The sequence below is a fragment of the Indolivaga macrotermitis genome (assembly GCF_900128985.1).
Taxonomy (GTDB): Bacteria; Bacteroidota; Bacteroidia; order Bacteroidales; family Dysgonomonadaceae; genus Dysgonomonas_A; species Dysgonomonas_A macrotermitis.
On sequence record NZ_FQUC01000005.1, the window covers coordinates 1 to 57,671 of the forward strand.

The window sequence follows — 57,671 nt, forward strand, 5'->3', positions numbered from 1 at the left end:
GGCTCGCTCCCGATCTTCGATACTAAACTTGTTACGCTTCTTCTTTTCCATAAAATAAACCCTAAAAGTTTGTCTAACTTTTAGGGTTCACTTCAGATTACTCCCGGCTTTTTATTTAAGTATAAGGTCTGTTATTATTTACCTTGTTCTAATTTCAATGTTACAGTAGGTTGGTCGGATACTTCTGATGGTCCGAAGTATTGGATTGGTCCCGGATATACATATTCTGTACCAACAGCCCATTTTTCACGATTTGCAGCGAAAAATTTGAACGGAGCACCATCCAATTTAACCAATGCTTTTTGAATAACCGGCTTCATTTCTCCATGACGGCGTTCCATGTTCATCATCATAGTAACAGGTACCCCTCCAGCAATCCATTGGTCAGCAGGAGCTGTTGTATTACGAACAGATGACATATATCCTGTCTTACCTGAACCGATAAGTGCAGCAGCAGTATATCCCAAAGAGTAACAGTAATCAGCATCATAGTTTGAAGGAGCAGCACAACGTCCTTCGTATCCGAAGAAATGAACCTGAGAAGCAAATTTGCCTGAATATTTACCAGCTTTTTTCCATTCTGCAAGTTTATTTCCAACCATTTCAGCAAGAAGTTTCTCTGTTTCAATTAACGAAACCTGAACATTACCATGAGGGTCACGATCAAGAGTTAATTGGCGTGCAACTCCTTCAGGAAGACTTTCATAAATAGCTGCATTCTTTTCCGAAAGATTCCTTATAATATATTGACGTTTTTCGTCTTTAGCTACAGCATTGAACTCATCTTGGTGGTGAGCAAGGAAGTCGTTAAGTTCAGAGATAAGAATCTTCATTGCAGGGATAAATTCGATAAGTCCTTCAGGAATAAGTACAGTACCGAAATTGTTGCCATTAGCAGCACGGTTAGCAACAGCTGTTGCAATTTCAGTCACAATATCGTCCAAAGATTGATTCTTAGCTTCTACTTCTTCAGAAATGATACAGAAGTTAGGCTGAGTCTGTAAAGCACATTCCAAAGCAATGTGAGAAGCCGAACGTCCCATTAATTTAATAAAATGCCAATATTTACGAGCTGAATTACAGTCTCTTTCGATATTTCCGATTACTTCTGAATATACTTTGCAAGCAGTATCAAAGCCGAATGAAGTTTCGATCATTTCATTCTTCAAGTCACCGTCAATTGTCTTAGGACAGCCAATAACCTGTACTCCTGCATTGATTGCTTTGTAATATTCGGCTAATACACAAGCATTAGTATTAGAGTCGTCTCCACCGATAATTACAAGAGCTTTTATATCCAGTTTCTTTAAGATCTCCAGACCTTTATCAAATTGTTCTTTAGTTTCGAGTTTTGTACGTCCTGATCCAATAATATCAAAACCTCCAGTATTACGATATTCGTCTATAATGTCTGATGTTAGTTCTTGATATTTGTGATCAATCAAGCCTCCGGGTCCCATTAAGAATCCGTATATTTTACTGTCTTTATTAAGGCTTTTAATACCATCAAAAATACCGGCGATAACATTATGTCCTCCGGGAGCCTGACCTCCTGATAATATAACGCCAACATTCATCACCGGAAGATTTACTTTCTCAGATGATTCGACGAATTTAAGGATAGGCATTCCATATGTGTTCGGGAAAAGCTTTTTCACTTCTTCTTGGTCAGCAATAGATTGAGTTGCAGCACCTTCTTCTACTTTTACCGAACCATACAATGCTTTAGGCATTTTAGGCTTATAAGCAGCTCTTGCTACTTGTAATGCGCTTTTTGTCATTTTGATTACTTGTTTAATTATTTAATTAATTATCTGATGATGTATGTTCTTGTTATTTAAGTGTTCACTTTAGAGAACTCGTATGTTACAAATTTCGTCATTTTTTTTGAATAATAAAATAGAAAACAGATGGGTTATAAACAAAAACTTCCGGATAAAAATTTATCCGGAAGTTTTTGTTTATCAAAATGATAACCAGAGTTATCAAAATTTCCACTGTTCTGATGTTTTTGCATTCGAAGGAGTGCTTTTTATACTATTTCCGGCCTTGTAATATTTCATTGCCTCCGGTAACTCTTCTTTAATCTTCTTTATACGGGTTTCATCCGAAGGGTGTGTGCTTTGGAATTCGGCTACACTCTGACCTCCTGAGTTCTGAGACATTCTTAACCAGAAGCTTTCAGCCATTTGTGGATTATAACCGGCCATAGCCATAAAAATAAGTCCTAGCTTATCCGCTTCTAACTCCTGTTTCCTTGAGTAAGGTAACATTACTCCGTATTGGGCTCCAAGGCCATAAACTGATGATGCAACTGTTTGTACTGCTGAAGATGCTCCTCCTAAAGCGACCCCCAGTGCTGCTCCTCCATATTGAGCTGCCATTTGCTGGCTCATACGCTCGTTTGCATGTTTTGCAACCGCGTGTGCTACTTCATGTCCGAGAACAACTGCTAAGCCGGTTTCATCCTTTGTTATGGGTAAGATACCCTCATATACAACAATTTTCCCCCCAGGCATACAAAAGGCATTCACCTCAGCACTCTTTACCAAATTGAACTCCCATGAATAGCTGGATATAAGACTTTCCATTCCGTTCGCTTTCATGTAACTCTCAACTGCATTTGCTATATTTCTCCCGACTTTTTGTACTAAGGCAGTATTAGCCTTGTCTGTCGATTTAGGTGCTGTTTTTATAAATTCATCATATTGTTGTAGACTCAGAGTCAATACCTCCTGATCTGAAACTAATAACATTTGCTTACGTCCTGTTACCGGGACGCTACCGCATGACGACAAAAGTAGCAGTACAGAAAACAGCGGGAGTAAGATGTAATAATATTTCATAAGAATCTATGTTAGTTTGATTAGTGTTTTAACGCTTTTGAAGTACGAAAAGTTTATGATGGAAGATTTCGCAATTACTCATCATCCGAATTACAGCATTTGCATCCTTCGTGTTTCTCCAATACACGGTGTGGAAAGTCTCCATGCCCGACAATTTCGATAGGACAGGATGTATAAGTCTTCTCTAACCAGGAAGTTGAGATGTTGGCTCCCGAATGATAGTGTAAACCTTCATTTACACAAGCGATATTCTTAACAAGTGATACTACTGTACCTACATCATGTGATACAAGTACAATAGCTGTGTTTTTATTGATTTTTTCCAGTATTTTATAAAAGTCTGTTTCGAAGCGTTTATCAACATACGAACTTGGTTCATCCAATATCAGTAAATCCGGTTCATCTACAATTGCCCTTCCTAAAAGAGTACGTTGTAGCTGTCCTCCTGATAGATTACCAATAGGACGGTTTAGAAATGCTTCTAACCCCATCATTTGGGCTACCTGTTTAGCTTTGTTTTTTTGTTCGTTTGTATAATAGTTGAAAAATTTACGTTGTGCAGTTAGTCCGGACAGTATAACATCAAAAACAGATATCGGAAAATTTTTATCTACCCTGTTTATCTGTGGTAAATATCCGATATTGATAGAAGTCTCATGTCCTCCTTTAAAAAAACGAATCGAACCCGATACCGGTTTTACTAAACCTAGAATTGTTTTTAATAGAGTAGTCTTTCCTCCACCATTAGGTCCGATAATTCCTAGAAAATCATTTTCAAAAATAGATAGATTAACCTCTTTGAGCACAGGCTTATCAGTCTCGTACCCTACAGTTATATCTTTTATCTCAAGAATCTTATTCATTATGCTTATCAGAGATGGCTTTTGCTATTTTGATCAATTCTTCATTCCAATTATACGATAACGGATTTATTGTAACTAGCTTAGCTCCGGTTTCTTTTGCTATTGGTTCGGCATTTTTTATATCGTATTCTTCTTGAACAAAGATAACTTTAATATTCTCTTGTTTAGCCTTTTTTACCAATTGGGCTATCTGTTGTGGTGTAGGAGCTTTACCTTCGACTTCAATACTGTATTGCTTCAAACCATATTGTTCGGCAAAGTAGCTTAAAGCCGGATGATAGATTATAAAGGACTTACTTGGAGCTTCAGACAGATAATGCTTTACGATACTGTCTGTCTGCTGAATGGTTCTTTCCAGATTTTTGAACCTGTCAAGATAAAAGTCCTTATTTTTCGGATCGGCTTCTATCATTGCATTATACATCGTCGTTGAAACGGTTAACGCTGTTTTAGTCGAACTCCAAATATGCGGATCTCCGTTGGGATGTCCATGATCATCGGCAATTACTTTTATACCTGCCGAACAATCTATAATTTTCAAAGAAGGATTGTTGACGCTGATATTATTCAACCAAGTATTTTCAAATCCAAGATTACCTACTTTAAAGTATATCTGACTTCTGCCTATGTTTACCATTTGCGAAGGGGACGGATCGTAAGTTTCGGGATTGGAGCCGGAAGGTATTGCTGTATTTACAGTGAATTTATTGCCTACAATCTGTTCCAGAAAGTACTTTTGAGGGTCTATAGAAACAGATATCATTTTCTCTTCCTGTTTAGATGGCGGCGTACAGGCAGACAAAGAATATATGATAAATACAATGAAAATAAAATATAGATACTTCATAAATTAATTAAGTTATCCTAAATGGAATAAGTTGTGTATACGTTCGAACTCTTGTTCGCAGTTAACTTCCATATCATTCAGAGAACCATTCTCTAAGTCATATACCCAACCAACAATCCGGGGATAGCCGGTTTTTTTAAAGGCTTCTCTTACTTCTCTTATTTTGATAACATTAATACATTGTTCATATATATTTATTTCAACAAAACGTCTGTATCTTTCGTTTGGGTCTTCTATCTTGCTTAGTTCTTTTTCATGAAGACGGTATACATCCCGGATGCTTCTTAACCAAGGGCTTATAATACCCGAATCTTTGAAATCCATAGCGGCTTTAATACCTCCACAATTGTAATGCCCACATACAATAATATATTTTACCTTTAGATTTTCCACTGCGTAATTTATTACCGATAAGGCATTTAAATCGGTATTTATTACCATATTGGCTATATTACGGTGGACAAATACCTGACCGGGTTTCAAACCCATTATCTCATTGGCGTGCACTCTACTATCAGAGCAACCTATATACAAAAAATCAGGATGTTGCTCTTCAACTAAATCATGAAAAAATTCAGGATTTTCTGCTAATTTTTGTTCTACCCAGCGCTTATTTGCTTCAAAAATATTATTATATAAATCGTCTTCTATCATTGTTGTATATTGTGTATTAAGTTTTTACATTGTTCTATCAACGATTGTTTTTCATCGTTATAAATTATATAGTCAGTTAACTTGATTTTTTCTTCATCAGAAACCTGACTGTTGATTCTTTCTTTTACTTTTTCCATGGTTGTATTGTCTCTAAGCATGGTGCGCTTAATCCGTTCTTCCAATGGAGTATACACCATTAACGTTTTATCGGTAAACCTGTTCATACCCGATTCAAATAAAATAGCTGTTTCAACAGCTACTATCGGTGATTCTGGTTTTTTTTCGACCCAGTTAATGAAGTGTTTATCAACTTCTGGGTGTATTATAGAATTAGCTATTGCTAATTTATTTTTGTCATTAAATATATATGAAGCTAATAGTGGCTTATTTAGTTTATCTCCTTCGTACAGATCAGAACCAAAAACATCGATAAGTTTTTCTCGTATAATAGGGGAGGACTCAGTTAATTTCTTACTTTCTATGTCTGCAATATAAACAGGTATACCCATTATTTTGAGAATCTCGCTGACTGTTGATTTTCCACTACCAATCCCTCCTGTGATTCCTAATTTAATCATTGTTTACTGCTTCACTTTTGTATTCAAAAATATATTGCACATTGGGAGGTGTAATGGTGAGATTTCTAACAAATCCTGGGCTGGAAGTAATTCTAACAGGTACAGATGCTTGTTTGGAATCTTGTAGGCCAACGTAATCAATAGCAACCGAAAAGTCTGTATCTTTTATAGAATCGACTTTAGAAACTCCGACAAAAAAACTAAGCTTGACTCTTGATGGAAAAAGCTTTGCTGTCAAGTTTTCCGGTAGATTTAAACATTCAACAGGAATTTCTACTGTTTTTTGAGTATAAGCTTCTACTGATACATCTATATAAACAATATTCGGTGAGAATTTAATTCTGTCTTTGTTTGCTAAAGCATACCTGATGCGTGTATTTTGGTCAAGACCACTAACTGTATCACTTACAGTATAAGCGAACATCAGTTTGTTTAAATCTGCTTTTGATCCATATGCTGTAACACTATCCGGTCTGATCTTTATATCGTTATTTAAGAAATATCCGGGCGAAAGGTTTAGTTGCCCATCAAAAACGACAGGTAGTTTCTTACTTTCAAGTGCAGAATATGCAAAAGATATCCGCACAGGCTCATAATTTAATATTTGTGTTGATATTGGAAGCGACTTGCGTATAAAGAAATCGAAACTGTTTCCCTGGAGTATTTTATTAGATCCATTTTGTACAATACTCGAAACATCAATCCGTAAAGTGTCCCTTTTGGAGAAATAATACCTGAACATAGCAAACCCGTCATCTTTGACACGAAGTACCATGTTTGAGGGTAGTGAATCTTGAAATATTATACTATCAGGCACAGAGGTATACTTAATAGGAATATTGATTGTAGTCTCAAAACTCTTATTGTATATCTGCATAAACCAAAGTATGGTTGCAATAAGGACAAAAAAGGAAAAAGTCAGAATCTTCTTCCACGCTATTCGCTTAAAAAATATCCTGACCCTTTGCCATATTTGTTCTGTAGCAATGCTCATTGGCTTATGCTTCTTAATTTTTTACTCCAATGCCTGAAAATTTAACATCCAAAGGCATTCAATTATTTTGCAACCTCTCCACTAGCAGGAGCATCTCCTGCCGCAAAAACTGAGGCTTTGTCTATTTTGATTCTAACATTATCTGCTATTTCTACGATAAAGAAAGTTTCGCCAACTTCTTTAATACGACCATGTATGCCTCCGGCAGTAATAACTTTATCTCCGCTTTTCATAGCACTGCGGGCTTCCTGTAAAGCCTTTTGTTTTTTTTGCTGTGGACGGATCATGAAAAAATAAAATACGACGATAATTAATCCAAACATAAGGATTGTACTCCAAGCGCCGCCGCCGGATCCTCCTATTTGTGAGAATACGAATAATGAATTCATAGTTTTTTTCTTATATTATTTTTACTAAACACTCTTTTACAAAGATACAGTATTTTATAAAAAACCAGAAGCGAAATATAATTAACTTACGATATTGGTGCTCTAGTTTTATTTTTTTAATAACTTATTCTCTGCTTTTAAATCCGAAACGACAGCATCGAGTATTCCGTTTATGAAGGAAGAGCTCTTTTGTGTACTATATGTTTTCGCAATATTGATATACTCGTTCATTGTTACGTTGATCGGTATACTAGGAAAAGTAAGTATCTCGGTTATAGCCGCCTGCATAATTATCATATCCATGAAAGCGATACGCTCAGATTCCCAGTTTTGAGCATATTTATTTATCATATCACGGGCGTTCTTGACATTGAACATAGACTCTCGCAAGAGTTTGGTGGCAAATACCCGATCGTCTTCGTCTTTGAACATAGGCAACAATTCTTGCTGGTCTCCACTTTCATAGTCGAACTTTTTGATTGTTTTTAGTATAAACGATTCAACTATTTCTATATCATCATTCCAGAAAAGGCTTTCTTCTTCTAGAATATCATCTAATTGTTCATTGGAATAGATCTTGGATTTAAATATTTTGCGCCAGAACTCCCTGTCACTTTCGTAGTCGGAGACCGGATCGGTAGAATAATCTAAATATGTATCTGATTTTAGAATATCTTCTAATAACCCTTTAATGAAATTTTCATGTCCTTCCCATGATAAAGGCCTCTCTTTCAAATACTCGATAAATTGTATATTTGATTTGAGTTGCAGAATAAATAAATTCTCTATTAACTTTGTATTGGGATTAATATCTTCGTTGGTAGGAAGTAGTTTTGCCTTACGGGCTTCAACTCGTTTTGTGTAAGTTTCGGTGATTTCAACCAGAAGTAGGAGTAAGAAAAAGTACAGGTCGTACGATTTCTGGAGACCGAATATTAGGTCATTTTCTGCTTTTTTCAGATCTCCACTGCCATTTTGATAAGTTGAATACAATATCTGTATAACTCTAATACGAATAAGAACGCGATTAATCATTGATCAAATAATTTGGACAGCAAAGATAGGCATTCCTCTTATATTTCCGAGCCTGTATAGCCGCTTTTTTCTAAAGTTAAAAAATAAAAAAGGAATCCATGTAAAAGGATTCCTTCTATTTCGTATTTTGGTAGAGAATTATTCTTGTTCTTGATCTTTTCTTCTTTCGTGTATTGGCGGCTGATGTACAGTAGTGTTATCAGCTTCTGCATTGTCCCTGGTATTCTTTTGCACGGCTATTGCCCCGAATAAAGCAAGGATAAAACCGAAAGCATAAAAACCTTTTTCGCTAGGTAGTATTTCGGCATTAATCAAGCCTATAGTTAAAAGGATTACAGATATCACAACTGATGCCCAACTGATACCATAAAATATATCACTGACAGGAATGTTTTCTAAACGGTCCCGTACACTCTTTTGTACAGCCACAGCTGAAAATAATCCGTATAATAATATGGTAAAATAATATCCTTTTTCACTTAACAGCATTTCGGCTCTCCAAAGCCCGACAAGGAAACCTAACATTCCCAGAATGAGAGCAGCCCATGACGCAAAACTAAATGCTAATGATGTTCTTTCTTTTTTCATGCGTTTTTATTTGAGTGTTGTAATTAAACCGGACCAAAGATAATTGTTTTTTCTAAAATACCTAAGTGGTGTATTTTTAATCAAAAAGCTTTATACCTTCTTTATATGTTTTATAGCGTAGGGTGGGGAGCAGTTCTTTTCTCATGCGTGTTGTATCTCCGTAATAAGAGACCATGCCTATTTTTATAAAATCTACAGTTAACGGGCTGATGGTACCGAAAACAGCCGAAAATAATTCGAATGCACGTGCAGCCGTCATGATCATCCATACAGGCATTCTCCATGGCTTATGGTTCTTTTTATAAGAAGTAATATCGTCAAGGAATTGTTGAAGTGTTTGAATCCCGTCATCACCAATATGGTAAATGCCCGAGATGTTAGGTCTGATAGCAGCTTGTGTTACCGCTTCTGCGAAATCATCTTTTGAAATTAAATGGATATAAGTCGGGGTTTTCCAAATACCTAATAAATAATGCCTGGCAAACCACTGTGCAGCATCAATCATCAGGATTCCTTTACCATAAACCATACCCACACGCAATGATACGGGCTCGAACGAGAACTTTGAAGCATAATCAAATAAGATCTTTTCTTCATCCAAACGAGTTTTCGCATGCATAGATATGGGTTGACCTGTCAATTTACCGGTAGCCGGATATTCGGGACTGGTTTCACCCTCTACATGAGGGAATGAGATCAGAATGATCCTTCCTATATTGTGTTCTACTGCTTTATCTAAAAGATTGCGAAAGTATTTAGTATTGGTTTCCGATAGGAATTTCTCAGGGTTGGATTTAAACAGAACTCCTGCGAAATGGACAATCACATCTACATTTTTAAGAGATTCATCGAGGGTTGTTGGTTGTGCTAAATCAATTTTGAATATCTCTGTATTATTATATCCGGCAAGGCCTTCTTCTATAAGTTTCTTATGAATTAATAGATTCAGATCAATATTTTCAAAAACCATACGCCGGGCAAGTAAGGTTCCCAGATTGCCGGCTGCACCTGTAATAGCTATTCTCATTCTAGGCATGATATCTCTTATGTTATAATTAAGTTTTTGAGCAAATATATGTATAATGCTTTATGCGGAACATTTATTTTGTTATTTTTGCATTAATTAAAATATTTACTTCTTGTAAAACACTTTAAGCCACTTATATAACAATAAATGAGCGATCAGAGATATAATCAAAGGGGAGTATCCGCATCAAAGGAAGATGTGCATAACGCAATAAAGAATATAGATAAAGGTTTATTTCCTAAAGCTTTTTGTAAAATTATTCCCGATATATTGGGAGGAGATCCGGCGTATTGTAATATAATGCATGCTGATGGTGCAGGAACTAAATCATCTTTAGCATATACTTATTGGAAGGAAACCGGTGACCTGTCTGTTTGGAAAGGTATTGCCCAGGATGCATTGATAATGAATATTGATGATTTGCTCTGTGTGGGTGCTACCGATAATATTTTATTATCGTCTACAATAGGCCGGAATAAATTATTGATACCGGGAGATGTGATTTCTGCAATAATTAATGCTACTAATGATCTGTGTGAAGAGCTTTCCTTGTTAGGAGTGAATATTTATCCTACAGGGGGCGAAACGGCAGATGTAGGAGATCTTGTAAGGACAATCATTGTCGACAGTACTGTGACATGCCGGATGAAAAGAGCTGATGTAATATCAAATGATAATATTCGACCGGGTGATGTTATTGTCGGTTTATCCTCTTCCGGACAAGCTACATACGAAAAAGAATATAATGGAGGCATGGGGAGTAATGGGCTTACTTCTGCCCGACATGATGTTTTTGCCAACTATTTAGCTGCCAAATATCCGGAGAGTTATGATGCTTCTATACCATCCGGACTTATATATTCCGGCAGTAAGAACTTAACAGACGATGTAGAAGGAGCACCTCTGAATGCAGGCAAATTAGTGTTGTCTCCAACCCGTACATACGCTCCGGTGATAAAGAAAATCTTAGAAGAGTTTCGTCCAAATATTCATGGTATGGTACATTGTTCAGGGGGCGCTCAAACAAAAGTATTACACTTTGTGGACAATGTTCGTGTAGTAAAAGACAATATGTTTCCAGTTCCTCCACTATTCAAGCTTATTCAGGAACAGTCGGGTACAGATTGGAAAGAAATGTACAAAGTTTTCAATATGGGACATAGAATGGAGATTTATGTTTCTCCTGAATATGCTCAGAAAATAATAGCGATATCTCAATCTTTCAATATCGAAGCACGTATAGTAGGAAGGGTTGAAACTTCCGATAGAACAGAACTTATTATAAAGAGTGAGTTTGGTGAATTTGAATATTAATTGTAATACGGAATATATATATTAATTTTATTTTATGGAAAATAGATCATTTACACAAAATCCTAATTTTGGACTTAATAATCCAAATGATGGTAATCAAATGCCTAAACCGAACAACAACCTTCCTTTGACGATCATCGGAACAGTATTAGGCTTATGTAGTCCTTGTTGTATTGGACTTATCGTCGGAATAGTAGCTATTGTATTTTCTACTCAGGTAGAGTCTAAATATAACTATGGCGATTATCAGGGTGCTTTAAGTAGTGCGAAAAATGCAAAGATATTAGCATTTGTAGCTATTGGCTTAGGCGCTATCGGACTTATTTATTCGATAATACAATTCGCAACAGTTGGTTCTGCAGGAATGCTTGAAGTGTATCAGGAATACTTGAGACAAATTCAGTAATCAGCAGATGTACCCTCTGATAAAATGTTAAAAAAAGAAGGGTAGCTTTTTAAATAGCTACCCTTTGTTTTATTTATGAAAAAAATACTAATAATCATATTTGCCATTGTTATTCCGGTACTTCTGTGTATCCTATATTATAACTATAAAGAAGCAGAAAGCGATTGGAGTGTTCAATGTGGTCTATATAAGTTAACAGGCCTATTCTGTCCAGGTTGTGGAGGGCAAAGAGCATTTCACAATCTTTTACACGGGCATTTTCTTAAAGCCTTAAGGTATAATATTCTTTTTGTTGCTGCTATACCTTTCTTTATATACTTATATTACATATTAGTACAGGTTTATGGGTTGGGAAATAAAGAATATGTAAATGGTCTTTTATTTTCACCACGCTTTGCTAAAATATTTTTAATTGTATTGGTCGTATTTTTCATAATACGAAACATACCATGCTTTCCTTTTACATATCTATCTCCACTGTAATACATTATTACCAGCCGAAAGCTTGGTCGTTCATCCATGTACCCTGTGCCTTCATAACTTGCTCGATAACATCCCGGGCAACACCATCTCCTCCTTTTTTGTGTGAAATATATTTTGCTACCCCTTTTATTTCAGGTGCTGCGTCAGCCGGTGCAACGGGCAATCCTACAGCTTGCATAACATGCATATCTGGTAAATCATCGCCGGAATACATTATTTCTTCAGGTTTATATCCGGTTTTAGCCATGTAGTCATTCAAGTCGTTAATTTTTATAGACGATTTCATGTAGATGTGTTCAATACCCAAACGCGCAAAGCGTAATCTTACAGCATCTGTATCTCCTCCGGTAATAATAGCCATGCCATATCCCGATTTACAAGCCAGATTCATGGCATAACCATCTTTTATATTTATCATACGCATAGGGACTCCTTCTATAGACAGAGGAATACAATCCGGAGATAATACACCGTCAACATCAAATATAAAGGTTTTTATCTTAGTTAAATCGTAATTAATAGAACTCATTTTATTTATTGGATTCGTGTATATATTCGCTGATAAGACGGTAAATGTTTTTTAATTTTTCGTCTTTTATCAGTGTTAAATGCTTATTTATTATATTAGTGTCATATCTGATAGCCGGACCTGTCTGCGCTTCTTTCGGAGATAAATCATGAACTTTAGCCGCGGTTTCGTCTATCAGCGGTAAAAGTACTTGAAATGGGATTCCCTCTTCTTTTAATATTGTATCAGATATCGCATACATCTGGTTAACAAAGTTGCAAGCAAACACTCCAGTGAGATGTATATATTGACGTTTCTCAGAGGATAGAGTATATACATCCTGAGATATGCCCTTACCGAGATTCGTTAATAGCTGTATGTCCGGATCATTGTTAGCTTCGATAAATAACGGGATTTTTTCAAAATCGACATTCCGGTCTTTACTAAATGTTTGAAGAGGGTATATGACACCATATCTTTTGTTATGTCCTTCAAATATACCCAATGGCAAACTTCCGGCTGTATGTAGCCAAATACCATTATTCTCCGGGATTTGGTTCAGAAGGTCTTCGAGAACAGAATCATTGACAGAAAATATATATATATCTGCATCGGGATATATTTCTGTAAGTTTATTAATCGGATTTGAGTTTACTAGTCCAGCAAGTAACGATGCCGATTCTAATGTTCTGCTATAAACCTGAACAATAATATGGGATGCTTCATATAGGCTTTTAGCTAAATGGGTAGCTAATCGTCCGGCTCCGATAAAAACAATTTTCATGATGTCCGGTTTTTACTTCTTCGCAGTTAGTACCATGGCTAACCCAACACCAATAAGAGCAATAGGAATAATCAATGAAGAGTAGTTATGTATCCAACCGAAGAAAAAATCAAAATTAATAATTATACCTATTGCCGTAAAAACAATACCTACAGTCTTTTCGGTTTTAGTTAATAGAAATATGATACCGGCAATCAGAAAAAAAGTACCGATATTCATCATTTTACTAATGTAAGGAATCTTTTCTAGTATTCCGGTCTTACTTAGCAGGTAAATAACACCCACTAATAACATGATCAGACCGAACGGCAATCTATTACTTGAACTTTTAGCCATAATAATAAATGTTGAGAATTAATATTCAGATCATTGTCTTTAAACGGAAGGAATTTAAAATTTACCAATGTGGACTTTTTCCCATTCCAAGTCTTCATCTGTAATAGGCGGTTTTTCTTGTCCTTTATGACCTATTGCGATAATAGATAATACTTGGAGTTGTATGGGTAAATCCAAAAGGTCCTTTATATATTCTTCCGAAGATATTTCATTTACATTATATCTGTCTCTTATTTGTATCCAGCAGCTACCTAGCCCGAGGTCTTCGGCTTGTAATTGTATCATAATAGAAGCTATTGAAGCATCCTCTATCCATACATTACTAAGTAAAGGGTCGGCTGTAACTATAATGGCTAAAGCACAATCGGCAAGGAATTTACACCCTCCTTTTTTTGCAGATACTAATTTCTCTAGTATTTCGTTATCCTCAATAACAATAAAATGCCAAGGTTTGGCATTTTTTGAAGATGGTGACTTTAATCCGGCTTTGAGTATTAGTTCTACGTGATCAGGAGAAAGTGGCTGGTCGGTAAATTTCCGTATACTTCTACGTCTGCTTATTAGATCAGAAAAACTACTCATAGGCGTTTGTTTTATAATTAATTGGCATCTATCAATTTATTGATAAATTCCTCATTCTGTTCTACATCTTTTACTCCTTCGGTACTGCTTTTCTTTAGCAGAACCGTAAGAGTCTGCATAATAAGCTTTACATCCATAGCAAAAGAATAACCATTGATGTAAAGAAGATCGTATTTAAGCTTATCTTGTACCGAGGTATTATATTTACCCTGTACTTGGGCTAATCCGGTTAATCCTGCTTTGACTCTGTGACGTAGATCATATTCCGGTATTTCTTTACAAAACTGTTCGACGAAGAAAGGGCGCTCGGGACGCGGACCCACAATACTCATGTCCCCTTTGATAATGTTATATATCTGAGGTATCTCGTCGAGCCGGGTAGCTCTTAATATATGTCCCAGTTTCGTGATACGCTTGTCTGCTTCTTGTGCAAGAACAGGACCGGACATAGCTTCTGCATTCTCAATCATAGTGCGGAATTTATATATATAAAAAATTCGTCCGAATTGGGTTACCCGTTCCTGCTTGAAAAATACAGAGCCTCCTCCGATTTTTAGGCTAATAGCTACAATGGTAAAGGGAATAAAAAGTATAATTCCTCCTATAGTACAAATACTTAAGTCTAATATTCTTTTAGCAAAATTACTTTCAGCATTAACGTCAAAAGGTCTTACTTTAAGGATTGGTGTATCTTCAACCTGAACAAAATTTGCATTGAACAAAAATATTTCCTGAAATCTGGGTTCGTAACAAAATTCTTTATCTGCTGCAACGCAGTATTCCGCAATACCTTGTTTTGTGCTTTCATCTACATCTTCAGCTAAAAAAGCGACATCACAATCTTTGATATGTTCTTTTAAATTAGGTGACTCCGGGGTACATATATGTTTAACATTAGTCCACATCCCCTTGGAGTTAAGAAGCCTGTGCGCAAGTTTTCTGGCTTTGTCATAACCAATAACTACCACCGTTTTTTTAACATTGGCAATCAGGTATCTTTTGTTGATGAAGAGGTGCCAAGCAGATAATAATACTACTTGAATGACCGAACTCATAATAAGAATACTTCGAGGGTATGCAAGCCTTCGGGTCAAAAAGCTCATAGCCATTGTCAGCAAAAACAAGCAGGCAATCGAAACCATAACAGAGTAAGCTACTCCAAAGAGAGTGAACTCTTTAGGTTTATCAAGTTCGAAAACATGGCCTATAATCAAGTAAAATAATGCTATATAAGGAGCCATGGATATAATTGCCCGTAAATTGTCATTATAAGCGGCTAATGTATCCTCGAAATAAAGATAAGATATGTATGTAGACAAGCAAATGATCAGAAGGTCAACCATTAAGATAAAAAAGCTGAATCCCTTACGCGTGAAGAATCTTTCCATGTAGAATAATAATCAAGATTAGAGGATTAAATCATCCATTCAAGTTCACAAATTTAAGAAGATATTATAAATATATAGACATTCTGCGATAATTAAATCGAGTCAATTGTTTGGTAATGGTAGTATGTCTGCATAAAAAGATGTTTTTTTGTATAAAAACTTTAACTTTGTCAACATATTCAGAATGATTTAGCTAGTGAAGATATTTCAGGTAATAACCGTATCCGAATTTGGCGGCGCACAGACAGTTGTTGCCAACCTTGTTGAAAAATTAGGGGATAAAAATACATTTTACATATTGTACGGCGGCGAGGGGGAATCTTGGGCAAACTTGTCTAACCATCCTCACCTGATAAGGATTAGTGAACATAGGAAGCAAGTATCATTAAAGGATATTGTATTGGCTTTCCGTTTATTAAGGCTTCGTTTTAAGTATAAGCCTGATATTGTTCATCTGCACTCTTCCAAAATGGGGGCAATAGGTCGTATTGTATTTAATCCAAAAACGATAGTATATACTGTTCATGGTTTTGATTCAATAAGGAAAGGGTTTAAGAAATTCTTATTAATCGAACGTTTACTAAAGTCCAGAGCTGCTGCAATTGTTGGAGTCAGCAAATATGATGTTAAAGGATTAAATGAAGAAGGTATATCTTCTAATGTTGATCTGGTATATAATGGGGTAATAGACCATACATCCGAAGATATTAATATTGTAGGAGATCCTATTATAAAGAATCAGTTGGATACAATAAAACAGTCATATGACAAAGTCGTGATGTGTGTATCCCGCATTTCAAAACAGAAAAAGTTTGATCTCTTTATTGAAATAGCTCTAAAACGGAATGATGTTGCCTTTGTCTGGATAGGTAATAAATCAGAGATAAAAGATTTACCGGCTAATGTGTTTTGCTTAGGAGAGTCGAAAGCTGCATATATTTATCTAAAATATGCAGATATTTTTGTTCTCCCTTCAAATTACGAAGGTTTGCCAATGTCCCTTTTAGAGGCATTATCTTTTGGAGTTCCGGTTATAGCATCATCGGTAGGTGGTATTCCAGAGGTTTTGGACGGAAAAAATGGATTTGCAGTTGAAAATGAAGTATCTTTGTTTGTAGAAAAAATAGATTATATATTAAAACCTGAGGTACATAAAGAAATGTCCGTTGGTGCTCGAAATTCGTATTTGGAGAACTACACAATAGATAAAATGGTTGCCGGATATCAGGAAATATATGAAACAATAGTAAAACAAAAAAGAAAGCGTTAATCATAGTATGAGTACACCTCTGGTATCGGTTTTAATGCCTTGCTATAATGTCGAATCGTTTGTAGAAGAAGCTCTTTCTTCTATAATGAATCAATCATATAAGAATCTCGAGATTATAGTTATTAATGATTGTTCGACGGATAGTACTCTTTCTGTTATTGAATCATTAGCAGCTAAAGATAACCGGATAAAGATTATAAATAATGAGAAAAATTTAAAACTGATTGATACCCTGAATAAAGGGATTGAATTTTGTTCCGGGGAATATATTGCGAGAATGGATGCCGATGATATCTCATTTCCTGAAAGAATAGCTAAACAAGTTGCTTTTCTTGAAGAAAAGAAAGACTTCGATGTTGTTAGTACACAGTTCTATACCTTCAAAACGGGGCATACGAAGAAAAATTTATATCATAATCCGGAAAAATACGAGGATTTACGAGGCTATCTGCTTTTTAGATCTGGCATATGTCATCCGGCAGTAATGATACGGAGGACACTTTTTACCGAGAAACGATTAAAATTTGAAAAAGAGTATCTTCATGTAGAAGATTATGCTTTATGGGTAAAAGCCATGTATATAACAAAATTAGCTAATTTATCGGAGCCTTTGTTATATTACCGGATACATGATTCGCAAATATCAGTTGTGAATGAGCAGCGACAAATAGATAACAAGAAAAAAGTATTTGCTATTCATTGTAGAGAGTTGGGATTACCTCATGATAATGAAAATCTGGATATTTATGCATCTGTAGCTGAATGTCTCCCCTTAAGGTCTTCTCTTGATTATCTGGACAAGTGTGAAGGATTTATGCTGAATCTAATAGAACAGAATAGAGATAACTCTATCTGTTCGTCTCAATATTTAGAGAGAATGTTATCTTTGCATTGGTTACGCCTATGTGCCAATTCTCGATTAGGATTAGCTGCGGTTAAGCGTTGTAAAGAGTCACAATTATATATTAGGGATAATTATAGTAAACAAGATATTCTTATCTTGTATATAAAATGTGTATTTCGAATGGAGTATAAAAAATCATTTATATACAGGTTAGTCTTCAGGTAATTCATGAAAAAAATAATAGGGATTATATTATTATTCGTTCTGACATTTTATACATTGTATCCACAGGCAATATCGTTTTTTGGATACTCATTTCTTTTCACGTCCGGGGTATTAGGATTGGGTGTATATTTATATAATGGCAGGCCTTATCCTGAAATTATAAAGATTGCATTTGCTTATTTTCCTATTGTACTTATGGCATGGATTACCATATATATGAATTCCTACACTGATCCTTATTTATATGACAATACAAAGAGCCAGGTAGCTTGGTTATTCGCTTCATACTTAATAGTGTTTATTTTTTTTCAGATACATCCAAATGGGAGTTTTACTCTATTTCTGTATTATATAATTGGGGCGATTCTTGTTCAATGTATTATTTCTGTACTGATGCACCAGAATGAGGCTATACGGAATTTCTTTAATTCTTTACAGATGGCTGATGCTGTAGCGCAATTCAAGAGAGATGATACTGAAGGTCGACGGTTGCTCGGATATGGTGTTGCTTTCTTTGGGGCGGGGGTTTCTTGTGGTTTTGCACTTATTCTGATATCTTATATTGCTGTAAAGAATAAATTTAATACTATTCAACTTATTATTCTTGCTGCAGTTTATTGTATCATATTATATGTAGGGCTTCTTTCTGCAAGAACAACATCTATAGGTTTATTTGCCAGTGTTATATTGGTTGTAATCTTATTATTTACAGGAAATGCGAATAAATCTCAATTATTTCGCTTTTTAGGTATAGGTGCTATTCTGGGTTCCATAGGGTCAACATTATGCTATATTTATTTTCCTGAATTTGCAGATTGGGCTTTTGAAGGTTTTATCAACTACCAGAACACTGGTACATTTAGTACTCAATCGTCGGATGGTATCGAAAATATGTTTATTCTACCCTATAATTTTGAGCAATGGATGTATGGTTGGGGGCATATGGAGTTTTGGGGTAGTGATGTCGGATATACACGTTTATTATTCTGGATAGGTTTACCCGGAACTATTGCCTATTTATTTTATCAGTTTTACTTAATGAAGATGTCTTTTGTTAGGGATCAGGCATGGGTGTTTACTCTCTTGATCGGTTTTGCTTATAATGCGGCTCTGAATGTAAAGGGGCTGTCCGATTTGAACCTATTTATGTATTTCTTTATTTTTTATTTCTTACATTATAAATATTATATATACACTCCCAAATTATATAGGCTTGGAAAAATTAGTAACCATAAACTTCGTCATGCCGTTCAGAGCAAGACGGCCAATGGGCGGATTTAAAGTAATGTATGAATATGCAAATCGTTTATTCGATTTAGGGTATTCTGTTAATATAACATATCCGATAAAGACTAAGTATATGGAATACAGGCTTCCATATATTGTAAGAAAAGCATTATCTTATATTGAAGGGTTTAGAACAAATCAATGGTTTAAATTTAGAGAAGGAATAACGCAGTGTTATGTCGATACTGTTTCTGATAAATATATAAAAGATTCGGATATAGTTATAGCAACTTGGTGGACTACTGTTCTTGATATGGGGCGATTAGGTGTTTCAAAAGGGTTGAAAATAAACTTAATTCAAGGATACGAAGATTGGATAGGACATGTTGATGAACTACATTCATCTTATAATATGCCTGCTACAACTAATATTGTTGTAGCAAGTTATCTGAAGAGAATTGTGGAACAATATTCAAATAGTCAGGCTTATTTAATACCGAATGCAATTGATAGTGATAGGTATAAAATAACAAACTTTATATCGGACAGAACATTAGGTTCTGTATGTATGTTATACTCAACTCAGGATATAAAGGGTTCTGATTATGGATTGCAGGCTTTAAAAATGATAAAGCAGAAGTATCAGGATTTGAAAGTTGATCTATTTGGAATATTCCCGGAACCCGAAGGTTTACCGGATTGGATAACTTATCATAGAAATCCGGACGATTTGCCTTCCTTATATAACAGTAATTCTATATTTATAGCGAATTCTTTAACTGAGGGGATGGCTTTAACACCTATGGAAGCAATGTTTTGTGGATGTGCCTGTGTCTTAACTAATATACAAGGGCATTCGGAATATGGAATTGATAATAATACTACGTTATTGTATGAGCCTAAGAATGTGAATGATTTAGTCCTGAAGTTGGACATTTTATTATCGGATGATAAAAAGAGGGTAGCTATAGCATCGGCAGGGAATGAATTTATTCAGAAATTCTCATGGAATGTAGCAGTTGCAAAAATGGACTCTATAATCAGAAATCTTCTTGATGTAGATAGTAAAGAGAAATGAAGAAAAAGGTCGCAATACTGGTCCGTGTTTATGATAGAGTTGAAGATTTGAATTATAATCTTCAGATAATAAGAGATACCTGGCATACATTCGACTATGAAATCATAGTTATTAGTAATGGCTATAAGGATGGTTATTTGATTAATGAGAATACTAAACAACTTGTCGATAATCTTATTATTCTGGATCATAATTGGGGACACCGTAAAGGTAGCGCACAGCTATTACAGGAAGGGCGGAAACATATTCCGGACGACTGTGATTATACTATTATTTTAGAAGCCGATACATGGATATATTCTGATGATATTGTATCTAAGTACGTCCGGTTATTAGATGATAAAGTAAACGTAGTGTGGGCTAGTGCCGATTGGTATGATAAAGATTATTCTTTAGCAGTTGACTTCGCTATTGTTAAATCGGATTTTATCCGGACGCACTTTGATTTGTTCGACATAGATCTGTACCCCGAATGTTATATTGCTAATTATTTAAAAAAAGCAGATGTTGGTTTCATCTCTATTACAGAAAATATGCCTGTGCATATACCAAGTTATATGCCTAAATATCCTTGTATAGATGATTCTGCGAACAAAAGGTTCTATATTTTCCCTAAGGCAAAGATGGTGACTCACCACATTGAATTTTTAAAAGGTGGTATAAATGAGAAGAAACAATTATTCAATGTAATTACAGGAACGAACTATTTTACTGATATATCAGTTAAGAATAGGAGATGGAAGAGAATAAAGCCTGTTTTTTGGATTTATTTGAGTTATTTATTACCCAAGAAAAGCTGGTTTAAAGCAAAAGTGTACAGAAAATTAGATTGATATGTTTGTTGTAAATGGCAGATTTTTAAGTCAAAAGCCAACCGGGATACACCGGTATGCTTTTGAAATATGCAATCAACTCCAAAAAATTGGGGCTGATTTTTATGTTGCTGCCCCACATGATATTAATCCGGACTATAAGTTTGAATTTAAAGTTGTAAAATGTGGTTCACTCAAGGGGCATTTATGGGAACAAATAAGCTTAGCTCAATTTTTAAGAAAGCAGGGAAACCCCTTACTTGTAAGCTTTTCCGGATGTGGTCCACTGACATACAAAAATCAGATTATAACTATTCATGATGTTTCACATGAAAGACATCCCGAATGGTTCTCGAAAAATTACTGGAGATATTATGGTTATATGATGCCTCGGATTTCCCGTAAAGCTCATGCTGTAATTACCGTAAGTGAGTATTCTAAACGGGAAATTATGGATGTACTAAAAGTCCCTGAAGAGAAACTTAATGTTGTCAATTGCAGTATTCCTACATATCATACACAAGAATCTTCGTCTGGGGATGCTTCAACTGTATTAGGTAATGATCGGTATATATTATCCGTATCATCTCTAGATCCCCGTAAGAACTTTCACAGATTAATTGAAGCCTTCAATAATATAGATGATAAAACATTAAAGTTATATATTGTAGGAATGCAATTTAAAGCCTTTAATACTCCGGATTTAAAGAAGTTAATCGGCGATAATGTTATTTTACCGGGATATGTGGATGATGATACTCTAAAAACATTATACCATAATGCTTTATTTTCGGTATATCCTTCTTTATACGAGGGATTTGGTATTCCTCCTTTAGAATCGATGGTATGTGAATGCCCTGTGATAGGCTCTAAAATAGAAGCTATTGAAGAAGTTTGTGGTGATGCAGTTTTGTATGTCGATCCTTATGATGTGTCTGATATTACGAAAAAAATGAATATGCTAATTAATAATCCTGATTTACGCAATGATCTAAAAGAGAAAGGATTGAAGCAGGTTAAAAAATATTCATGGGAAAAATCGGCACGAAAAGTATTAGATCTTATAGAAAAATATAACTAGGATTCAAATAATGCGGATTGCTATTCTGATACATATACATACGAACGTAGATCAGGTTATGCGCTTAGTTAACAAGTTGCAGCATCCTGATGCTGATGTATATATAAATGTAGATGCAAAGGTCGCCATTAAGCCATTCGAAGAGTCAATAGATAAAGCATATTTTCTGAGAAATAGGGTAGAAGTTACTTGGGGCAGATTTTCACAAGTACAGCAAATTTTAAACTCTTTTGCGGAAATAATCTCGCTCGGTAAAGACTATTCTCATATACTATTTATTAGCGGGCAAGATTATCCGGTTATGCCTATTAATAAAGTTATAGAACAACACCAACGTAATCCGGAAAATAGTTTTATTAGTCATTTCAAATTAGGAAATGATGATTGGTCATTATTAATGAGAAAAAGATACGAATATTGGCAATTTTTACCGACCAATGATATCCGGAATAATAAATATGTGAAAAAAATATTATTGAAGTTAGGATATAAGCGTAAATATCCTTTTCCGGATGCTTATTATGGAGCGTGTTGGTTTAGTCTTACTATCGAAAGTATCAAATATCTATTGAATTATACAGAGAATAATCCGCATGTGGTTAGTTTCTTTCATCAAACAGGTTGTGCTGATGAACTATATGTACAATCGGTGTTATTGAACTCTCCATTGAAATGTAAAATGATAAATGAGATTTATCGTTATTTTGATTGGAATGATAAAGGAAAAAGCCCGCGGATTTTGACTAAAGAAGACTTCAATACTATCAAAAATTCAAATGCTTGGTTTGCCCGTAAAGTAGACTCACGAATAGATTCTGATTTATTGGATTTATTGGATACTATTAATGTAGAGAAATGAATAAAGACAAAATATCTGTAGTTACTGTCGTATATAATGGTGTTTCGACCATCGAAAACACCATTAAAAGTGTCATTAATCAAACATATCCAAATATTGAATATATTGTGATTGATGGGGGGTCTACAGATGGTACAATTGATATTATAAAGAAATACGAAGACCGGATATCTTGGTGGATAAGCGAACCTGATAAAGGTATCTATGATGCTATGAATAAATCTATAGACCGACTGGATGGTCTGTGGGTTAATTTTATGAATACAGGCGATTATTTTTATTCAGATACTGCTATAGATGAAATATTCGGACAAGGAAAAGACTTCTCCGCATTTGCTGCAGTATATGGTGATGCAGAGTATCGTTTGAAAAGATTCTCATACATCAGACCCGGATACGATTGCGATAGAGATCATTTCATGCCATTTTCTCATCAGGCTGCATTTGCGAGAGCTGATATTGCAAAAAAAAATAAGTTCAATCTGAAATATAGGATTGCAGCAGATACCGAATTCTTTTTACGCTTGAATAGGGAAGGGTACGAACTGAAGCATGTTCCGGTAATTGTTTGCTCATATGATGCTTCGGAAGGTTTTAGTATGCATAATGAAGTAAAACATGCTAAAGAATTTATTGATATGCAAATTGCTTATGGAGCTCCTAAGGATTCGGCATACTTTAAGAAATACCTGCGGAATGCCTATTTCAGGCAGTACTTACGGAAACTTATTCCGGATAAGCTTTGGCAGAAAATGAGAGAAGATAAAATTGCAAAACAGCACGATATAATAATAAAAAAGGAAATCAGTTAAGATTTCCTTTTTTTATTTATTTGTAATTCAGCTCTCTATCATCGAGTTCGTCGTACATCTTGTCCTTTTTAGGACGGATAAAGAGACGTAACGAAACATCATAAGTTACATAACTCCATACCCAGTCTATAAAAACAGAGAGTTTGTTTCTCATTCCGACAATAGAAAGGATATGCACCCATAACCATAACCACCACGCTACAGTACCTCCAAAATGAAGTTTCCATAAGTCTGCAACAGCAGCATTTCGCCCGATTGTAGCTAATGACCCTTTATCGACATATACAAATCCTGTTTTCTCACTTTTCCCTTTCACCTCATTATTGAGATTTTTTGCCAGATTCTTAGCCATCTGCAGGGCAACCTGAGCAACCTGTCCATGTCCTTTCGGTGATTGGTCTGAGATCAACAAACATGTATCTCCAATAGAGTATATTCCATCATAACCAACGACAGCATTGTATTCATCTACAACCATCCGGCCTTTGTTATAGGCATTTTCATCTAGCCCGGCCAGGCTATTAGCTTTTACTCCTCCTACCCAAAATACATTGCGGGAGCGAAGTTCTTCACCATTAGCTAACTCTACAACAGGCTCTTTGTAGTCTTTTACAGGAATATTCTGATGGATAATAACTCCACGCTTAGATAAAGTTTCGGCAGCTTTGACAGATGCTTCTTCAGACATGGCAAACAATAGGCGAGGGGAGGCATCGACAAGATGTATCTCCATTTTGCTAAAGTCAAGTTCGGGATAATCCTTAGGCAGAATAGTCTTTTTCATATCGGCTAATGCGCCGGAAAGTTCAACGCCTGTTGCTCCTCCGCCAACAATAACAAATGTAAGATGCTCCTTTACTTTTTCCTCGGTTCTTGCACTCAGAGCTTTTTCCAAGCTAAGTAGGATTCTGTTTCGTGCAAGAAGTGATTCTGAAACAGATTTAAGGGCATATGTCGATTCTTTAAGCTTATCATTTCCGAAATAATTAGTATCACAGCCTGTCGCAATAACCAAATAGTCATATTTAAGCGAGCCTATACTGGTCTCTAATATTTTTTGATCGGGAAGTACCCGCTTTGCCAGACAAGCTCTAAAATGAAAATCTTTACGGTTCTGGAAATTTTTCCTTAGAGGATAACTAATAGAGCTGGGCTCTAAGCCTGCAGTTGCAACCTGATACATCAACGGTTGAAATTGGTGATAGTTAACTTTATCTATCAATACAACCTGAAAATAATTTGAGTCTATTTTTTTAGCGAGTTGTAACCCGGCAAAGCCTCCACCTATAATAACAATCCTTTTTTTATTACCCGATTCGGGTATATTCACAATATACTCCATAATTATCCATTTTTTATCTCAAAAAATAATACCATTGAACTTATAAAACACTCTGTGCAAATATAAGTTCAATGGTACAGATATTATTAAAAAGATCTCTAAAATCTTTATTCGGCCGCTTTTTTACTTGCCATTTTAGCTTTTGCAAATTCGAATACCCCGGGAAGAATCGAGACGATAACGATAAGGATTACCACTTTCTCCAGATTCTTTTCGACCCATGGAATTCCTCCGACGAAAACACCCAATAGAGTAAAGATTACTACCCATGCAATACCGCCGATTACATTATAGGATAAGAAGTGTCTATAGCTCATTTTTCCCATTCCAGCAACGAAAGGTGCAAATGTTCTAACAATAGGAACAAAACGTGCTAATATAATGGTTTTACCACCGTGTTTGGCATAGAACTGATTAGTTTTCTCCAGATATTCCTGCTTGAAAATCTTTGATTTAGGATTACTAAATAATTTCCTGCCAAAATAATGACCTATGGTATAATTGACAGCATCACCTACAATAGCAGCTATGATAAGTATAATAATAAGCCAATAAATATGCAGATCGTTCTCCGGCCTTACGGCAATAGCTCCGGCCAAGAAAAGTAACGAATCGCCGGGAAGAAAAGGTGTAACAACTAAACCTGTTTCGCAGAATATGATTAAAAATAAAATAGCATAAAACCACATTCCGTAATCATTAACCAGCATGTCTAGTGTGGGACCTGTGTTTAATACTAAATCGAGGACAAATGTCCATACCTGTTGTAAGAAATCCATGAAATTTATATTGATAATATTATTTTCCCTATTTTTACGGGCACAAATATAGACAAAATCTTTGGTTAGAGATAGATAAAAATATCTAATAAACAGGTTGCATTATTAAAAAGCACGATATATAATCACTTTACCTGTAGTCTCTATTGTAAACTGATTATCCATCGATTCATTCAATGTCCCTTGCCACCAGTTTGTAAATATCCTGTTCTGTACCGGATATTTTAGGTTATGTGTTGTGATTTCATCTTTTGTTATAGAAAATATAGAAACTTGCTGTCCGCTATAACTGGCAAATTGGGTATCTTCATCTATAGCAACAAATACACCATAGTCTGTAATTATTTCTACATCAGACTTATCCATATATTCGAGAAGTAGGCTGATATTACCTAATGTATGATCCTCGCGCTGTCCGGTAGCTCCTAATATAATTAACCGACGGAAACCTTGTTGAAGAGAGTATTCTACGGATTTAGTCAAATCATTTATTTCCTGATCTGGATTTGGGTGCAGAATATCAGCAAATAGTTCTTTATTCTTGATGCTTATCGAATCACAATCTCCAACAATAGCCTGAGGCCGGATATTTGTATTATGCATTAGTTTATCTATTGCTCCATCGCAACAAATTAAATAACTGTTGTTATTTAAGAGTGACAGAGGAATTGCATGCTTAGGAAACTCGCCGTTGGCCAGAATAACCGCATCTGAATGCGATTGTGAGGTCGGCATATCAAAGTATTTCATTTATATCTTTATTAAATTTCGCCATCGTAAATATCCGAATACAGACACAATGCTATATACCAGATACATAATAGAGGTTGGATACAAGTCTTGTGTAAAATAGAGAATCACAGAAACCACATTTACAACAATCAGCAATAACCATTGTTCGACATATCTTTGAGCTAACATCCAAATAGCTGTAATACTTAATGTAGTGACAAATGTGTCGCCATAAACTACATGGCTATCCGTAAAGGTATTTAGTATATAAGCTATGATAGCAAAGGTAATAATAGAAGCAATAACTAACGGAATATATAATCGGGTGGGGGTGTTGCGTAAGTTTATCTCCATCTGAGAGCCGTTTTTAGCCGCTTTCTGCCATTTTATCCAGCCATATATGCCTGCTATGATAAAATAGATATTAATGCATGCAAATGCGTAAAAAGTAGCTTTTACGTAAACGTATGTATAGAATGATGACATGGCAATACCTGTTGGCCACATCCATATATCGGCTTTATATTCGAAATAAAGATACAGGAGCCCTATAATCGCTCCTGTTATCTCTATCCAATTTTGTTCAAAAAACTCTATAATCATTCTTCCATTAGAATCTAATTCCCAGTTTAGCCATTATATTACGTGTGGCTTGCGGATATAATCCTGTATATACAATTTCCGATCCATCCTCGAACTTATCTGTCGATACCCATGCATTGCCGACATAGCGTTTATTTAATGCGTTATTGATAAAGAATTGTAAGTCTATCTCACCCATTTTTTGAGTTTTGAAAGTATATCCTACAGCAATATTTGTAACAAAATAATCATCCAGACGATTATTGTCATTCGATGTGTTATCATAATACTGTTTTCCTACATACTTCCCAATCAATACCAAAGATAATGATTTATATGGAGTGAATGTGAGAATTCCGCTTCCAACAACATTAGGAGAAAAAGAAATATCAGTAGTGCCCAAATATTCAGAAGTTTGTGATACGAAGCTATAGCTATCCTGATCATCATACAGATCATAATAAGCCGTATAGTTTTTAATCTTATTTTGGCTTAGCGTAACATTTGCATCTACTCTTATCCATTTTACAGGTTGTATTGCCCCGGATAGCTCTATCCCCATACGATAACTTTTGGGTACATTTTCCATGAGTTTATAGCCTACATCATTCAGTTTTCCGGTTTGTATCATCTGGTCTTTGTATCTCATATAATACAGATTAGCGTTAAATGAAGCGATTCCTGATGAATATCTGTAGCCTAATTCATAATCGAACATTCGTTCGGGTTTTATTCTTTGATTATTTCCTCCTTTTACAGATTCTTTTATATCGGTTCTCAAAGGTTCACGGTTAGATAACGAAAAGGATCCGTATATCTCGCTTTTATCAAACGTATATGACAGCCCGGCTTTAGGATTGAAAAAACTATAATGATTCCGGTGGGTTATATCTTCTAAATCGTCATCTAGACCAGACATGCGGTAATCAATATACCGGTATTGTAAATCTCCGTATACCGAAAGATTATCTACTAACAGATAAGAAACTTTGCCGAATACACTGAATTCTTCTTTTTTAGCATCGTTTCTGTACCATTCGTGATTATTTCCGATATTATTATTGAATTTCACCCATTTCAATTTGCCATAATGATCGCCGTCAAAAGAGCTAATATTACCACCACTGATTATATTTAACTTACCGGAGTTATAATTTAATGTAAAATTGCCGACATAAAAATTATTTTTCATCAGTTTCCGGGTAATAAAATCGGAAGAAGCATATGTACTATCATTTATAACTTGTGGATCTAATCCGTAAGTTTTAAACTTTTTTCCGGATTTGTAGTTTTCATAATAGCCATAGCCATGATTGTAGCTTAGGCCTACATTTAGCGACAGTTTATCAGATAATACATTTGAATATGTTAGTTGTACAATATCCGAATAATAGTTATCTGTTTCATTATCATAATAATGAAGGTTTCCTGCATCATCGTAATATGCTCCCGCCGGATTGTATTTCCTGTCAACCTTCATTTGTTCCGGACTGATGCCTTCCCAAGTAATACCGGTATGTTGTATACCATTGATGTAGCTTAATCTTATTAATTGATTATCTGTATAATAAGACATAGATGCGTAAGCTGACCGATGGTTAACTTTCCCATTTCTAATGTATCCATCACCAGTAACTCTCGAATACCGTGCATCGAATGATAACCCATTTTTGAGGATCCCGGTGCCGGCTGCTATTGTCGATGTAAATGTGTTATAGCTGCCTATGGCAGTTGAAGCCTCGCCATAGGCTTCGGGTTTAGCCCCTTGTGTTTTAAGGGAAATACTTGCACCAAAGGCTCCGGAACCGTTTGTAGAAGAGCCGATACCCCTTTGTACCTGAATACTTTGAAGTGAATTGGATATATCAGGGATATTTACCCAATAAACTTCCTGGCTCTCAGGGTTATTCAGAGGCATCCCATTTAAAGTTACATTAATGCGGGTTGCATCAGTCCCTCTAATTCTGAAAGAGGTATTACCTACACCTGAGCCATCTTCAGAATAAGCTACAATTGAAGGTAATGTCTGAAGAATATGAGGTATATTCTTAGCAGTATTGGTACTCTTGATTTGTTGGGCACTTACATTTGAGTATGCAATGGGAGCCCGGTCAGTGACCCGGGTTGATGAAACTATTATTTCATTCAGATTAACGTGCTTAAGACTGTCGGGTAATTCTTCAGCACAGACAGAAAATACAGCAGAAAAAGCTGTAGCAAGAATAATTTCCTTTTTCATTTAATAATTTAAAAATAGATGAAGATAAAACAGTCCTCAAAATGGATTATTCTATCAAAAAATTTAATAAATAAAAAAGGGGATAATAAGAGAATTTTACCTTTTGTTTGAAGTAGTATGCGTTGCGCGCGATCGGCATATCTATTTCCCTACGCCGGCATTATCCGGATCAGGTTGTATGGGTATAATCTCAGCCCGATTTACAGGCACCCCTAGATTGATGCACAAAGATAATGATTAATTGAAATAGAAATTAATGAATTTTGTTAAATATAAATCGGGTAGGGGATATAACAATAAAAGCCTCTAGTTACTAGAGGCTTTTAGATTTTATAATTAAAAAGGAAAAATTAGTAACGTGCACTAACTACATCCCAATTAATAATCTTCCATAATTCGGCAAGGTGGTCTGCACGGCGATTTTGATAGTCTAAATAGTATGCATGCTCCCAAACATCAAATCCTAAGATAGGAGTAAGTCCTTTTACTACAGGATTGCTTCCATTAGGTTCTTTTTCGATAGATAGTTTTCCGCTGGCATCTTTAGCCAACCAAACCCATCCTGATCCAAATACAGCAGCTCCGGCAGCATTGAATTCTTTTTTGAAGTTCTCAAATGAGCCCCATTGAGTATTAATAGCATCAGCTAACTTACCTTTAGGTTCGCCACCTGCATTAGGCGCAAATGAAGTGAAATATATTTCGTGGTTAAGAATTTGTCCTGCATTATTGAAAACGCCACCTTCCGAATCTTTAACAATCGAAACCAAGTCCATATTTTCATATTTTGTTCCGGGAACAAGATTGTTCAGATTATTTACATACGTTTGAAGGTGCTTACCGTGGTGTAGTTCAATTGTTTGTTGACTAATAACCGGTTCTAATGCGTTTGTTGCATATGGCAACTTAATTAATTCAAATTTCATAGCTTTTGTATTTTTATTATTGTTATCTGTATTATTATTGTCTGAAATATTTAAACTTAATAAAGTTATAAGAAAATATGTGATAAGACTAGTCATGCTGTTTGTTTTATTAGGTTTTGATATACAAATTAAACAATTATAGTTTGTATTTGTTTATCTATATCTGATTAATCTATATAGATTGTCTCTAACACGGAATAAGTATTCTTAATAAATACAGATTTTGAAGGGGTTATCAAATATAATATTTGCAGATTGAATTATTTAATTAAACATAATGGTAATTATATAACAAAACTATTAATTATGAAAGCAAGACAAATCCTTTTAGGAATCAATGATGTGAGAGGTCATATGAAGTATGTCAACATAACAAAGGCTATGAAGACAAAGATGCTGGCACAAGGCCTAATAAAGCCAAGTGAGTACAATAAGAATAAAGAGAGATCATACGACTACTATTACTTATACGAACAATAACTGACGCCCTTCGGTTGTCGGGTTTCAAGATAATTTTTTCTCTAACGACGAAAAAATAGATTGTAACCTCAAAGAGGGACGACTAAAAGAAAGGAGGTTAGATGACTACGTAAACAAGCTAATAATGAAGAACAATTCAAAAACGAGAGAGATATACACAAGGTCTCGTAACAAGTTAATAATTATAATAATTATAATAATGATAAAAACGATAACAACAATAGTAGGCCTAATAGGCCTAATACCGGAGCTAATAGAAGTATTTAATAAAGTAGTAACTATAATCGACAAAAACAATAAGGAAGATGAAGACGTTAATAATCAAAAAGTACCTCCTAAGCGGGAAGATATTACCGAAACTGACAGTAAAGCAAGCGAAAACTAACAGATTAACATTAATAGATTCAAATTATGAGCAAAAAGCAAATGGACGCATCCAAAAGATCACAAGAACAATCGAGATCACAACAGGAGGATTGTTCGACTAACATTATATTAGTCGAGACACACAAGGCAAAGAATGATGGTATAGTCTTCAACATCCTGTATGATCCTAAGGAGGATCAACATATAGTAGCGATAGGCAAGAACGGACTGGTGTATCGTAAAACAAAAGAAGATGCTAAGGAAGCAATAGAATTTAGAGCATATGATTTAATAATAGCACTTTACGAAGTGTATAATGACTTAAAGAATGAAGCTGAGCAAAAACTTTAGTTTAGAAGAACTATGCCACTCCAATATTGGGGTGGCTAATGGCATTAATAACAAGCCAACAATAGAACAAATAGTAAACCTCAGAGGACTATGTCAGTGCTTGTTAGAGCCAATAAGAACACTAGCAGGAGAACCAATAATAGTTAACAGTGGGTTTCGCAACAAAAAGTTGAATAAGCTAGTAGGCGGTGTAGAAACAAGTCAGCATTGTAAAGGAGAAGCGGCAGATATACGCTGTAATAAACTAACGGCCAGAGAGCTATACGATCTCATTAAGAACAGTGCAATACGGGTAGACCAGTGTATACTATACCCAACATTTGTACACGTAAGTTATAAGATCAATCTGGCAAACAGATGTCAATATCTAATAAACAAAACAGTTAAATTATGAGTAAAACAATAACTATTGGCGGTGATCGTTTAGGCACCGGCAATAAGATGAAGCAAAGCATGCACGGCTACGGCCGTAGCAACCACGACCTAGGGTTTATATGGCGGTCCACAATGGCGCCCGGAACACTAGTACCATTCTACAGTAAGCCTATGTTAATCGATGATACCTTCGATATCAAACTAACGGCGGATGTAATGACACATCCAACAATAGGACCTCTGTTCGGAAGTTTTAAACTACAGATGGATATGTTCCTTGTTCCAATAAGACTCTACCAAGCACAGCTCCACAATAATAAGATGGGGATAGCCATGAATATGGCATCGGTAAAGCTCCCCCAGATTCAGATATTTGGCAATAGTGTGCAAGAGAAGACCGAGGACGACGGTGATGTAATAAGTGAACCATTTGAACTACAACAGATTAACCCATCATCACTACTGAGTTACTTAGGTATCAAAGGATGGGGGGCAGCTAAAACAGACCTGCTGAATAGTACTAATATAATGGCAAGGTTTAATGCCCTACCCTACTTAAGCTATTTCGATATCTACAAGAACTATTATGCCAATAAACAAGAAGAGATAGGAGCCATGATATCAGCTGAAGATATTGTGGAACCAGAAGTAGTATCAGCATCTATAACTTGGGGTGAAGCAGGAATACCGGGCAGTATTCCGAGTAAGATATACAGCGAACAGATACTAACAGCGACAGGTGTAGGTATAAGCTTGCGTAATGTAAGTGTAACGATGAATACAACGAATAGCGATGCTGGGGCCAGAACCATACTGTTGCAAAACTTACTGCAGTACAGTAGACGAACAGTAACACTAGCTGACAACGGACTAGTAACAATTCAAGGACAGTTTAACAGACAATGGGACGGCTGGTATATTCGGACAATAGATATAACACCAGACCCAACAGATGTACCCAACGTAGAACCGCAGATAGTAACATTCCCGTTACAGGAATTGGATGATATGCGAGAGATTATACTGGAAGGCATCAGGAACACAGCACCATTCACAATATCAGAAGCGGGGGTAGGTCCTAACAATGATCAGATCAGTTGTCTACAAAAACCATTAATGAGACTTAATAATAGTGGTGTGGTCTCCCCCATTCGATCTAAACTGCCAATGGAGGGATTATTGTTAAAAACATACCTGAGTGACAAGTTTAATAACTGGCTAAACTATGAACTAATAGGAGGTGATAATGGAATAGCAGCAGTAACATCTGTAGACGTGTCCAATGGTAAACTGAACTTAGACACACTGAACCTTGCAAAGAAAGTATACAATATGATGTCCCGTATAGCGGTGACCGATGGAACATATTATAGCTACTTAGAAGTCGTGTACGATAGTAAACCGTTTCAAATCGCAGAAACGCCGATGTACGTCGGAGGAATGAGTCAAGAGATCATATTCACAGAGCTACAGTCTAGTGTATCAACAGGAACACAACCCCTAGGAACACTAGCAGGTAAAGGTACTTTAGGTGGCAAGAAGAAAGGTGGCAATATTCGTGTGAGAGCTGCAGAACCAAGCTATCTGATAGGTATAGTAAGTATTACGCCAAGACTAGACTATAGTCAAGGCAACGAATGGGATGTTAACCTAGAGACAATGGACGACTTTCATAAGTCAGCACTCGATGGTATAGGGTATCAAGATTTAATAGGCGATCAACTAGCGTTCTGGACAACATCCCGGGATGATAACGGTTTAACGGCCCCGTTGATGTATGCGCCAGGGAAAGTACCAGCATGGATCGATTATATGACGGAGTTTAACAAGTGCTACGGTAACTTTGCGAACCCCGACAATGAGATGTTCATGACGTTAAACAGAAGATATCAGCACACTGAACCTGTAGCTAATGCGACACAACATGCTATAGAAGACATGACTACGTATATCGACCCGAGTAAATACAACTATATCTTTGCTCAAACGGACATATCAGCCCAGAACTTTTGGGTGCAGATAGGTCTGGATATATCAGCCAGGCGCAAGATGAGCGCTAAACAGATTCCTAATCTATAATAACTTAAGCTATGGGCATATCAATAAGATTCAAGAGAAGATTCAACCTTCCGAATAAGATGTACGAAGGTGAGAGAATAGAGAAAAAGGTATCAAGAATCCTTACAAGTAAAGAACCTATAACGGATGAAGCCCCTATTATTCATCAGGAGCGTAAGATGGGTGTAGAGGCTCAATATAATATCAGAACCGACAGGTTCGATCTAGCTATTGAAGCAATGGATGCAGTTAGCAAATTCAAGACTGCTAAGAGGGATAATGTCAATAAGATTGACGAGCCCCAACCAGAAGGCGGGGACCCCAATACAAGCGACAATTAACAAAGTAAATTATTAACAAATCACGAGTGGTACGCGTGTATTCTTATATACCAAGAGAGCGGGTACCGCTTTTGATTAAAAAGACGCGAAAATATGGCATGGCAAGACGCAGCATTAGGCATGGGAATGAGTATAGTGGGTGACGCCCTCCAAGGGGGTCAATCACAGAAGCTGATCGATCAGCAAGTAAACGCACAGAAGGACCTAATGTCTTATGGCATGGGGTTACAGAAAGATATGGCAAACTTCCAATATAATATGACCTCGCCAAAGGCGCAGGTAGCTGCATTAAAGAAAGCAGGGTTAAACGCAGGGCTACTATACGGCAAAGGTGGTGGCATGGGGATATCTACAGCAACAGGATCACCCTCTGGAGGAGGGGTAAACGGCGGTTCCGCGGAAGGTGGTAGCAATAAGGCTATGGCAGCAATTGCACAGCAAGGTATGGGCCTACAGATCCAGAAACTCAAGTCTGAGGTAGCGCTAAACGAGAGTGTCGCGGAAAAGAATAAGGCTGATGCTGCTAAGACAAGTGGCATAGATACTGAACTAGCGACTGGACAGCTGAACCTGCTAGCACAACAGACAGCGTCAGAAGTAGCCAAGAGAAGCGTGATGCAGATAGAAGCTACACTAATGGAAGCTCAGACTAATAAGGTCGACATAGACGCGAAGCTAATAGCTGAACAGATATCGAATATCCAGAACGCAAACGATATCCAGGAACAAACAAAGTCGGCCATAATAAGCAAGGTTAAGAGTGAGGCTGTGCAGGTGCAACTTCAAAACATGGCTATACAATCTGGAATCGAGGTTAATAAAGCCCAGATAGCTCAGATATCGCAACTAATAATAGAGTCTGTGAACAGGGTTGATCAGGATTGGCAAAAACTAGCAACTGATCAGCGGAATGCCAATACGAATTATGAGAATATGAAGATAAACGCTATCAATGCAGTAATCAAAGATCAACAGATAGCACCATGGGTGTTAGGCGCTAAGGGTGTTCAACAAGGTATACGCAAGATAGGGGAATTCTTAGGAGACTCCCCATACGATAACGCAGCGGGAAGAGCTGGTAAGATAGCAGAAGGGGGCAAGTAACATGTGTCTATTTCCATTATTGATTAAGAATAAAAAGTTCGTGGAGAACAAAAAGAACGGCGGGATAATACCTGCCGTTCCTGATGAAAGAGTATTGATGGTGCCAGCACCATGTGGCAAGTGCATAGAGTGCATGAAGAAGAAGGCCCGAGAATGGAGTATAAGACTCCAGGAGGAGAATAAAGCTCATACGGTGGCGTTATTCGTAACTTTATCCTTTAGTGAGGATTCACTAAGGGAATTGGATAGAAAATGGCAGGAGCGAGCTAAAAAGATGCATTTTAAGCAAAAATTAAATAAGATAGATGAGAACGAGATAGCGACAATAGCAGTAAGGCTATTTTTAGAAAGATATCGCAAGAAGTATAAGAAGTCACTAAGACACTGGTTAGTAACAGAACTAGGAAGCAATAACACAGAACGTATACATCTGCATGGAATAATCTATTGTGTAACCGGTGACACAATAGAGAAGTACTGGCAATATGGTAACGTGTGGATAGGTGATTATGTAAACCAGAAGACAATAAACTACATCGTCAAGTACATGTACAAGAATGATGGCAAACACAAGGGATATGTACCCAAAGTACTGTGTTCTCCAGGGATTGGATCCCTATATACAAGATCAGTGAATTACCAAAACATGGTAATAAACAAAAGTAAGATTAAGGACCAAAAGTATAGATTCACAAACGGACAATATGCACCATTACCAACGTACTACAAGAACAAGTTGTACGATGAAGATGAACGTCAAGAACTATGGATAGACAAACTGGATCAGGAGGTGAGGTATATCATGGGAGAGAGGATAAGTATCAAAGGAAACGATGAAAGAGACTACTACGCGTCACTCTCCTACTACCAACAGATGAACAATCAACTAGGATATGGCGACAGAACTAAGGAGTGGAGTTTGAAGAATTACAAGGAGCAGAGAAAAAAATTACAAAAATAATTAGGATATATCGAATATAATGTTATAACTTTGCAAGGCAAACGAAAAGACATGGAACTACCAAGCATAATAATTACGATTACAGCTGCAGCAAGCGATAAGATCGATCAACTACTAGATAGTAGAATAGAAGAATTAACTAAAGAACCTAACCTACTATACGATATAATAATACCGCTAATAGTATTATTCCTATTCTTTGCAATACCATGTATATTTATAGCATGGTTAGTAGTATGGGTAATCCGCAAGAGTAAACAATAACATGGGTAATAAAAAGAAGTTCTAAATAACTAGAATGGTAATTATATAACAAATAAAGTTTGACTTTTTCCTTCGTGAGAATCCAATATTTCAAACAAAATTTAAGGGTTGCCCGAAAAATGCAGACACCCCTTAAATTATTAAATATATTAAATGCTAAGAATTTCAATATTTATACTTTTCTAATTCTTTGCTAGCTTCTTCATATTTATCATTGATATCCAGGTTATAATAAACATTCTGAAGTTTTACATACATAGCTTTTAATTCAGACTCATCAGCTTTACGAGCCAATAAACTTTCTTTGTATCCTTCTAACAAAGGAACTGCTTTAGTGTAAAGTTCTTTAGCCTTATCGTCTAATTCTGCTCTGTCTTTAGCCACTGTAGTATTACCAGCTTGTTCTTTCAGGTTTTGAGCTTGTAATATATATGATACAGCCAATCCTTCCAAAGCACGTTCGCATTTAGCATCTTTAGTCAGAGCTTCGCTATATGTAGCATCAGCAGTTGCAAAGTCTTGTTTTTCAGCGTATAAAGCGGCTTTTACACTGTACATATCACAAGCTGAACTAGGAGAATCCGCTATAGCTTTATCTAGATAAGCAAGAGCTTTATCCCTCTCCCCTCTTTTGATATATTGGTTAATCAAATTAGGTACAAAGTACTTATTATCAGGGAATTTAGCAGCACCACTTTCCAGTGTTTCAATAAACTTAACTGTATCTCCAACACTTTCGTATTCGCTGGCTAATAATTCATAAGCTTCATGCTCTTTATATGTGCTGTTAGGAACATATGGTTCACTGATTAATTTGTTCAATAACTCAATGGCTCTTAAAGTTTCTTTTTCCTTTAATGCATCATTGCTTTGACTAGCCTGAATGGCACATATAACAGAGTAGTATTTAATGGTTTGGAAAGTACTGTCATTGGTATTGATCTTTTCCTTTTCATCACTAAATACAGCTAAAGAAGGGATTTCCCAGTATTTTTGGAAGAAATCTGCTGCTTTCGAATACTCTTTCAGATTATTGTAGTAAACCCCTCCATTAATAAAATGAGGATGATTTGCTTTTAATATAGCAACAATATCTTTACGGTATTTATTTTTGATTTTACCTTTTTCATCAGGTAATTGACCTAGTTCGTCAGCTTTTACGTATGGATCAACCGTTGCATACAATGCAGTATACATTGTTTTTTCGTCTGGCTGTTGTTGCAACATCTGTTTCATGTTTTCAGCTTCAAACTGCTTATTCTCAATATCTCCGGCAATTTTCCACGTTTCAGGGTCATTTTGAGTTTCAGGGTCAGTAAGAGCCGGTTTAATCAATTCCCGGGCTTCGCTGTAACTCTTCGAATTCAAAGCTCCTTTGGCATCTTTCACAGCTTTCTTTTGTGCAAATGAAAGCGTCACAAGCATACATAATCCTGCAGATAAAAGTACTTTCTTCATTAGTTTGATTCTATTATGTTATTAAATTTATTACAATTTACTCTTCAGACTGGGGATTATTTTCTGAAGATTCGTCTATATTATTTACAACATCAGTATTTTCAGATAGTTCACCATCCTCTATAACCTCATCTTCTTCTTTTTCGGACATTACTTTACAAACTGAAGCTATCTGGTCATTGCGTTTACCTAAGTTTATGAGTTTTACCCCTTGAGTGGCTCTACCCATAATACGGAGGTCGGCTACCTTAACACGTATGGTGATACCCGATTTATTAATAATCATCAAGTCATTTTCATCATTAACGTTGCTGATAGATACAAGTTGACCGGTTTTGTCAGTGATATTCATGGTTTTAACACCTTTACCACCACGGTTGGTTATACGGTAAACAGGCTCTCCATCTTCATCATTCAGGCGTGTACGTTTACCAAATCCAAGTTCAGATACTACCATAATAGTTTCTTCCGGAGAATCTTTAGACATGGCGATCATACCAATTACTTCATCAGAACCATCCTCTTCAATGCGCATACCCCTAACTCCGGTAGCAGTACGACCCATTTCACGAACATCTGTTTCATGGAAACGTATAGCCCGGCCTTTTCTGTTAGCCATCAGGATTTCGCTGTTTCCATCAGTCAGTAATACTTCAATTACTTTGTCGTCTTCACGTATAGTGATGGCATTCACACCATTTTGACGAGGTCTGGAGTACGCCAATAAACGTGTTTTCTTGATAACACCTTGCTTAGTACAGAATACTAAATAATGACTGTTTACAAAGTCCGGATCATTAAGACCTTTCACTTTGATAAAGGCATTTACTTTGTCATCAGCTTCTATATTCAATAAGTTTTGAATAGCTCTTCCTTTTGCTGTTTTACTACCTTCCGGAATATCGAATACACGAAGCCAGAAACATCTTCCTTTTTGTGTGAAGAACAGCATATAATTATGCATAGATGCCGGGTAGATGTATTCTACAAAATCCGTATCACGTGTTTCGGAGGCTTTTACGCCCACTCCGCCTCTATGTTGTGTCTTGAATTCAGATAAAGGAGTACGTTTTATATATCCCATATGAGAGATGGTGATAATCATCTCATCATCTGCATAGAAGTCTTCCGGATTCATTTCTACATCCGAATATACAACCTCTGTGCGGCGCGTATCTCCATACTTGTCTCTTACCTCGATTAATTCGTCTTTGATGACTTTCATACATAACTCATCATTCACAAGAATTTCATTCAGGTAATCTATCAATTTCTTGATTTCTTCGTATTCAGCATGTAATTTATCCTGTTCAAGACCAGTAAGTTGTCTTAGACGCATTTCAACGATAGCACGAGCTTGAATTTCAGTCAGACTAAATCGGCTGATCAATCCATCTATTGCGTCTTGTGGCGATTTAGAACCACGTATAATAGCAATTACTTCATCAATATTATCAGAAGCAATAATTAATCCTTCCAGAATGTGAGCACGTTCTTCTGCTTTTTGAAGGTCAAATTTCGTACGTCTGATAACCACTTCATGTCTATGTTCCACAAAGTATGTAATCATCTGCTTGAGGTTCAACGTATGAGGGCGACCTTTTACCAGTGCAATATTATTAACACTGAAGGAGCTTTGCAATGCTGTAAGTTTGAATAACTTATTAAGAACAACATTAGCGTTAGCGTCTCTTTTGATATCAACAACAATACGCATCCCTGTACGGTCTGATTCGTCATTGACATTACTGATACCTTCCAGTTTTTTCTCTCCTACCAAGTCTGCAATATGCTTAATCAATTCAGCCTTATTCACCAGATATGGTATTTCTGAGACAACGATTTTTTCGTGGTTACCATCCATTTCTATCTCGGCACGTCCACGCATAATTACGCGCCCACGACCTGTTTCGAAAGCATCTTTAACACCTTGGTAACCATATATAAATCCTCCGCCCGGAAAATCGGGAGCTATAACATATTGCATTAAACCTTCAATGTCAATGTCGCGATTATCTATGTATGCAATAGTTCCGTTAATAACCTCCGTCATGTTGTGAGGAGGCATATTTGTAGCCATACCTACGGCAATACCGGAAGCTCCGTTTATTAATAGATTAGGGATCCTGGTAGGAAGAACCGATGGCTCTTTCAATGTATCATCGAAATTCAACTGCATATCTACAGTATCTTTTTCGATATCCTTCAACATTTCTTCTGCTAGACGGCTTAAACGGGCTTCGGTATAACGCATAGCCGCCGGGCTATCACCGTCAACACTACCCATATTACCTTGTCCGTCAACTAACAAGTAGCGCATGCTCCACTCCTGAGCCATACGTACCATGGCAAAATAAACAGACGAGTCTCCATGTGGGTGATACTTACCTAATACTTCTCCGACAATTCTGGCGGATTTCTTATAGGGTTTATTTGATGTGTTGCCTAGTTCACTCATACCGAATAGAATACGGCGGTGTACAGGTTTGAATCCATCTCTCACATCGGGTAATGCTCTGGATACAATTACAGACATTGAATAATCAATGTATGCCGACTTCATCTCATCCTCGATGTTGATTTTAATAATTCTATCTTCCTGGTCTGTCATTATCTTTAATGATACGTTACACTTAATTATTTAGTATTTATCCTTTATACGTTTATTGCTACGTATAAAACCACGCTAAGTTACGATATTTCTTTGTATTTTGGAAATATTTCAGGACAAACTAATGGTTTGAATACATGAAAAAATAGCATAAAAAAACAGCTCTACTTATTTGATATCAAACAATATAGAGCTGTTTAGTTGTTTTATGGCTGATATGTCTTAGAATTCATCTTTTCCATGACAGTTTTTATACTTCTTACCACTTCCGCAGAAACAAGGATCATTTCGTCCTAATTTCTTTTCAACCCTTACCGGAGCTTGTTTAGGCTTACTTTCTTCCTGTCTTTGTTCAGGCTTTTTGTTGTCCGTATCAGCATCGTCCTTCTGAGTTTTATATTTGCTGTAATCTGTTTTCTCTTCAGGAGCAGCTTCTCTTACTTCTTCCGGCTGACGAACAGGTATTTGGCCTCTCATCAAGATAGCAACAGCTTTCTTGTTGATTGTGTCAACCATTGTTTTAAATAAGCTGAACGATTCCAGTTTATATATCAAAAGCGGATCTTTTTGCTCATAGCTGGCATTCTGAACAGAATGTCGTAATTCATCCATCTCACGAAGATGCTCTTTCCATTGTTCATCGATTGTATGAAGTAATATCGATTTCTCAAAAGATTTGATTACGCCTTTAGAGCCTGTTTCGTAAGCTTCTTTCAGATTACAGGTAATGTTGAATATACGTTTTCCATCAGTTATTGGGATTAGTATATTTTCAAAACTATGCCCCTGATTTTCATATACATCTTTTATTACCGGATTAGCAATTTCTGCCAGCCTGTCCATTCTTTGCTTGAAATTCTTAACAGCAGAGTCATATACTATGTCGCCGGCTTTTTCAGGTTTCATAGACTTGAATTCAGCTTCGTCAAATGGACATTCGATAGCCAAAATTCTCAACAGCTCAATTTTCAAACCTTCATAATCCTGAGCGTCTGCATATTGGTCTGTAATTGCAACGGCAGAATCATAAAGCATATTCATAATATCAATTCCGATACGTTCTCCCATCAATGCATGACGACGACGTTTGTAAATCACTTCACGTTGTGAATTCATCACATCATCGTATTCGAGCAAACGCTTACGGATACCGAAGTTGTTTTCTTCGACTTTCTTCTGAGCTCTTTCAACTGACTTACTCAGCATATTGTGTTCAAGAACTTCTCCTTCTTTGAATCCCATCTTATCCATCAATCCGGCAATACGTTCTGTAGCAAACAGACGCATCAACTGGTCTTCAAGCGAAACAAAGAATACAGACGATCCAGGGTCTCCCTGACGTCCTGCACGTCCACGTAGCTGACGGTCAACACGACGAGATTCGTGTCTTTCTGTACCTATGATAGCCAAACCTCCGGCAGCTTTAACTTCCGGCGATAGCTTAATGTCAGTACCACGACCGGCCATATTTGTAGCAATAGTTACCATTCCGGTTTGACCAGCAAGAGCCACAATTTCAGCTTCTTTCTGGTGTAATTTGGCATTCAGTACATTATGTTTGATCTTACGTTGAGTAAGCATTCTACTTAACAATTCTGATATTTCAACAGATGTTGTACCTACAAGTACCGGACGTCCTTGCGAAATAAGGTCTTCTACCTCATTAATAACCGCTGCGTATTTTTCACGTTTTGTTTTATAAATGCGGTCATTCATATCCTTACGCGCTATTGCACGATTGGTAGGAATTACAACCACATCCAACTTGTAGATATCCCAAAGTTCTCCTGCTTCCGTTTCGGCTGTACCGGTCATACCCGACAACTTGTTGTACATACGGAAGTAGTTTTGTAATGTAATAGTTGCGAATGTTTGGGTAGCAGCTTCTACTTTAACGCGCTCTTTTGCTTCGATAGCCTGATGTAATCCATCTGAATAACGACGCCCGTCCATAATACGTCCGGTTTGCTCATCTACAATCATTACTTTGTTATCCATTACTACATACTCATCGTCTTTTTCGAAAAGAGTGTAAGCTTTAAGTAATTGGTTAACTGTATGCAAGCGTTCTGATTTTACAGAATAGTTTTGCATCAGTTCATCTTTCTTCTCTGCCTTTTCTTCGTCAGAAGAAGGTGATGTCTCGATTTCAGCCATTAATGCTCCAATATCCGGCAAGACGAAGAACTGTGGATCTTCAGAGTTTCCGGATAATAAGTCTATACCTTTGTCTGTTAATTCGATACTGTTATTTTTTTCATCAATAACAAAATACAAATCATCTGTAACAATATGCATATTACGCATTTGTTCAGCCATATAATGCTCTTCGGTCTTAAGCATCGCAGATTTTACACCGGGCTCACTTAAAAACTTGATAAGAGGCTTATTCTTAGGTAATCCTTTGAAAGATCTGTATAGAAGTAGAGCACCTTCTTCCTGTACTTTAGAGTCTGAAGAAGCCATTTTAGACTTCGCTTCAGCCAGCAGTTTGGTACATAAGTCTCTTTGTGCTTTTACTATAATTTCGACACGAGGACGGAATTCATCAAACATTTGAATTTCGCCTCTGGGGATAGGTCCCGAAATGATCAAAGGTGTACGGGCATCATCAATCAATACCGAGTCAACCTCGTCGACAATAGCGTAGTTATGTTTGCGTTGTACAAGATCGGCAGGGCTTACAGCCATATTATCACGAAGATAGTCAAACCCGAATTCATTGTTTGTTCCGAAAGTGATATCAGCCTGATAAGCTTTACGTCTTCCTTCGGAGTTAGGTTGATAATTATCGATACATTCAACAGATAGCCCGTTAAACATATATAATGGCCCCATCCACTCAGAGTCACGTCTGGCCAGATAGTCGTTGACAGTTACCACATGTACACCGTTTCCGGTAAGGGCGTTCAGGAATACAGGCAATGTACCTACAAGAGTTTTACCTTCCCCTGTCGCCATCTCAGCAATTTTTCCTTTATGAAGGACAACCCCTCCAAATAGCTGAACATCGTAGTGGATCATATCCCAAACGATTTCGTTACCTCCGGCAACCCAGTGATTCTGATAGATTGCTTTATCGCCTTCGATACGAACAAAATCTTTTGTTTCAGCTAATTGACGGTCAAAATCGGTAGCTGTAACAACAATTTCTTCATTTTGAGTAAATCTCCGGGCTGTATCTTTTACTATCGAAAAAGCTTCAGGCATTACTTGTTCTAAAATAACCTCAAGTTTTTCGGTAATATCTTTCTCTAGTTTATCTATTTGAGCCCAAATTTCTTCTCTCTGATCGATATCAATATCTTCGATACCATTTTTCAGTTCAGATATTTTATTGCGTTCTTCAGCTACATAATCGTTGATCGTTTGTTTCAACTGAACTGTTTTAGCCCTTAGTTCATCATTTGAAAGAGCTTCGATAGCTGGGTATGCCGCTTTTATTTTCTCGACATACGGATTTATTTGCTTCGCATCGCGGCTCGCCTTATTTCCAAAAATTTTGGATAAAATGTCATTAAATCCCATATTATTAGTTTGTTATTATTTTCTCTTTTGTAATAGATTAAAAAAACGGAACGAATTTACATAAATTCTTCTAAAGGTTGATCTTTTGCCGCATTCGGAGAGCGGATACGCAATACTTTAGAGATTGTCGGAGCTATTTCGGTAGCTTTAATAGTCCGTTTTATTTTTTCAGGTTTTATGCCATAACCAAAGAATATAACGGGAGAAATGACTGCATCTTCCCGTTGAACCTTATTCGTTTGAACAGAGCTTTTTTCATCTATAATCTGATATCCCGGTTGTATTTCAAGAATAATATCGCCTGACAACTCTTTGCTAAGCATATCGCGATAGGCTGCCATATTGGCATTTGCTTCACCGCTCAATAATTTGATCGAAGTTGTAGCATCTTGTACACCTGTGAATTGCACGACAAATTCGGCTGCTTTATCCTGAATCTCAACCAGGTTAATATTTTTACTTTCAATCAGTTTTCTGTTCAGGTAAATCTGTTGATCATAATACTTTTCCACCCATTGTTCTTTACCATAAATAGCCATCAGGTACATATTCAGTAAAGCCTCACAGCGATTAGTATAAAATACGCCTGATTGCTTTACAGTATCATCCGAATAATCAGAATTGTAATATCCTGTAGATGTGATAAATATAAGAGTATTGCTTAAGCCGATATTTTTTTCTACTTCGTCGAGTAATGTAGCTATATCTTTATCTAGACGGGCATAAATATCTTGCTGCTCAATTGAATAATCACCTGCTTTAGCCGGAGTGTAATTACCTGCATAATAATTTATTGCTAAAAAATCGGGATAGGAATGTTTTCCCATATCCGTTTTTAGCATCAGCTGTATAGCAGTTTGTGTAATATTCTCATTTGCTAAAGGAGTTTCTTTGAGCTGGCTATAAGCACTGGGTGTATTTTGTTTCCACGCATAATCAAGATATCTGAATTCGCTACTGTATGGAAATCTGTTATAGCGGTCGGCACTAAGAAGAATCTGCCATCTGATGCTTTCCAACTGATTGGAATATAAATTATTCCTATTTTGAAAGTCAACTGTCCAATGGAAATCTTTGTAATATGTTGATGTTGCCCATTTTCCGGTAAAATCCTCCAGCCAATAAACTCCGTTAGCCTGATGTCCTCCAGTAATTAATGCCTGAAAAGAATTAGGAGCAAAAGAATATGCCTGTGAATAACCTGACGAAGCAGCTTTTAATTCATCTACAAAAGTAGATACACGCAATGCTGCCGGAGATAATTTTTCTTTAGTGTAATTGCCTAAGAATGAATTATCTTCAAATATGGGTGATTCAGTATTTTTATCCGATGAAAATTTTGTTTTACCTATAATACCGTGATAAAACGGGTTGGTACCTGTATATATGGTGGCCAATGAAGAGGCGGCATTTATATTAGGAAAGTCAAATGAAACATTTGAATATACAAGCCCTTCGGAAAGAAGCCTTTTAAATCCTTTTTCTGAAAATGATTGATTGAAAAGCTCCAGATAATCGCCACGTAACTGATCTATTGTAATACCAATAACCAACTTCGGAGTATCCTTTAAAGTTGTTTGGGATTGTATAGATGTAACTGTAAGTACAGCTACAAGTGATGTGATTATTCTTATCATCTATATATTTGTTCCTTTACTGTAGTAAAGGTTTTGAGTATTAATAAATTAAATGTTTCTTCCGTTTTGCAATGACTCCTGATCTGACGCATAAAGCCAAAACATAAGGAAGAAATGCTATTTCTAATCGTTGTGGTATCAAAAACCACGCCAAAAGAAACAATATTAAAACTGCAAAGTTAATAAAATGATAGTAGTAGACATACTTTGAAGAGTATTTTATTAAAAAGAAAATTGCGGCTATAACCTGGATCGGATTCAACCACACTAAATTCCAGTTTGGACTGGTGCAAGGGTGTACCGAGAAGAACATCAAAAAGAATATTATACTTCCGGCCAGACCTGCTGTAAAGAATAATAAAAAATCGAAGATACGGGGTAACAAATCCGAAGATTTTCTTATTTGGGTATATGATATTAAGATGCTTATAACTAAAAGTATACATCCAACAACAAGAGGTGATAAGAAACCGGATTCTTTTGATTGCGTGGTAGATACCTGTTCAGATAATCGTCTTTCTTCTGAAACCAATTGACGCTGACGTATACTGTCTCCTTCTATTATCGCTTCTTTGTATGAACGTAATAAATTAGCCGGAAGAAAATCTTTTTGTTTCTCTGTAAGATCTTTATCTGCATCTGCACCTATAACCAGATCGATACCGAATTTGACCCATGGTTGGGCAGATACACAATTATGGACAAAGTACCTGTAAGATTCAATTCTTTTGATCTCTCTGGGGTAATATCGCACCTTTCCATCTATATTACTCTCAATAATATCTCTGGGACGGGTCGAACAGTTATCATAGAAATAATTATACCGATAGATTCTGTTTTCAGGTAGTGCATTTATAACTAAAGCATCAAAAATATTTTGCTTTTCATTTTGATTCAGATTCAATACCTGTTCGGTAATTCCTATTCCACGACTTTTGTAGCTCGATAAATACTGGCTAAAAGGATATCCGGCAACCATATAATCGGTTTCTCCTTTGACAAACCGGTACATAAAGTTGGGACTGTCGAAATCAAATATACCATAGTTAAAGACAACATCCAGCGAATTTTGTGGGTCTTCGATCCGTATGGCAGTATGTCCGAAAAGAGCATATACTTCCTGATCCCAAGGTGTATTTGTTAATAAACTAACTTTGGCAGAATCTGATAATTGAATATTTTGACCGGATATAGATATCGTAAATAATAGAAGAATGAAAGAATATAATAATTTTTTACTCATGTATACCATTGTAATATAGTATGTTATTTGAAATCTACCTGTATCGAATAATATTCAAATGTAATAATAAATTTAAAGCAAAAGTGAAAAAATATCAAAATGTTACATTTTTGATGTTTTAAAATCTAAAACGTGTATTTTTGTATAAGGAAAATTTAAAAACAAAAGAAATATGAAACAATTATTAATTGCTATCTGTCTGTTTTCTTGTGCATTATTTGCTTATTCACAGCAAGAAGTTATAAACCTTCCTATACCAGTAAAAACCGGAGGAAAGCCTCTTATGGATGCTTTGAATGAGCGTAAATCATATCATGAAGGATTTATCGATAAAGATCTTGATAATCAGACTTTATCTAACTTATTATGGGCTGCTTACGGCTTTAATAGAGCTGACAAACGTACAGTACCTTCAGCCAGTAATGCGCAGGAGTTTGATATCTATGTACTTCTTAGAGATGGAGCTTATCTGTATGACGCCAAAGCGAATACATTGACCCTTATTGCGGCAGGAAGCTTTAAAGATTACTTAGCTATGAACAGGCAACCTTATGTTAAAGATGTGGCGCTTCATTTGGTTTATGTAGCTAATCTGGAAAAAAGTAAAGCCGGAAGGGACGGAGTTTTAATCGATACAGGTTTTATATCTCAGAATGTATATCTATTCTGTGCATCTGAAGGATTAGGTACTGTAGCCAGAGCTTCTTTCGATAGAAAGCAGTTACCTGTTGTTTTAAAATTATCTGATAAACAAGAAATTACTTTAGTACAGGCAATAAGTCCTGTTCAATAATAGAAGTATAGAAAATAATGAAAGGCGGAAAAGAATATTTTCCGCCTTTTTTATTTACAATTGGTTTCTTTACACTTCCAAAGCTCCGATCAAATCTTTTATATGAGCAATATTGTGATTATCAAGATATTCCTGTATACCATTTACCACTTTTTCTGAAATAGTAGGGTCTATAAAATTATATGTTCCGATCTGTATTGCACTAGACCCGGCAAGGATAAACTCGATAGCATCTTGCCATGAAGATATGCCTCCCATACCTATTATTGGAATTTTAACAGCATTGTATGTCTGCCATACCATTCGTAAGGCAACAGGCTTCACACAAGGACCTGATAATCCACCTGTAACAGTCGATAAAACAGGTTTGCGCTTGTTTATATCGATCGCCATACCTAAAAGAGTATTGATCAAAGATAAAGAATCGGCACCCTCTGCTTCGGCAGCACGTGCAATTTCGGTAATATCAGTGACATTGGGAGATAGCTTAACAATCAAGGTTTTGTTGTACACTTTGCGGACAGCTCTTACCACATCTGCAGCAGAGCAGGCCGATGTACCGAAAGCCATACCGCCTTCTTTTACATTAGGACACGATATATTTAGTTCTATACCCGGAATTTTATCAAGGTCGGACAGTCGTGCAGCGCATTCGGCATAATCTTCTATAGTAGAACCAGATACATTTACAATTATATGTGTATCAAAGTCTTTAATCTCAGGGTAGATATTAGAAACAAAATAGTCTACACCTTTATTTTGCAATCCGACAGCATTGAGCATACCTGCCGGTGTTTCCGCCATACGAGGATACGCATTTCCCTGACGATCATGCAGAGTCGTCCCCTTTACACAAATCCCTCCTAATTTACCCAGATCAATAAAATCAGTATACTCTTTGCCATAGCCAAAGGTACCGGAGGCAGTCATAACCGGGTTTTTAAGAGCCAGGTTACCTATTTGTATATTTAATTTATCCATTTCAAGTCTTTTATATTAAATACCGGACCTTCTGTACAGACGCAAACATTGCCTCGTGTAGTGTTTTCAATACAACATAAGCAAACACCAAAGCCGCAAGCCATAGTATTTTCAAGAGATACTTCGCAGGTAATCCCGTGTTTATGAGCATAATTAGCTATAGCCATCATCATAGGCTTAGGTCCACATGTATATATTTGCTTAAAATCAGGCAGTTCTAATATTGAGTGATTGGTAACAAATCCTTTTTCGCCATGCGAACCATCTTCTGTAGTAGTATATACATCACCGTATTTCGCAAATTCATCTAGCTGTAACAAATCTTTAGAAGAACGTGCACCTAATAAGAAAACAGGAGAATATCCTTCTTCTTTGAGGATAGATCCCCAGTATAACATAGGAGCAGTGCCGACACCACCACCAACAAGTAAAACCCGATCTTTTTTATCAGAAGATTCCGGAGGTGTAAACGAATTACCTAATGGAAGAAGAAGATTTACAAGGTCGCCTTTTTTATATGTTGCCATTCGGCGAGTACCATCGCCAATAGCCTGAACTAATAACCAAAGTTCGTTTTTTTCTTTATCGATAAAATTTACCGAAATAGGACGCCGTAAAAAAGTAGTTGGTGAATCAGTAACATGTACTTCAACAAATTGGCCGGGAAACATTTCCGGCAAAGGACTACTATTCGTAGTTGATAATTTTAAAAGACAATAAGACTGATTGAGCTGGCTATTATCAGTTACAATCAAATCAAGCATTTTTTTCATGCAATCAAACCACTTAAGTTTTAATATAAAAGCTATCGTACAAAGTTAAGTAAAACTTGTGGTTTTTACAGATAAATTATCTCAGGGGAGCTATTTTTAAACAATACTTCCGGTTTTAATGAGAATCGAATGTTTCAAAGGTACTGTCTGTATAATATATAATTATCTGCTTGATTTTTTTCTCCTTTGCTTCTTTATATATAATTCGCTCATTAACAACTTCTTTAAGTATATTTTCGGGCTCTACTAACTCTTTCTCCTTTTGATATTTATTTTTATCCGAGCCATTGGTCGTATTTACAGAACCCTCATTAGGCAATACAGCAAATAAGTCAGGTAGAGATGGAGAAGATATTGTTCGCTTATGCTCTTCTTTATTAATTTCAGGCATATCTGCATCTTTGTACATTGGCCCAATTCCGGTTAATAACCATTCACTATTAATATTAGGCATTTTGATCAGAATCCGCGTAATAACATCTAAACTAGGGTTATTACGTCCATTAAGAATATGTGAAACAACAGCCCGGCCTATCTCTAATGTATCAGCAAAACGAGCAGGATTCATATTTTCCGAATCCATAATTAATTTGATCCTGTCTTTCATACAAATTTTATCTATTATATAGAATATAGATGCCCTTTACATAAGTATACTACAAATGTAAAACAAAAAATCAACAAAAATAAATAATATCGATTTACATTTGTCTCAGAGAAAGATGACAAATGTATTGATGTAAATATAACTAAGTATATACATTTGGAAATAAAGTTTTGGAGTATTAAAGTTTAAATTTTGATTATTGATATAATAATCACATAATAATATACTTATTTACATATATCATGTGATGTGAATTTATATAATAGCTATGCGTATCCTTTTACGTGGTTTATGTTAAACTAATACTATATATTATTAATATAATTTATTGATAAATAGGTATATATTATACTTTTTATATGCTCATTTTTATCTATTCTAGCATAGAATTAGTTAGTATATATTTTTGTTTATTTGATATTTTTGTAAAATATTAATCTTGTGTAACTATTGTAAATTGCATATAATGTATACAAAAAAGCATGATCGTGTTTACTTTTGTTCTAGTTTTAACTTTTGTATATTTGTATATATTTACATGAAATCACCTTTATTATAGGGATACTAATATCTGTATCAAATTTGTTGGATTTGACTAATGTTATAATCTCAAGAAGTTAAACATGAATATTATATAGTATTTATAATTGAAAACTAAATACTTAGGATATAAAATTTGTGTATATATTTTCTAGCCAAGAAAATCCAGAAACTTTCTATATATAGGATTTTGAGATAGAATATATTCATTTCCGACAGCAAAAAACTGAGATCTAGCCCTGGTTATTGCTACATTCAATTTTCTATCTACAGTTTTTTCTGAATTTAGGTTGGAAAAAAAATCCAATTGATATGGTCTATTCATACAGAAAGACAAAAGTATTATATCCCGTTGACTTCCTTGAAACCGTTCAACCGTATCAATCATTATATTTTGAAGTTCTGGAATTTGGGTTTCTTTGAGTTTGTGCTTTATTAATGCAATCTGATTCCTATATGGAGTAATAATTCCTATGGTTTTTTCTGGATCGAATCTTTTCTGATTTATATTATATATGTTGAGAATGGCCTTTGCTAAATCAGTAATAATTTCGGCTTCGGCGTAATTTATCTTATCGCTCTGAGAATTGAATATTTCAGAGCAATTGAAAAAGTATCGGCGTTTAGAAGAAATTATATTCTGGTAAGTATTCAGATTTTCTTCAGGTAAAATAATTTCCGAAAGGTTTTCCGACTGCCAGTTATTAGCGATCTTCAGTTGATCTTCATAAAAATGAAAATTTGGAAATTCCATTAAATCATTATGCATTCTACCTTGATATACTAAGGTGTCATATGCATGCTCCCACCTATTATCTTTATTTATCCTGAATAATCTTTCAAATAAAGATTCTCTACAATTATATAATTTTATTATGTTTAATAATTGATCTTCTACTTTAGACTTTTCTTCATCTTGAAGTGTGATTGTCGATAGCTGTTTATGATCACCAATCATAATAAATTTGTCGACCTTTGGGAGGATACCTACAATTTGAGGTTCGAGTATTTGAGAAGCTTCATCAATAATTGCCAGATTAAATTGTTTAAGATCGAAGATCTCCTGACGCCCGACTACGGACGCCAATGTACCTATAAATATACGTTGGGTGTGGATTGTTTTTCGTAGCTCTTCCCTACTCTTTGCTTCGGATGCTATGTTCTGTAATAAACGGTGTCGATAATTCTCGTGACATGATAGTTCTGTTCCAATACGAATGTACTTATCACACTCTTGATTATCATGCCCAAAAGCCTGATTTATAGATTCACATAATTCATCGACAGCTCTATTGGTATAGGCTATAATTAATATATTCTGTGTTGTATTATTATAATAATACTCGATCAGTCTTCTGGCAAAAATAGAAGTTTTACCTGTACCGGGAGGACCGACAATAAGAAAGTAATCTTTAGCATTGATTGCTTTCTGTATAACTATTTCCCGCTTTTCTTCCTGAGGAGTGTTTACATGTGTAATGAATTTAGATTCAAAATATTGTGGTTCTTTGACTCCTAGTAATAATTGGCGTTTATCAATTGGAGATTTTATGAAACTGAACAGGCTTTTATACATATTTGTATATGAATGATCAAGCCTGTCATGTTCCACAACCCAATTTTTATGACTATTGAAAAATGTTTTGTTCTTCTGTTTATATCTGAATCTCAATAAAAGATGGTCTATCGAAATTTCAGCAATTGTACCTTTAAGTATCTGATTGGTTAAGGCTGAGTCTTCATCTTTTTCATGAGGGTATAAAATACAGACTTCCCCTTCCCTGAAATTGACGAAGTCTGTATTTCCACTTCGTTTGAATAGAATTTTCATATCCCTGCTCGAATCATCGATATCAATAATTTCGAGATCCGGTATAAGATCAAATGACTCCAGGCGATCTAAATATTCGGTATTCCAAAGACTGGCAGTTGATGAATTGGACTCGAAGTAATTATCTCCAATCTTTTGGATGTATAATTCTCTGGTTATAAAAGCTATAAATCGATACAGATATAAACGTTCGGTTTCGGATATGTTTTTTATTGTTTTTTCAAATTCAATTATTTGCTGAGTAAAAAAATCCGGAACTTTACCGTAATTATCCAGATTGCATATATTAAGGAAAAGCTGATCTACAGCACCTGTTCCTCCTGTATATATGTCGTGTTCGGTAGCAATTATCAGATTACGCAAGTTTATAATTTCCTTTTCGAGCTTTTGATAAGGGACTGCCAGACGAAGGTTTTCGCCCCGGTTTTCGGCTGCAGAGTACAATATTGCAGATGATATTTTCCGGTCATCAAAGCCAAAGACACTTTTAATGATCAACCGATATATTGCTGTCTGCACTTCATGATTTACGGCTATTTTGCTCGGATCGTTTTTAGGGAAAGGCACCCCACCCGATTTCAGCTCGACAATCTTAGTTGTGTCACTACTATTTTGAGCCAGTTGCAAAAGGTCTAACCTTCCCTGAAAGCCGTATTGTTCGCAATAGAATGACGGTTCTAAAGTACAATCATTTACATTTATATGGTTAGCCGGAAAATCTTCTTTGATACAGCGCTTAATATTCTCGAATTGTGTATGTGCTTTACTCATAAAAGCTCTGAAATCCGATGGCTGTTTGATATCATTACAGCTGGTAAATTCGAACGGTTTATCTCTGAATGCTTTCAGGAAACATTGGTCGAATGTCACTTCATCAGGATGAGAGGCAAAAATAAGTTCGTCCAGAAAGAAGTTTGCCAGATTACCCAATAATATATAATGAGAACTTACAGGCGGTTCGAACCGTTTCCTGAAATAGTGCAGATATGATTTACTATAGTTTTGAAAGCACTCGGCCATCGCCGATGCATCTATCAGATAGTCGGGTTCTAATACAATATATTTGGGTATATAATACCCGGACTTATCTAAATATGAATCTATAATATTTAGTTGTGCTCCTATCCAAAGTCTTTCAATAGTAGGATTAAAGGTGTCATTAATATTCTCTACCCCATATTTAATATTAATCTCGGAAATGGTATTTTCACAAATACCGATAATCAGTTTTTCTTCCGGATCCAGGTCTGTAATTTGTACCCTCAGGTATTTAACAGAAGAATTAACATGAGTCTCGGAATGTGTATCTTCTTCCGGGGTCGTTGTTTTCTGATTTAAATAGATTATAGAAAAAAATTCCCGAATGGCATCTTTCGCTTTGTCATATTGACCCGGAGATACCAGATTACTTTCATTTTTTTGTAAAAAAGCTGACTTAACACGTATATTCTGTAGTTTCCATTCGAGGGAAGGTGCTATATTATATTTTTGTGTGAGGTATACTAAGCGCGAAAATAAAGAAGGAAACTGCAAAGTTTCGCCTGTAGTAAGCTCTTTGCAGTTTCTTTCAAGTATCTTTTTCAGATAAGTATATTTGTCCCGAAGTGAAATATTCGAAATATCGTTTTGCTGTATTTCGTCTATTATTACTTCATACCTCTCTCTGTTCAATGTTCTCTGAGTGTTACGTCCAGATTATTACACAATGTTATATATAAATTTCCTGCCGACATGTATGAATATCCTCTTATACGTACATCAATATTACCTCTGTTATTTAGTAAAATCATTGCATCATGCATGAAATTTATATATGCATTATCATTCGATATATCCAAACCTCCGGATCCGGGATTACCTACATTTACATAATAGTCAAGAGTAAGAGTTGTTCCGTTTATTGTAATGTCATATATATTTATATCATCTCCTCTCGATATATCTCCACTTATATTTATCCAGGCATTTTTCAGATATAAATCCAAAATCTCTTCGCGGGAAAGATTAATTCCCGGTATATCCCTTAAGTATATTGTTGAACGTGCTTCGAAATTTCCATTTTTAGTAATAGTTGGCATTACATAATCGAAATTGCTTTTTATCACATAATCATTATTAGTTGTACAACCTGCAAATCCGATCCCTATTATTACTACTAATACGATGTACAAAAAATTGCTTTTTCTCATAATTTAAGTGTTAGTGAGAGTTTGTTAATCCACCGCAAATATAAACGAAAGTTATTTTCTATCCTAACTAAAAACACCATTTACTCAAAATTATAACAAAAACACTTGCCTGTTACCGATAAGTAACATATATTTGTTACCGCAAAGTAACACCAATGCTATATCTATGGAAGTATCTAATAATGAAAAAGATAAAGAATTCACTAAACAAAAGCTACTGAATGCTGTAGGTATTGTTATTAATAAGGATGGATTTGAAAAGATTGGAGTTAATGCCGTTGCGGCAGAAGCTCAGGTGTCGAAGATTCTTATTTACCGCTATTTCGGGTCATTAGATAATATGATTATCGAATATCTCTCTAAGAATGACTTCTGGATAAGTTTTTCGATAGATTTACCGAAAGATGACAATCTCAAGGGGTTTCTTAAAAACATGTTCAGGGGGCAAATCAAACAAATGAGAGAAGATAAACTTATGCAACGTTTACACCGATGGGAACTAAATACCCAGAATAGTGTAATCGAAAAACTCCGGCTGAAGCGCGAAGCTAAAGGCATTACCCTGATCACAATTATAAGCCAGTTAGCACAACATCCTCAAGAGGAAGTTGCCGCTTTGGCAACGATATTAAGTGCATCTATTACTTACCTGAGCTTATTGGGTGAATACTGCCCTATGTATAACGGCATCGATTTACAAAGCGAAGCGGGTTGGGAACAAATAGCAAAAGGTGTAGACCTGATTATAGATGTATGGTATGACAAACAAATGGATAAAAAATGAAAAAGACTTTACTTTATATTAGCATCTTAACATTATCGATTATTCAAGGAAAAATGGAAGCACAAGTAAATAATGATTTCAAAGCTATGATAGAGGCTGCCACTAAAGCTCCATCAGGGCACAATACACAACCATGGCTTTTCAAGGTTAACCAAAGTTCTATCGAGATATTGCCAAATCTTGCTGATACCTTACCTGTGGTAGATAAGAACAACAGGGAATTATTCATAAGTCTGGGTGCAGCTACCGAGAATCTGTGCATTATGGCATCACATTTGGGATATTATCCGACCATAAAAACCGATGATAAGACTCAGACTATAACAATAGAACTCGGTAAATCTAATAATATACAAAAAGACGATCTGGCATTACAAATTGCAAAGAGACAAACAAACCGTAATGTATATGATGAAAAGGTGGTGCCGAAAGATATCTTATCTATTTTAGAAAATCAGACACTGCATGAAGGTATTTACAGATATACTATTTCTAAAGAAGACTCTTTGTTTTCTACCCTTAAATCATACGTTGTCAGAGGAAACGAGATCCAGATGAATGATGATGCGTTTAAAGATGAATTATTAAGATACATGAGGCTCAATAATAAGGAAGTTGAAAAAAATCCGACCGGATTGACCTATAAGGTAATGGGTGCACCGTCATTGCCGGCAATAATATCTAGGCCTATCGTAAAATCATATCTGAAAGCGGATAAGCAAAATAAGTCGGATATTCGAAAGATAGAATCGTCTTCGCACTTCATTTTATTCACAACGGAGAATGACACTTTTATTCAATGGGTCGATTTAGGGAGGAGTCTCGAAAGATATTTATTGAAAATATCAGAGCTGAACCTGGCTTATGCTTTCTTGAACCAGCCTTGTGAAGTGAAATCATTGTCGGACGAAATGCAAAAAGAAGTCCCCCTCATAAGAGGGCAACACCCTACTCTGCTTTTAAGGATTGGATATGCTCCGAAAGCCCCATATTCTCCCCGAAAAAACATTGAAGATGTTATATTGAAATAAGCTTTTATCTATATATAAAATGGTGGAAAAAACAGAGAAAATAAAAATGTGCAATTATGTGTCACCTTTGTCACCTTATACAACTTTATGTATTGATTTTCAACAATAACCAAAAGTGACAAAGGTGACACAAAGTATACATCGGTTTGTATAAGATTGTCACTGTTGTAACGTTCGAAAATAGTATATTTAAAACTTGCTTTCTTTACAAAATCAATGAGAGACCTGAGAGTTTAAACAATAAATAAAATGCAAAAAAGAGTCGTAACTTATATATTCTTATTTTTTATAACAATAACGAATAGTGTCGCAAATGACGGCGGTTTCTATATTGATGGTAACCAGTTAATCCCTATGCTCGAAACTGATATTTCGGTAAAGAAAGAAATACTGACAATAAACCGGAGCATCAAGAATCCCGAACAAGCAGAAGTGATCGTTTATTATGAATTTTATAATCCGGGAGAAGAAAAGACAATAACAGTCGGCTTTGAAGCTACATCTCCATCGGGCGACGCTCAGATATTACCGGTTAATGGAAATCATCCGTACTTACATGAGTTTACTGTAGAAATGAACTCTCGTTTTCTTCCTTATCAGATAGCTATTGTGGGAGACAGTTTGTATTATAAAAACGGAAAATTCAGAACTCTGACACAGCAACAAATAGAAGCGGATGTCGATGACTGTGGCGAATGCGGGGCGTTCCGGTATGTTTATCACTTTGATGCAAGTTTCAAAAAAGGATTGAATATTATAAAGCATACTTATACGTGCGATTTTTCGACATTCGTAGGATCTCATTATGTGTTCGGATATGTTCTTTCGGCTGCGATGCGTTGGGGAAATCACCAAATAGATGATTTTACATTGAATATTAATATGGGTGAAAAACAACTGTTGAATATTGACCCTTCTTTTTTCAAAGATGTTTC

The 57,671-nt window shown here is 35.9% G+C and carries 56 protein-coding genes and 1 riboswitch (1 of these 57 running past the window's edge); of the genes, 24 read left to right on the top strand and 32 right to left on the bottom strand.

Annotation, left to right across the window (positions count from 1 at the left end; translation table 11 throughout):
* Window positions 1-134: 134 nt before the first annotated feature.
* From BUC12_RS08185 to BUC12_RS08235, 11 genes are all read right to left on the bottom strand, one after another.
* A complete protein-coding gene (locus BUC12_RS08185; protein WP_062184898.1) occupies window positions 135-1,781 on the bottom strand; it encodes a diphosphate--fructose-6-phosphate 1-phosphotransferase in 1,647 nt (548 codons plus the stop codon).
* Window positions 1,782-1,985: 204 nt separating this feature from the next.
* Window positions 1,986-2,846 carry a M48 family metallopeptidase gene (locus BUC12_RS08190; RefSeq protein WP_062184895.1) on the bottom strand — a complete coding sequence of 287 codons (861 nt, stop codon included), beginning with the start codon at window positions 2,844-2,846 and terminating at the stop codon, window positions 1,986-1,988.
* Between the two features lie 74 nt (window positions 2,847-2,920).
* Entirely contained in the window at window positions 2,921-3,709 is a 789-nt protein-coding gene (locus tag BUC12_RS08195) for a metal ABC transporter ATP-binding protein (RefSeq protein ID WP_062184892.1), read from the bottom strand.
* The gene (locus tag BUC12_RS08200; protein WP_062184889.1) at window positions 3,702-4,556 is read right to left on the bottom strand and encodes a metal ABC transporter solute-binding protein, Zn/Mn family; all 855 of its coding nucleotides are present in this window, start codon (window positions 4,554-4,556) and stop codon (window positions 3,702-3,704) included. The genes BUC12_RS08195 and BUC12_RS08200 overlap by 8 nt, the downstream gene beginning before the upstream one ends.
* 12 nt (window positions 4,557-4,568) lie before the next feature.
* Window positions 4,569-5,210, bottom strand: a complete 642-nt coding sequence (locus tag BUC12_RS08205) for a carbonic anhydrase (protein ID WP_062184885.1) — start codon at window positions 5,208-5,210, stop codon at window positions 4,569-4,571.
* On the bottom strand, window positions 5,207-5,788 hold the full coding sequence (gene coaE, locus BUC12_RS08210) for a dephospho-CoA kinase (RefSeq protein ID WP_062184882.1): 582 nt from the start codon (window positions 5,786-5,788) through the stop codon (window positions 5,207-5,209). The genes BUC12_RS08205 and coaE overlap by 4 nt, the downstream gene beginning before the upstream one ends.
* A complete protein-coding gene (locus BUC12_RS08215; RefSeq protein WP_062184879.1) occupies window positions 5,781-6,782 on the bottom strand; it encodes a YbbR-like domain-containing protein in 1,002 nt (333 codons plus the stop codon). The genes coaE and BUC12_RS08215 overlap by 8 nt, the downstream gene beginning before the upstream one ends.
* A gap of 62 nt (window positions 6,783-6,844) precedes the next feature.
* Complete coding sequence (yajC, locus tag BUC12_RS08220; protein WP_062184876.1) at window positions 6,845-7,171, bottom strand: preprotein translocase subunit YajC; 327 nt, start codon at window positions 7,169-7,171, stop codon at window positions 6,845-6,847.
* A gap of 108 nt (window positions 7,172-7,279) precedes the next feature.
* Complete coding sequence (nusB, locus tag BUC12_RS08225; RefSeq protein ID WP_062184873.1) at window positions 7,280-8,206, bottom strand: transcription antitermination factor NusB; 927 nt, start codon at window positions 8,204-8,206, stop codon at window positions 7,280-7,282.
* A 138-nt stretch (window positions 8,207-8,344) separates the two neighbouring features.
* Window positions 8,345-8,794 (bottom strand): inner membrane protein YiaA, encoded by a 450-nt coding sequence (yiaA, locus tag BUC12_RS08230; RefSeq protein WP_082141956.1) that lies wholly within the window; start codon window positions 8,792-8,794, stop codon window positions 8,345-8,347.
* 76 nt (window positions 8,795-8,870) lie between these two features.
* Window positions 8,871-9,830 carry an NAD-dependent epimerase/dehydratase family protein gene (locus BUC12_RS08235; RefSeq protein ID WP_244893470.1) on the bottom strand — a complete coding sequence of 320 codons (960 nt, stop codon included), beginning with the start codon at window positions 9,828-9,830 and terminating at the stop codon, window positions 8,871-8,873.
* A gap of 138 nt (window positions 9,831-9,968) precedes the next feature.
* On the opposite strand from BUC12_RS08235, the gene BUC12_RS08240 reads away from it, so the two are divergent.
* The 3 genes from BUC12_RS08240 (at window position 9,969) to BUC12_RS08250 (ending at window position 12,024) form a co-directional block, all read left to right on the top strand.
* Window positions 9,969-11,135, top strand: a complete 1,167-nt coding sequence (locus tag BUC12_RS08240; protein WP_062184867.1) for an AIR synthase related protein — start codon at window positions 9,969-9,971, stop codon at window positions 11,133-11,135.
* Window positions 11,136-11,169: 34 nt separating this feature from the next.
* On the top strand, window positions 11,170-11,541 hold the full coding sequence (locus BUC12_RS08245; protein ID WP_062184864.1) for a CD225/dispanin family protein: 372 nt from the start codon (window positions 11,170-11,172) through the stop codon (window positions 11,539-11,541).
* A 75-nt stretch (window positions 11,542-11,616) separates the two neighbouring features.
* A complete protein-coding gene (locus BUC12_RS08250) occupies window positions 11,617-12,024 on the top strand; it encodes a DUF2752 domain-containing protein (protein WP_062184861.1) in 408 nt (135 codons plus the stop codon).
* A gap of 7 nt (window positions 12,025-12,031) precedes the next feature.
* Here BUC12_RS08250 and BUC12_RS08255 read toward each other — a convergent pair whose 3' ends face one another.
* The 5 genes from BUC12_RS08255 to BUC12_RS08275 are packed head-to-tail and all read right to left on the bottom strand — an operon-like array spanning window position 12,032 to window position 15,622.
* On the bottom strand, window positions 12,032-12,553 hold the full coding sequence (locus BUC12_RS08255; protein WP_062184859.1) for a KdsC family phosphatase: 522 nt from the start codon (window positions 12,551-12,553) through the stop codon (window positions 12,032-12,034).
* Window position 12,554: 1 nt separating this feature from the next.
* Complete coding sequence (locus BUC12_RS08260) at window positions 12,555-13,316, bottom strand: Rossmann-like and DUF2520 domain-containing protein (RefSeq protein WP_062184856.1); 762 nt, start codon at window positions 13,314-13,316, stop codon at window positions 12,555-12,557.
* A 12-nt stretch (window positions 13,317-13,328) separates the two neighbouring features.
* Window positions 13,329-13,652, bottom strand: a complete 324-nt coding sequence (locus BUC12_RS08265) for a LiaF transmembrane domain-containing protein (protein WP_062184853.1) — start codon at window positions 13,650-13,652, stop codon at window positions 13,329-13,331.
* Window positions 13,653-13,706: 54 nt separating this feature from the next.
* The gene (locus BUC12_RS08270; RefSeq protein ID WP_062184851.1) at window positions 13,707-14,234 is read right to left on the bottom strand and encodes a nitroreductase family protein; all 528 of its coding nucleotides are present in this window, start codon (window positions 14,232-14,234) and stop codon (window positions 13,707-13,709) included.
* 17 nt (window positions 14,235-14,251) lie between these two features.
* Window positions 14,252-15,622 (bottom strand): sugar transferase, encoded by a 1,371-nt coding sequence (locus BUC12_RS08275; protein WP_062184848.1) that lies wholly within the window; start codon window positions 15,620-15,622, stop codon window positions 14,252-14,254.
* A gap of 196 nt (window positions 15,623-15,818) precedes the next feature.
* Between BUC12_RS08275 and BUC12_RS08280 the strand changes: the two genes are divergently transcribed.
* From BUC12_RS08280 to BUC12_RS08315, 8 genes are read left to right on the top strand one after another with little or no spacing between them, the layout of a single operon-like run.
* Window positions 15,819-16,892, top strand: a complete 1,074-nt coding sequence (locus BUC12_RS08280) for a glycosyltransferase (RefSeq protein ID WP_062184845.1) — start codon at window positions 15,819-15,821, stop codon at window positions 16,890-16,892.
* Window positions 16,893-16,899: 7 nt separating this feature from the next.
* Window positions 16,900-17,961, top strand: coding sequence for a glycosyltransferase family 2 protein (locus tag BUC12_RS08285; RefSeq protein WP_062184841.1), 1,062 nt, complete (start codon window positions 16,900-16,902; stop codon window positions 17,959-17,961).
* A 3-nt stretch (window positions 17,962-17,964) separates the two neighbouring features.
* Entirely contained in the window at window positions 17,965-19,242 is a 1,278-nt protein-coding gene (locus BUC12_RS08290) for a hypothetical protein (protein ID WP_062184838.1), read from the top strand.
* Entirely contained in the window at window positions 19,229-20,266 is a 1,038-nt protein-coding gene (locus BUC12_RS08295) for a glycosyltransferase family 4 protein (protein WP_236689420.1), read from the top strand. The genes BUC12_RS08290 and BUC12_RS08295 overlap by 14 nt, the downstream gene beginning before the upstream one ends.
* Window positions 20,263-21,099 carry a hypothetical protein gene (locus BUC12_RS08300; RefSeq protein WP_062184833.1) on the top strand — a complete coding sequence of 279 codons (837 nt, stop codon included), beginning with the start codon at window positions 20,263-20,265 and terminating at the stop codon, window positions 21,097-21,099. Before BUC12_RS08295 ends, BUC12_RS08300 begins: the two co-directional genes overlap by 4 nt.
* 1 nt (window position 21,100) lies before the next feature.
* The gene (locus tag BUC12_RS08305) at window positions 21,101-22,159 is read left to right on the top strand and encodes a glycosyltransferase family 4 protein (RefSeq protein ID WP_062184829.1); all 1,059 of its coding nucleotides are present in this window, start codon (window positions 21,101-21,103) and stop codon (window positions 22,157-22,159) included.
* A gap of 10 nt (window positions 22,160-22,169) precedes the next feature.
* The gene (locus BUC12_RS08310; protein ID WP_062184826.1) at window positions 22,170-23,018 is read left to right on the top strand and encodes a beta-1,6-N-acetylglucosaminyltransferase; all 849 of its coding nucleotides are present in this window, start codon (window positions 22,170-22,172) and stop codon (window positions 23,016-23,018) included.
* A complete protein-coding gene (locus BUC12_RS08315) occupies window positions 23,015-23,830 on the top strand; it encodes a glycosyltransferase family 2 protein (protein WP_062184824.1) in 816 nt (271 codons plus the stop codon). Before BUC12_RS08310 ends, BUC12_RS08315 begins: the two co-directional genes overlap by 4 nt.
* 16 nt (window positions 23,831-23,846) lie before the next feature.
* Here BUC12_RS08315 and BUC12_RS08320 read toward each other — a convergent pair whose 3' ends face one another.
* The 6 genes from BUC12_RS08320 to BUC12_RS08345 all read right to left on the bottom strand — a co-directional run bounded on the left by BUC12_RS08320 (window position 23,847) and on the right by BUC12_RS08345 (window position 30,430).
* On the bottom strand, window positions 23,847-25,172 hold the full coding sequence (locus BUC12_RS08320; RefSeq protein ID WP_062184821.1) for an NAD(P)/FAD-dependent oxidoreductase: 1,326 nt from the start codon (window positions 25,170-25,172) through the stop codon (window positions 23,847-23,849).
* A 107-nt stretch (window positions 25,173-25,279) separates the two neighbouring features.
* Window positions 25,280-25,951, bottom strand: a complete 672-nt coding sequence (locus BUC12_RS08325; RefSeq protein ID WP_062184818.1) for a DedA family protein — start codon at window positions 25,949-25,951, stop codon at window positions 25,280-25,282.
* Window positions 25,952-26,056: 105 nt separating this feature from the next.
* A complete protein-coding gene (locus BUC12_RS08330) occupies window positions 26,057-26,701 on the bottom strand; it encodes a thiamine diphosphokinase (protein ID WP_062184816.1) in 645 nt (214 codons plus the stop codon).
* Entirely contained in the window at window positions 26,702-27,286 is a 585-nt protein-coding gene (gene pnuC, locus BUC12_RS08335; RefSeq protein WP_062184813.1) for a nicotinamide riboside transporter PnuC, read from the bottom strand.
* 7 nt (window positions 27,287-27,293) lie between these two features.
* Window positions 27,294-29,504, bottom strand: a complete 2,211-nt coding sequence (locus tag BUC12_RS08340; RefSeq protein ID WP_062184810.1) for a TonB-dependent receptor — start codon at window positions 29,502-29,504, stop codon at window positions 27,294-27,296.
* Window positions 29,505-29,633: 129 nt separating this feature from the next.
* Window positions 29,634-29,729, bottom strand: a riboswitch (TPP riboswitch).
* A gap of 125 nt (window positions 29,730-29,854) precedes the next feature.
* Complete coding sequence (locus tag BUC12_RS08345) at window positions 29,855-30,430, bottom strand: superoxide dismutase (protein ID WP_062184901.1); 576 nt, start codon at window positions 30,428-30,430, stop codon at window positions 29,855-29,857.
* Window positions 30,431-30,736: 306 nt separating this feature from the next.
* Here BUC12_RS08345 and BUC12_RS20030 point away from each other — a divergent pair, with 306 nt between their 5' ends.
* The 9 genes from BUC12_RS20030 (at window position 30,737) to BUC12_RS08385 (ending at window position 36,730) form a co-directional block, all read left to right on the top strand.
* Window positions 30,737-30,910, top strand: coding sequence for a hypothetical protein (locus BUC12_RS20030; RefSeq protein ID WP_157257605.1), 174 nt, complete (start codon window positions 30,737-30,739; stop codon window positions 30,908-30,910).
* 199 nt (window positions 30,911-31,109) lie between these two features.
* Window positions 31,110-31,295 carry a hypothetical protein gene (locus tag BUC12_RS08350; protein WP_139262034.1) on the top strand — a complete coding sequence of 62 codons (186 nt, stop codon included), beginning with the start codon at window positions 31,110-31,112 and terminating at the stop codon, window positions 31,293-31,295.
* Window positions 31,296-31,321: 26 nt separating this feature from the next.
* A complete protein-coding gene (locus tag BUC12_RS08355) occupies window positions 31,322-31,627 on the top strand; it encodes a hypothetical protein (RefSeq protein WP_062185192.1) in 306 nt (101 codons plus the stop codon).
* Entirely contained in the window at window positions 31,605-32,021 is a 417-nt protein-coding gene (locus BUC12_RS08360) for a D-Ala-D-Ala carboxypeptidase family metallohydrolase (RefSeq protein ID WP_062185194.1), read from the top strand. The genes BUC12_RS08355 and BUC12_RS08360 overlap by 23 nt, the downstream gene beginning before the upstream one ends.
* Entirely contained in the window at window positions 32,018-34,081 is a 2,064-nt protein-coding gene (locus tag BUC12_RS08365) for a hypothetical protein (RefSeq protein WP_062185196.1), read from the top strand. The genes BUC12_RS08360 and BUC12_RS08365 overlap by 4 nt, the downstream gene beginning before the upstream one ends.
* An 11-nt stretch (window positions 34,082-34,092) precedes the next feature.
* On the top strand, window positions 34,093-34,401 hold the full coding sequence (locus BUC12_RS08370) for a hypothetical protein (protein ID WP_062185200.1): 309 nt from the start codon (window positions 34,093-34,095) through the stop codon (window positions 34,399-34,401).
* A 93-nt stretch (window positions 34,402-34,494) separates the two neighbouring features.
* On the top strand, window positions 34,495-35,505 hold the full coding sequence (locus BUC12_RS08375; protein WP_062185203.1) for a hypothetical protein: 1,011 nt from the start codon (window positions 34,495-34,497) through the stop codon (window positions 35,503-35,505).
* Between the two features lie 40 nt (window positions 35,506-35,545).
* Window positions 35,546-36,466: a rolling circle replication-associated protein gene (locus tag BUC12_RS08380; protein WP_139262035.1), complete on the top strand. Its 921-nt coding sequence runs from the start codon at window positions 35,546-35,548 to the stop codon at window positions 36,464-36,466.
* Between the two features lie 51 nt (window positions 36,467-36,517).
* Complete coding sequence (locus tag BUC12_RS08385; RefSeq protein ID WP_062185211.1) at window positions 36,518-36,730, top strand: hypothetical protein; 213 nt, start codon at window positions 36,518-36,520, stop codon at window positions 36,728-36,730.
* Window positions 36,731-36,895: 165 nt separating this feature from the next.
* Here the strand turns inward: BUC12_RS08385 and BUC12_RS08390 are convergent, their stop codons facing one another.
* The 5 genes from BUC12_RS08390 to BUC12_RS08410 form a co-directional block, all read right to left on the bottom strand.
* On the bottom strand, window positions 36,896-38,188 hold the full coding sequence (locus BUC12_RS08390; protein WP_062182604.1) for a tetratricopeptide repeat protein: 1,293 nt from the start codon (window positions 38,186-38,188) through the stop codon (window positions 36,896-36,898).
* Between the two features lie 37 nt (window positions 38,189-38,225).
* Window positions 38,226-40,799, bottom strand: coding sequence for a DNA gyrase subunit A (gene gyrA, locus BUC12_RS08395; RefSeq protein ID WP_062182601.1), 2,574 nt, complete (start codon window positions 40,797-40,799; stop codon window positions 38,226-38,228).
* A 222-nt stretch (window positions 40,800-41,021) separates the two neighbouring features.
* Entirely contained in the window at window positions 41,022-44,327 is a 3,306-nt protein-coding gene (gene secA / locus BUC12_RS08400; protein ID WP_062182598.1) for a preprotein translocase subunit SecA, read from the bottom strand.
* Window positions 44,328-44,383: 56 nt separating this feature from the next.
* Window positions 44,384-45,964, bottom strand: a complete 1,581-nt coding sequence (locus tag BUC12_RS08405; RefSeq protein ID WP_062182595.1) for an alkaline phosphatase family protein — start codon at window positions 45,962-45,964, stop codon at window positions 44,384-44,386.
* Between the two features lie 40 nt (window positions 45,965-46,004).
* Window positions 46,005-47,207 carry a lipoprotein N-acyltransferase Lnb domain-containing protein gene (locus BUC12_RS08410; RefSeq protein ID WP_062182615.1) on the bottom strand — a complete coding sequence of 401 codons (1,203 nt, stop codon included), beginning with the start codon at window positions 47,205-47,207 and terminating at the stop codon, window positions 46,005-46,007.
* Window positions 47,208-47,379: 172 nt separating this feature from the next.
* On the opposite strand from BUC12_RS08410, the gene BUC12_RS08415 reads away from it, so the two are divergent.
* Window positions 47,380-48,000 (top strand): SagB/ThcOx family dehydrogenase, encoded by a 621-nt coding sequence (locus BUC12_RS08415; RefSeq protein ID WP_062182592.1) that lies wholly within the window; start codon window positions 47,380-47,382, stop codon window positions 47,998-48,000.
* A gap of 69 nt (window positions 48,001-48,069) precedes the next feature.
* On the opposite strand, the gene BUC12_RS08420 is transcribed toward BUC12_RS08415, so the two are convergent.
* The 5 genes from BUC12_RS08420 to BUC12_RS08440 form a co-directional block, all read right to left on the bottom strand.
* Window positions 48,070-48,981: a dihydroorotate dehydrogenase gene (locus BUC12_RS08420; RefSeq protein WP_062182589.1), complete on the bottom strand. Its 912-nt coding sequence runs from the start codon at window positions 48,979-48,981 to the stop codon at window positions 48,070-48,072.
* On the bottom strand, window positions 48,969-49,754 hold the full coding sequence (locus BUC12_RS08425; protein ID WP_062182586.1) for a dihydroorotate dehydrogenase electron transfer subunit: 786 nt from the start codon (window positions 49,752-49,754) through the stop codon (window positions 48,969-48,971). The genes BUC12_RS08420 and BUC12_RS08425 overlap by 13 nt, the downstream gene beginning before the upstream one ends.
* Before the next feature lie 115 nt (window positions 49,755-49,869).
* Window positions 49,870-50,361 (bottom strand): helix-turn-helix domain-containing protein, encoded by a 492-nt coding sequence (locus tag BUC12_RS08430; protein ID WP_062182583.1) that lies wholly within the window; start codon window positions 50,359-50,361, stop codon window positions 49,870-49,872.
* Between the two features lie 691 nt (window positions 50,362-51,052).
* Entirely contained in the window at window positions 51,053-54,403 is a 3,351-nt protein-coding gene (locus BUC12_RS08435) for an AAA domain-containing protein (RefSeq protein WP_062182580.1), read from the bottom strand.
* Complete coding sequence (locus BUC12_RS08440) at window positions 54,400-54,921, bottom strand: hypothetical protein (protein WP_062182578.1); 522 nt, start codon at window positions 54,919-54,921, stop codon at window positions 54,400-54,402. The genes BUC12_RS08435 and BUC12_RS08440 overlap by 4 nt, the downstream gene beginning before the upstream one ends.
* Window positions 54,922-55,087: 166 nt before the next feature.
* On the opposite strand from BUC12_RS08440, the gene BUC12_RS08445 reads away from it, so the two are divergent.
* The 3 genes from BUC12_RS08445 to BUC12_RS08455 all read left to right on the top strand — a co-directional run.
* Window positions 55,088-55,705 (top strand): TetR/AcrR family transcriptional regulator, encoded by a 618-nt coding sequence (locus BUC12_RS08445; protein WP_062182575.1) that lies wholly within the window; start codon window positions 55,088-55,090, stop codon window positions 55,703-55,705.
* Window positions 55,702-56,736 (top strand): Acg family FMN-binding oxidoreductase, encoded by a 1,035-nt coding sequence (locus tag BUC12_RS08450; protein WP_139262036.1) that lies wholly within the window; start codon window positions 55,702-55,704, stop codon window positions 56,734-56,736. The genes BUC12_RS08445 and BUC12_RS08450 overlap by 4 nt, the downstream gene beginning before the upstream one ends.
* A gap of 249 nt (window positions 56,737-56,985) precedes the next feature.
* Window positions 56,986-57,671 carry the 5' portion of a YARHG domain-containing protein gene (locus BUC12_RS08455; RefSeq protein ID WP_062182571.1) on the top strand. It continues 439 nt past the right edge of the window, so only the first 686 of its 1,125 coding nucleotides appear in the window; the start codon lies at window positions 56,986-56,988; its stop codon lies off the right edge, out of view.

Coding starts and splice junctions, on each gene's coding strand:
- BUC12_RS08425 (WP_062182586.1), bottom strand. CDS start 49,754: ATGAAAAAAATGCTTGATTTGATTGTAACTGATAATAGCCAGCTCAAT.
- BUC12_RS08245 (WP_062184864.1), top strand. CDS start 11,170: ATGGAAAATAGATCATTTACACAAAATCCTAATTTTGGACTTAATAAT.
- BUC12_RS08265 (WP_062184853.1), bottom strand. CDS start 13,652: ATGGCTAAAAGTTCAAGTAATAGATTGCCGTTCGGTCTGATCATGTTA.
- BUC12_RS08370 (WP_062185200.1), top strand. CDS start 34,093: ATGGGCATATCAATAAGATTCAAGAGAAGATTCAACCTTCCGAATAAG.
- BUC12_RS08320 (WP_062184821.1), bottom strand. CDS start 25,172: ATGGAGTATATTGTGAATATACCCGAATCGGGTAATAAAAAAAGGATT.
- BUC12_RS08255 (WP_062184859.1), bottom strand. CDS start 12,553: ATGAGTTCTATTAATTACGATTTAACTAAGATAAAAACCTTTATATTT.
- BUC12_RS08420 (WP_062182589.1), bottom strand. CDS start 48,981: ATGGATAAATTAAATATACAAATAGGTAACCTGGCTCTTAAAAACCCG.
- BUC12_RS08390 (WP_062182604.1), bottom strand. CDS start 38,188: ATGAAGAAAGTACTTTTATCTGCAGGATTATGTATGCTTGTGACGCTT.
- yajC (WP_062184876.1), bottom strand. CDS start 7,171: ATGAATTCATTATTCGTATTCTCACAAATAGGAGGATCCGGCGGCGGC.
- BUC12_RS08360 (WP_062185194.1), top strand. CDS start 31,605: ATGAAGCTGAGCAAAAACTTTAGTTTAGAAGAACTATGCCACTCCAAT.
- BUC12_RS08250 (WP_062184861.1), top strand. CDS start 11,617: ATGAAAAAAATACTAATAATCATATTTGCCATTGTTATTCCGGTACTT.
- BUC12_RS08295 (WP_236689420.1), top strand. CDS start 19,229: ATGGGCGGATTTAAAGTAATGTATGAATATGCAAATCGTTTATTCGAT.
- BUC12_RS08350 (WP_139262034.1), top strand. CDS start 31,110: ATGATAAAAACGATAACAACAATAGTAGGCCTAATAGGCCTAATACCG.
- BUC12_RS08290 (WP_062184838.1), top strand. CDS start 17,965: ATGAAAAAAATAATAGGGATTATATTATTATTCGTTCTGACATTTTAT.
- yiaA (WP_082141956.1), bottom strand. CDS start 8,794: ATGAAAAAAGAAAGAACATCATTAGCATTTAGTTTTGCGTCATGGGCT.
- BUC12_RS08260 (WP_062184856.1), bottom strand. CDS start 13,316: ATGAAAATTGTTTTTATCGGAGCCGGACGATTAGCTACCCATTTAGCT.
- BUC12_RS08305 (WP_062184829.1), top strand. CDS start 21,101: ATGTTTGTTGTAAATGGCAGATTTTTAAGTCAAAAGCCAACCGGGATA.
- BUC12_RS08375 (WP_062185203.1), top strand. CDS start 34,495: ATGGCATGGCAAGACGCAGCATTAGGCATGGGAATGAGTATAGTGGGT.
- BUC12_RS08310 (WP_062184826.1), top strand. CDS start 22,170: ATGCGGATTGCTATTCTGATACATATACATACGAACGTAGATCAGGTT.
- BUC12_RS20030 (WP_157257605.1), top strand. CDS start 30,737: ATGAAAGCAAGACAAATCCTTTTAGGAATCAATGATGTGAGAGGTCAT.
- BUC12_RS08325 (WP_062184818.1), bottom strand. CDS start 25,951: ATGGATTTCTTACAACAGGTATGGACATTTGTCCTCGATTTAGTATTA.
- secA (WP_062182598.1), bottom strand. CDS start 44,327: ATGGGATTTAATGACATTTTATCCAAAATTTTTGGAAATAAGGCGAGC.
- BUC12_RS08430 (WP_062182583.1), bottom strand. CDS start 50,361: ATGAAAGACAGGATCAAATTAATTATGGATTCGGAAAATATGAATCCT.
- BUC12_RS08315 (WP_062184824.1), top strand. CDS start 23,015: ATGAATAAAGACAAAATATCTGTAGTTACTGTCGTATATAATGGTGTT.
- BUC12_RS08185 (WP_062184898.1), bottom strand. CDS start 1,781: ATGACAAAAAGCGCATTACAAGTAGCAAGAGCTGCTTATAAGCCTAAA.
- BUC12_RS08340 (WP_062184810.1), bottom strand. CDS start 29,504: ATGAAAAAGGAAATTATTCTTGCTACAGCTTTTTCTGCTGTATTTTCT.
- BUC12_RS08285 (WP_062184841.1), top strand. CDS start 16,900: ATGAGTACACCTCTGGTATCGGTTTTAATGCCTTGCTATAATGTCGAA.
- coaE (WP_062184882.1), bottom strand. CDS start 5,788: ATGATTAAATTAGGAATCACAGGAGGGATTGGTAGTGGAAAATCAACA.
- BUC12_RS08235 (WP_244893470.1), bottom strand. CDS start 9,830: ATGCCTAGAATGAGAATAGCTATTACAGGTGCAGCCGGCAATCTGGGA.
- nusB (WP_062184873.1), bottom strand. CDS start 8,206: ATGATTAATCGCGTTCTTATTCGTATTAGAGTTATACAGATATTGTAT.
- BUC12_RS08415 (WP_062182592.1), top strand. CDS start 47,380: ATGAAACAATTATTAATTGCTATCTGTCTGTTTTCTTGTGCATTATTT.
- BUC12_RS08195 (WP_062184892.1), bottom strand. CDS start 3,709: ATGAATAAGATTCTTGAGATAAAAGATATAACTGTAGGGTACGAGACT.
- BUC12_RS08270 (WP_062184851.1), bottom strand. CDS start 14,234: ATGAGTAGTTTTTCTGATCTAATAAGCAGACGTAGAAGTATACGGAAA.
- BUC12_RS08450 (WP_139262036.1), top strand. CDS start 55,702: ATGAAAAAGACTTTACTTTATATTAGCATCTTAACATTATCGATTATT.
- BUC12_RS08205 (WP_062184885.1), bottom strand. CDS start 5,210: ATGATAGAAGACGATTTATATAATAATATTTTTGAAGCAAATAAGCGC.
- gyrA (WP_062182601.1), bottom strand. CDS start 40,799: ATGACAGACCAGGAAGATAGAATTATTAAAATCAACATCGAGGATGAG.
- BUC12_RS08330 (WP_062184816.1), bottom strand. CDS start 26,701: ATGAAATACTTTGATATGCCGACCTCACAATCGCATTCAGATGCGGTT.
- BUC12_RS08440 (WP_062182578.1), bottom strand. CDS start 54,921: ATGAGAAAAAGCAATTTTTTGTACATCGTATTAGTAGTAATAATAGGG.
- BUC12_RS08405 (WP_062182595.1), bottom strand. CDS start 45,964: ATGATAAGAATAATCACATCACTTGTAGCTGTACTTACAGTTACATCT.
- BUC12_RS08385 (WP_062185211.1), top strand. CDS start 36,518: ATGGAACTACCAAGCATAATAATTACGATTACAGCTGCAGCAAGCGAT.
- BUC12_RS08275 (WP_062184848.1), bottom strand. CDS start 15,622: ATGGAAAGATTCTTCACGCGTAAGGGATTCAGCTTTTTTATCTTAATG.
- BUC12_RS08355 (WP_062185192.1), top strand. CDS start 31,322: ATGAGCAAAAAGCAAATGGACGCATCCAAAAGATCACAAGAACAATCG.
- BUC12_RS08300 (WP_062184833.1), top strand. CDS start 20,263: ATGAAGAAAAAGGTCGCAATACTGGTCCGTGTTTATGATAGAGTTGAA.
- BUC12_RS08215 (WP_062184879.1), bottom strand. CDS start 6,782: ATGAGCATTGCTACAGAACAAATATGGCAAAGGGTCAGGATATTTTTT.
- BUC12_RS08240 (WP_062184867.1), top strand. CDS start 9,969: ATGAGCGATCAGAGATATAATCAAAGGGGAGTATCCGCATCAAAGGAA.
- BUC12_RS08190 (WP_062184895.1), bottom strand. CDS start 2,846: ATGAAATATTATTACATCTTACTCCCGCTGTTTTCTGTACTGCTACTT.
- BUC12_RS08410 (WP_062182615.1), bottom strand. CDS start 47,207: ATGAGTAAAAAATTATTATATTCTTTCATTCTTCTATTATTTACGATA.
- BUC12_RS08200 (WP_062184889.1), bottom strand. CDS start 4,556: ATGAAGTATCTATATTTTATTTTCATTGTATTTATCATATATTCTTTG.
- BUC12_RS08345 (WP_062184901.1), bottom strand. CDS start 30,430: ATGAAATTTGAATTAATTAAGTTGCCATATGCAACAAACGCATTAGAA.
- BUC12_RS08445 (WP_062182575.1), top strand. CDS start 55,088: ATGGAAGTATCTAATAATGAAAAAGATAAAGAATTCACTAAACAAAAG.
- pnuC (WP_062184813.1), bottom strand. CDS start 27,286: ATGATTATAGAGTTTTTTGAACAAAATTGGATAGAGATAACAGGAGCG.
- BUC12_RS08365 (WP_062185196.1), top strand. CDS start 32,018: ATGAGTAAAACAATAACTATTGGCGGTGATCGTTTAGGCACCGGCAAT.